The 48,265-nt window shown below is 74.6% G+C and carries 31 protein-coding genes and 16 pseudogenes (1 of these 47 only partly in view); 17 read left to right on the forward strand and 30 right to left on the reverse strand.

Annotated elements, in window-relative coordinates:
- A protein-coding gene (locus tag ACZ411_RS14295) for an FAD-dependent monooxygenase (protein ID WP_464171306.1) crosses the window boundary here: on the reverse strand, positions 1-618 show its 5' portion. It extends 612 nt beyond the left edge of the window; the window shows 618 of its 1,230 coding nt (coding positions 1-618); its start codon is at positions 616-618; the stop codon falls past the left edge of the window.
- Positions 619-728: 110 nt separating this feature from the next.
- Between ACZ411_RS14295 and ACZ411_RS14300 the strand changes: the two genes are divergently transcribed.
- A complete protein-coding gene (locus tag ACZ411_RS14300; protein WP_464171307.1) occupies positions 729-1,223 on the forward strand; it encodes a MarR family winged helix-turn-helix transcriptional regulator in 495 nt (164 codons plus the stop codon).
- Between the two features lie 15 nt (positions 1,224-1,238).
- On the opposite strand, the gene ACZ411_RS14305 is transcribed toward ACZ411_RS14300, so the two are convergent.
- Together ACZ411_RS14305 and ACZ411_RS14310 are read right to left on the reverse strand one after the other, a co-directional pair.
- Positions 1,239-2,048, reverse strand: coding sequence for a glycosyltransferase family 2 protein (locus ACZ411_RS14305; protein ID WP_464171308.1), 810 nt, complete (start codon positions 2,046-2,048; stop codon positions 1,239-1,241).
- Entirely contained in the window at positions 2,045-4,276 is a 2,232-nt protein-coding gene (locus ACZ411_RS14310) for a PIG-L family deacetylase (RefSeq protein WP_464171309.1), read from the reverse strand. The genes ACZ411_RS14305 and ACZ411_RS14310 overlap by 4 nt, the downstream gene beginning before the upstream one ends.
- 666 nt (positions 4,277-4,942) lie before the next feature.
- Between ACZ411_RS14310 and ACZ411_RS14315 the strand changes: the two genes are divergently transcribed.
- Positions 4,943-5,233, forward strand: coding sequence for a hypothetical protein (locus ACZ411_RS14315; RefSeq protein WP_464171310.1), 291 nt, complete (start codon positions 4,943-4,945; stop codon positions 5,231-5,233).
- Positions 5,234-5,247: 14 nt separating this feature from the next.
- On the opposite strand, the gene ACZ411_RS14320 is transcribed toward ACZ411_RS14315, so the two are convergent.
- Positions 5,248-6,198: a phosphoribosylaminoimidazolesuccinocarboxamide synthase gene (locus ACZ411_RS14320; protein WP_464171311.1), complete on the reverse strand. Its 951-nt coding sequence runs from the start codon at positions 6,196-6,198 to the stop codon at positions 5,248-5,250.
- Positions 6,195-7,446 (reverse strand): annotated as a pseudogene (purD, locus tag ACZ411_RS14325) (phosphoribosylamine--glycine ligase). The gene ACZ411_RS14320 and the pseudogene purD overlap by 4 nt, the downstream one beginning before the upstream one ends.
- A gap of 380 nt (positions 7,447-7,826) precedes the next feature.
- Here purD and ACZ411_RS14330 point away from each other — a divergent pair.
- Both ACZ411_RS14330 and ACZ411_RS14335 read left to right on the forward strand, forming a co-directional pair.
- Positions 7,827-8,207: a sterol carrier family protein gene (locus ACZ411_RS14330; protein ID WP_464171312.1), complete on the forward strand. Its 381-nt coding sequence runs from the start codon at positions 7,827-7,829 to the stop codon at positions 8,205-8,207.
- A gap of 158 nt (positions 8,208-8,365) precedes the next feature.
- A complete protein-coding gene (locus tag ACZ411_RS14335; RefSeq protein WP_094115187.1) occupies positions 8,366-8,674 on the forward strand; it encodes a hypothetical protein in 309 nt (102 codons plus the stop codon).
- Between the two features lie 15 nt (positions 8,675-8,689).
- Here ACZ411_RS14335 and purF read toward each other — a convergent pair whose 3' ends face one another.
- Positions 8,690-10,150 (reverse strand): amidophosphoribosyltransferase, encoded by a 1,461-nt coding sequence (gene purF / locus ACZ411_RS14340; RefSeq protein ID WP_464171313.1) that lies wholly within the window; start codon positions 10,148-10,150, stop codon positions 8,690-8,692.
- Between the two features lie 89 nt (positions 10,151-10,239).
- Here purF and purM point away from each other — a divergent pair.
- A pseudogene (purM, locus tag ACZ411_RS14345) lies at positions 10,240-11,350 on the forward strand (phosphoribosylformylglycinamidine cyclo-ligase).
- A gap of 208 nt (positions 11,351-11,558) precedes the next feature.
- Here purM and ACZ411_RS14350 read toward each other — a convergent pair.
- From ACZ411_RS14350 to yczE, 5 genes and pseudogenes are all read right to left on the reverse strand, one after another.
- On the reverse strand, positions 11,559-11,768 hold the full coding sequence (locus tag ACZ411_RS14350) for a DUF3073 domain-containing protein (RefSeq protein WP_094115190.1): 210 nt from the start codon (positions 11,766-11,768) through the stop codon (positions 11,559-11,561).
- Between the two features lie 599 nt (positions 11,769-12,367).
- Positions 12,368-12,931 carry a DUF3618 domain-containing protein gene (locus ACZ411_RS14355; RefSeq protein WP_464171314.1) on the reverse strand — a complete coding sequence of 188 codons (564 nt, stop codon included), beginning with the start codon at positions 12,929-12,931 and terminating at the stop codon, positions 12,368-12,370.
- A pseudogene (locus ACZ411_RS14360) lies at positions 12,928-13,345 on the reverse strand (phage holin family protein). Before ACZ411_RS14360 ends, ACZ411_RS14355 begins: the two are co-directional and overlap by 4 nt.
- Before the next feature lie 911 nt (positions 13,346-14,256).
- Entirely contained in the window at positions 14,257-16,314 is a 2,058-nt protein-coding gene (locus tag ACZ411_RS14365) for an APC family permease (RefSeq protein WP_094115194.1), read from the reverse strand.
- Between the two features lie 88 nt (positions 16,315-16,402).
- Positions 16,403-17,068: a membrane protein YczE gene (gene yczE, locus ACZ411_RS14370; protein WP_104290337.1), complete on the reverse strand. Its 666-nt coding sequence runs from the start codon at positions 17,066-17,068 to the stop codon at positions 16,403-16,405.
- Between the two features lie 63 nt (positions 17,069-17,131).
- Between yczE and yczR the strand changes: the two genes are divergently transcribed.
- Both yczR and glgX read left to right on the forward strand, forming a co-directional pair.
- Entirely contained in the window at positions 17,132-18,595 is a 1,464-nt protein-coding gene (gene yczR, locus ACZ411_RS14375) for a MocR-like transcription factor YczR (RefSeq protein ID WP_464171315.1), read from the forward strand.
- Between the two features lie 99 nt (positions 18,596-18,694).
- Positions 18,695-20,776 carry a glycogen debranching protein GlgX gene (gene glgX / locus ACZ411_RS14380; RefSeq protein ID WP_464171316.1) on the forward strand — a complete coding sequence of 694 codons (2,082 nt, stop codon included), beginning with the start codon at positions 18,695-18,697 and terminating at the stop codon, positions 20,774-20,776.
- Positions 20,777-21,086: 310 nt separating this feature from the next.
- On the opposite strand, the gene ACZ411_RS14385 is transcribed toward glgX, so the two are convergent.
- Positions 21,087-21,383 carry a hypothetical protein gene (locus ACZ411_RS14385; protein WP_464171317.1) on the reverse strand — a complete coding sequence of 99 codons (297 nt, stop codon included), beginning with the start codon at positions 21,381-21,383 and terminating at the stop codon, positions 21,087-21,089.
- A gap of 290 nt (positions 21,384-21,673) precedes the next feature.
- On the opposite strand from ACZ411_RS14385, the gene ACZ411_RS14390 reads away from it, so the two are divergent.
- Entirely contained in the window at positions 21,674-21,991 is a 318-nt protein-coding gene (locus tag ACZ411_RS14390) for an FUSC family protein (protein ID WP_464171318.1), read from the forward strand.
- Here ACZ411_RS14390 and ACZ411_RS14395 read toward each other — a convergent pair.
- From ACZ411_RS14395 to ACZ411_RS14405, 3 genes and pseudogenes are all read right to left on the reverse strand, one after another.
- Positions 21,988-22,386 (reverse strand): hypothetical protein, encoded by a 399-nt coding sequence (locus ACZ411_RS14395; protein ID WP_094115199.1) that lies wholly within the window; start codon positions 22,384-22,386, stop codon positions 21,988-21,990. The two genes, ACZ411_RS14390 and ACZ411_RS14395, sit on opposite strands and share 4 nt — an antisense overlap.
- A 17-nt stretch (positions 22,387-22,403) precedes the next feature.
- Positions 22,404-22,814 (reverse strand): DUF3253 domain-containing protein, encoded by a 411-nt coding sequence (locus ACZ411_RS14400; protein WP_464171319.1) that lies wholly within the window; start codon positions 22,812-22,814, stop codon positions 22,404-22,406.
- Positions 22,732-22,998: pseudogene (locus ACZ411_RS14405) on the reverse strand (hypothetical protein); the annotation flags it as partial. The pseudogene ACZ411_RS14405 and the gene ACZ411_RS14400, both read right to left, overlap by 83 nt.
- Between ACZ411_RS14405 and ACZ411_RS14410 the strand changes: the two are divergent.
- From ACZ411_RS14410 to iolD, 8 pseudogenes are all read left to right on the forward strand, one after another.
- Positions 22,993-26,472: pseudogene (locus tag ACZ411_RS14410) on the forward strand (efflux RND transporter permease subunit). The pseudogenes ACZ411_RS14405 and ACZ411_RS14410 sit on opposite strands and share 6 nt — an antisense overlap.
- A 117-nt stretch (positions 26,473-26,589) precedes the next feature.
- A pseudogene (locus ACZ411_RS14415) lies at positions 26,590-28,733 on the forward strand (DEAD/DEAH box helicase).
- Positions 28,734-29,126: 393 nt separating this feature from the next.
- Positions 29,127-29,216: pseudogene (locus ACZ411_RS14420) on the forward strand (GNAT family N-acetyltransferase); the annotation flags it as partial.
- A gap of 295 nt (positions 29,217-29,511) precedes the next feature.
- Positions 29,512-30,458, forward strand: a pseudogene (gene iolC, locus ACZ411_RS14425) (5-dehydro-2-deoxygluconokinase).
- A 232-nt stretch (positions 30,459-30,690) separates the two neighbouring features.
- Positions 30,691-31,422 (forward strand): annotated as a pseudogene (locus tag ACZ411_RS14430) (Cgl0159 family (beta/alpha)8-fold protein); the annotation flags it as partial.
- A gap of 71 nt (positions 31,423-31,493) precedes the next feature.
- A pseudogene (locus tag ACZ411_RS14435) lies at positions 31,494-33,001 on the forward strand (CoA-acylating methylmalonate-semialdehyde dehydrogenase).
- Between the two features lie 54 nt (positions 33,002-33,055).
- Positions 33,056-34,068 (forward strand): annotated as a pseudogene (gene iolB / locus ACZ411_RS14440) (5-deoxy-glucuronate isomerase).
- Positions 34,065-35,982: pseudogene (iolD, locus tag ACZ411_RS14445) on the forward strand (3D-(3,5/4)-trihydroxycyclohexane-1,2-dione acylhydrolase (decyclizing)). Before iolB ends, iolD begins: the two co-directional pseudogenes overlap by 4 nt.
- A gap of 172 nt (positions 35,983-36,154) precedes the next feature.
- Here the strand turns inward: iolD and ACZ411_RS14450 are convergent.
- Positions 36,155-36,514 carry a hypothetical protein gene (locus ACZ411_RS14450; RefSeq protein WP_464171320.1) on the reverse strand — a complete coding sequence of 120 codons (360 nt, stop codon included), beginning with the start codon at positions 36,512-36,514 and terminating at the stop codon, positions 36,155-36,157.
- 662 nt (positions 36,515-37,176) lie between these two features.
- Here ACZ411_RS14450 and ACZ411_RS14455 point away from each other — a divergent pair.
- A pseudogene (locus tag ACZ411_RS14455) lies at positions 37,177-38,101 on the forward strand (3-hydroxyacyl-CoA dehydrogenase family protein).
- Between the two features lie 17 nt (positions 38,102-38,118).
- Here ACZ411_RS14455 and ACZ411_RS14460 read toward each other — a convergent pair.
- The 14 genes and pseudogenes from ACZ411_RS14460 to ACZ411_RS14525 all read right to left on the reverse strand — a co-directional run.
- Positions 38,119-38,801 (reverse strand): annotated as a pseudogene (locus ACZ411_RS14460) (cation efflux transmembrane domain-containing protein).
- A complete protein-coding gene (gene cmtR, locus ACZ411_RS14465) occupies positions 38,798-39,163 on the reverse strand; it encodes a Cd(II)/Pb(II)-sensing metalloregulatory transcriptional regulator CmtR (protein WP_464171321.1) in 366 nt (121 codons plus the stop codon). Before cmtR ends, ACZ411_RS14460 begins: the two are co-directional and overlap by 4 nt.
- Positions 39,121-39,756: a copper chaperone PCu(A)C gene (locus ACZ411_RS14470; protein WP_464171322.1), complete on the reverse strand. Its 636-nt coding sequence runs from the start codon at positions 39,754-39,756 to the stop codon at positions 39,121-39,123. Before ACZ411_RS14470 ends, cmtR begins: the two co-directional genes overlap by 43 nt.
- Before the next feature lie 16 nt (positions 39,757-39,772).
- Complete coding sequence (locus tag ACZ411_RS14475) at positions 39,773-40,336, reverse strand: hypothetical protein (RefSeq protein WP_464171323.1); 564 nt, start codon at positions 40,334-40,336, stop codon at positions 39,773-39,775.
- A 180-nt stretch (positions 40,337-40,516) separates the two neighbouring features.
- Positions 40,517-40,639: a hypothetical protein gene (locus tag ACZ411_RS14480; protein WP_464171324.1), complete on the reverse strand. Its 123-nt coding sequence runs from the start codon at positions 40,637-40,639 to the stop codon at positions 40,517-40,519.
- Complete coding sequence (locus tag ACZ411_RS14485) at positions 40,636-41,322, reverse strand: thioredoxin domain-containing protein (protein WP_464171325.1); 687 nt, start codon at positions 41,320-41,322, stop codon at positions 40,636-40,638. Before ACZ411_RS14485 ends, ACZ411_RS14480 begins: the two co-directional genes overlap by 4 nt.
- Before the next feature lie 118 nt (positions 41,323-41,440).
- A pseudogene (locus tag ACZ411_RS14490) lies at positions 41,441-42,687 on the reverse strand (Dyp-type peroxidase).
- A gap of 234 nt (positions 42,688-42,921) precedes the next feature.
- Positions 42,922-43,428 carry a copper resistance CopC family protein gene (locus ACZ411_RS14495; protein WP_464171326.1) on the reverse strand — a complete coding sequence of 169 codons (507 nt, stop codon included), beginning with the start codon at positions 43,426-43,428 and terminating at the stop codon, positions 42,922-42,924.
- Positions 43,425-44,141 carry a cytochrome c oxidase assembly protein gene (locus ACZ411_RS14500; protein ID WP_464171327.1) on the reverse strand — a complete coding sequence of 239 codons (717 nt, stop codon included), beginning with the start codon at positions 44,139-44,141 and terminating at the stop codon, positions 43,425-43,427. The genes ACZ411_RS14495 and ACZ411_RS14500 overlap by 4 nt, the downstream gene beginning before the upstream one ends.
- A 26-nt stretch (positions 44,142-44,167) precedes the next feature.
- Complete coding sequence (locus ACZ411_RS14505; RefSeq protein ID WP_464171328.1) at positions 44,168-44,755, reverse strand: CopD family protein; 588 nt, start codon at positions 44,753-44,755, stop codon at positions 44,168-44,170.
- Positions 44,756-45,066: 311 nt separating this feature from the next.
- Positions 45,067-45,531 (reverse strand): hypothetical protein, encoded by a 465-nt coding sequence (locus tag ACZ411_RS14510; RefSeq protein WP_464171329.1) that lies wholly within the window; start codon positions 45,529-45,531, stop codon positions 45,067-45,069.
- 393 nt (positions 45,532-45,924) lie between these two features.
- Positions 45,925-46,407 carry a hypothetical protein gene (locus tag ACZ411_RS14515; RefSeq protein WP_464171330.1) on the reverse strand — a complete coding sequence of 161 codons (483 nt, stop codon included), beginning with the start codon at positions 46,405-46,407 and terminating at the stop codon, positions 45,925-45,927.
- A gap of 268 nt (positions 46,408-46,675) precedes the next feature.
- Positions 46,676-46,939: pseudogene (locus tag ACZ411_RS14520) on the reverse strand (nuclear transport factor 2 family protein); the annotation flags it as partial.
- Between the two features lie 194 nt (positions 46,940-47,133).
- Positions 47,134-48,265: GntR family transcriptional regulator (locus ACZ411_RS14525; RefSeq protein WP_464171331.1), on the reverse strand; the 1,132-nt coding region annotated here is incomplete at its 5' end.

A 48,265-nucleotide genomic window follows, 5' to 3' on the forward strand; every position in this document is an offset into this window, starting at 1 on the left:
GCGTCCCGTGAGGAAGTCCCAGTAGCCGGTGTCGCCGGGGATCCGGTCGATCGTCCCGTAGGCGATGCTCACGCCGTGGTCGCGGAGCGTGGTCTCCTCGGCGAAGGCCAGCCGGCGCGTGCGGGAGCTGCGGCCCTCGGCGACGAGCAGGAGGTCGTAGCGCTCCCGGGATCCGCTCGCGAGCTCCACGTCGACCCCGGTGGCGTCCTGCCGCGCACCCGTGACGAAGTCGCCGTAGCGGAGCGCGACGTCGTCCCGGACGAGGTCGACGAGGATCCCCGCGAACCGGCCGCGCAGGATCTCCACCTCGGCCGTCGGCCCGTCCTCGCCCTCGGCGCGCGGGAACGTGGCGAGGACGCGCCCCTCCTCGTCGACGAAGCGCGTCCCGTCCTCGCCGGTCAGGTTCGCCATGACGACGTCCTCGATGCCCATGCGCCGGAGGACGTCGCGGCCGAGGCCGCGCACGTCGATGTTCTGGCCCGCCCGGCGCGGCGCGGCCGAGCGCTCGAGCAGGGTCACGTCGAACCCCTCGCGGTGCAGGCCCCAGGCGAGCGCCGGTCCGGCGATGCTGGCTCCCGTGACGAGGACCCTCGGGCGGAGGTGGGTGGTGTCGTCCATGCGGTGGTCTCCTCGTGTCGTCGAGCGGATGCGCGATCCCGCGTCCGAGTAGACTCTATGGCGTAGATGCTTCACAGTGAAGCAATCGGGTCGACTCGGAGGATCACGACATGTCCCACACCATCGCGGTCCCGGGCGACCGCTCCGAGGTGCTGGAGCGCCTCCGGGACTACACGACCGCGTTCGACGAGTCGGTGCGGCAGCTCGCCGCGGGGCTCGGGCTGCCGACGACCGACACGACGGCGCTCGCCGAGGTGATCTGGGCCGAGACCGCCGACCGGGCGCTGTCGCCGGCCCGCCTGTCGGAACGGCTGCACCTGACGTCGGGGGCCACGACCGCGCTCATCAACCGGCTCGAGGGCGGCGGCCACCTCGAGCGGAGCCGCGAGAGCGCCGACCGGCGGGTGGTCACGCTGCGGTCGAGCGCCGCGACCCGGACGCGCGTGATGGCGATGCTCCAGGGCGCGCAGGCCGACATCGACCGGGCGCTCGACGGGTTCACCGCCGACCAGCTCCGCACGGCGGCGGAGGTCGTGCGGGCGATCACGGACGGCACCGCGGCGGGGACGCGCGGGATGGGACGCGACGGCGCGACCCGGAGCTGAGGGGCGGTCGTCCGGTCAGCCCGCGGCCACGCAGGGGCTGTCGCAGCCCTCCCTCGCCGCTGCCGCTGCCGCCGCCGCGGCCGCCTCCGCCCGCTCGAGCAGCGACACGTGGAGGTAGCCGGCGTACCCGCCCGGCGTCCGGCCGTCGCGGCGCCCGGAGGTCAGCACCTCGCCGGCGGCGGAGGCGGTGACCGTGACGCCGAGGAGGCGGAGCCGGGCGACCAGGTCCACGTCCTCGTGCTCCGCCAGCGCCGGGAACCCGCCCGCCCGCACGTAGGCGTCGGCGCGCACCCCGAGGTTCGCGCCGTGCACGTGCCCGTTGGCCTCCCCGGGGACCCGCGTCGCGCGCCATGCGGCGACCTGCGCGGGGCTCAGGGCGTCGAGCTCCGGACGGACGGTGCCGACGACGACGTCCGTGCCCGCGTCGGCGAGGTCGAGCTGGCTGGTGATCCAGGCGGGCGGCACCACGGAGTCGGCGTCGGTGCACGCGATCCACACCCGGTCGCGCGGGCCCTCCCACGCGGCGAGCGCCGCGGAGACGCCGCGGGCGCGGGCGGCGCCCACCCGGCCGTCCCGGCCCTCGATGACCTCCACCCCGGCGGCGCGCGCGACCGACGCCGTGGCGTCGCGGCAGTCGTCGGCGACGAGGATCACGTCCACGCGGATCCCGCGCGCCCGGGCCCGCGCCGCGGCGACCTCCACCGACGCGAGGCAGCGCCCCACGAGCTCCTCCTCGTCCCGCGCGGGGATGACCACCGCGACCGCCTGGACGGCGCGCGCCGTCGCCGGCGGGGCGTCCGGGAGCCCGCTCGCGAGGCCGGTCATCGGAGGCCCGTCCGGGCCGCGACCGAGCGCGGGTCGGCGGCCAGCACCTCGAGCAGGAAGTCGTCCTCCTCGTGGCGGAGGATGCGCGTCAACCCCGGGACCGCAGCGAGCCGCGCGTGCACCTCGTCGCCGGAGCGGCGGAAGTCGCCCTCGGGGTGCCGCCAGTGGCAGGCGACGAGGGTGCCGGATGCGCCGAGCGCCCCGGGCAGGGCGGCGAGCACGCGGTCGAGGGCCGCGTCGTCGAGGTAGTACCCGACCTCGCTCATCACGACGAGGTCGAAGGCGCCCTCCGGCCAGTCGGCGCCGACGTCGCGCACCTCCACCTGCACGTGCGGCGCGTCGGCGAGGCGCGCCCGGGCCCGCTCGACGGCCGTCGGCGCGACGTCGACCGCCAGCAGCGCATCCACGCGCTCGGCGAGGCCCGCCGTCGTCACCCCGATGGAGCACCCGATCTCGAGCGCCCGCCCGTACCGCTCGTCGGGGAGGGCGGCGAGCGTCGCGAGGCGCTTGCGGCGCTCGTACCAGCGGGTGGTGACGCGCCACGGGTCCTCGGAGCGCGCGTACACGGCGTCGAAGCGCTCGGCGGCCGTGGGCGCGGCGGCGGGTCTCGTCGTGGACCCGTCGGCGGCGATGAGGACCTCCCGGTCCCGGTCGGCGTTCCGCAGGTACCCCGCCTGCAGCACCGCGCGGTCCTCGGGTGCGGGGGAGAGCGGGTGCACCTGGCTCGCGTGCGCCGCGACGGCCGCGCGCTTGGCGGTCCGCGTCGCCGCGTCCAGCGGCAGCGCCCGGAGGTCGGCCCATGGCACGCGCGGGTCGTCGGGCGTCGCCCAGTGCCACATCCACACCGGGTACTCCACCAGCCGGATCCCGCGCTCGACCGGCAGGCCCGCCACCAGCTCCGCCACGACCTCGCCGACGACGCGGTGGTCGCGATGGCCGTCGCCCCGCCAGGGTGCGGCGACCCAGGTGCCGGGTGCCGCGTCGTCGAGCAGCGCGGCGAGGTCGGCGCGCACCGCGTCGCGCCGCTCGCGGACCCGGCCGTCGGGGTGCTCGAGCAGGGACAGCGCGCTGCCGGGCGCCACGGCGTCGAGGGCGGTGCGGGCCTCGATCCGCCGGACGGCCGCGATCTCCTCGGGCGACCGGGTGGGCGATCCCGGGTGCGAGGCGGCCCCGTCGGTCACGATCGCGAGGCGCACGGGCACGCCGCGGGCGTGCGCGGCGGCGAGCAGACCGGCCGCGCCGATCGACTCGTCGTCGGCGTGCGCGGACACGACCAGGAGGCCGGCCATGCCGTCGAGGTCGACGGGCGCGACGGCGTCCCAGCGGGGATCCGCGGCCCAGGCGTCGGCGTCCGTCCCCGGGCCCCGCGCGTCGAACGCGACGCGCGACGCCCCTTCCGCGTCGCCCGCGGCGCTCGCGTGCGCAGCCTCGGGCTCGCTCGCGACGGCGCTCGCCGGCGGGTCGACGGCCGCATCCGCATCCGCATCCGCATCCGCATCCGCATCCGCGTCCGCCGCGCCGCGGCGCGCCGCCTCCGCGAGGGCCCCGCCCAGCGACGCGTCGTCGCGCTCCGCATGGTGCTGCCGCACGTAGAGCTCGAGGTCGGCGACCCGCTTGGCGTGCGCCGGATCCTGCGCGAGCGGCGCCGGGCCGAGCGCGTGCGCGACGTGCGTCAGCGTCTCCTCGACGGCGCGTGCCACGACGGCGCGCACGCGCTTGGCGAGCAGCCGTCCCGCCTCGCCCTCCGCGAGCCCGCCGTCGACCAGCGCGGCGGCCTCGGCGAGGGATGCGCGCGCGCCGTCGAGCGTCGCGTCCACGGCGCCGAGGTGCATGAGCAGCAGCCGGTCGGCGCCCTCGCGGGAGGCGGCGGCGAGAAGGGTGCGCGCGACTCCGACCGCTCCGCCGTACCAGCACGCGGCGACCCCGATCCCGCCCCAGTGGAATCCCGGACGCTCGAGGTACCAGCCGGGAGCTCCCACGCGCCGGGCGGGCACGCCCGCCAGGCGCAGCGGTCCGCTCGGCACCTCCGTGAGTCCACGGGCCGCCCACGCGTCCGGCACGACCTCCACGCCGGGCCGGCGGAGGTCGACCGCGTAGAGCCCACGCGAGCCGTCGTCGACGGCGGCCGTGATGAGCGCGTGCGACAGCGACCCGGCGAGCGAGCACCACGGCTTCGTGCCCGTCGAGCAGCACCCGGTCCGATCCGGCGCCGTCGTCGGCCTCCGCACGGAGCGGCTCCCCGCCGCCCTCCGCCGCGAACACACCCCACGTCGCCGCGGGGTCGCGTCCGGCGGCGACCCGGGCGGCGTCCGCTCCGCCGGTCGCGGCGCGCTCCTGGTCGAGGATCGCGAGCGCGTCGAGGTGCGGCTCGACGGTGCGGGCGAGGCCGAGGTCGGCCGCCGCGAGGGTCGCGAGGGCCTCCCAGACGTCGCGGGTGCGTCCGCCTCCGGGGCGCGCGCCGTCGTCGTCGCCGAGGGCGACCGCGAGCGCGAGCGCCCGCTCGGTGGGCCAGGTCGGCTGCGCCGGGGATGCGGCGAGAGCCTCCAGGACGCGCGCGACGCCCGCACCGGGCGCGTCCTGCGCGGACGGCACCGCGCCGGCCGCGAGGCGGACGCGCGCCACGGCCGCGGCGGTGGTGGCGGCAGGGGAGGGGACGGGCTGGGGGCCGGGAGTCACAGGAGGGGGAGCCACTTCGTCAAGGGGATCGACCGGACGGGATCCGGCCTGCTCCTCGAACCTACAAGCGTCGGACCGCCGTCGCCCACCGCGATGCGCGGATCGCGTCTCGTCGACTCCCGCCCCGCGCGGATCCCCCGGCCCGGGCGGTGCGCGGGACCTGGGCGGCGGTGCCCGGGCGCGATCCGCACCGGGCACGCATCCAGGAGGGGACCACCATGCAGGACCGCACCGATGAGCACGGCGACGCGCACGACCCGGAGCCGACGACGACGAGCCCGTCCGACCCGACCGCCCCCGAGGCGCGGGAGTCCGACCCGCCCGCTCCCGAGTCTCCGGAGGCCGCGCCGCACGCCCCCGAGGCGGTCGAGGAGTTCGAGCGCCTGGCCGTGATGCGCATGGGCGGCGAGGACCTGGAGGGCGCCCTCGACGGGCTGCCCGGCGAGGAGGCCCGGGACGTGGCCGAGGTCGCGATCGACCGCGTCGTCCGCAGCTACGAGGACCTCTAGGGGAGCGCTCGCGGCTACCCGCCGGTCAGGCGTGCGATCAGCTCGCGGTACCGCTCCGCCGTCCGCTCGACGATCTCCTGCGGCAGCACCGGCGGCGTGCCGGTCTTGTCCCAGTTCGCGCTGAGCCAGTCGCGCACGATCTGCTTGTCGAAGCTGTCCGTGCGGTTGCCGGTCGCGTACGCCTCGGCGTCCCAGTAGCGGGACGAGTCGCTCGTGAGCACCTCGTCGGCCAGCGTCGTGATGCCCGTGCGCGGGTCGATGCCGAACTCGAGCTTCGTGTCGGCGAGGATCACGCCGCGCTCCTCGGCGACGGCCGACGCGCGCCGGTAGACGTCGAGCGAGAGGTCGCGCAGCCGGGCGGCCTCCTCCTGGCCGACGAGCTCCTCGGTGCGCGCGAACGTGATGTTCTCGTCGTGCTGGCCCTGCGGCGCCTTCCAGGCGGGCGTGTAGATCGGCTCGGGCAGCCGGTCGCCCTGCTGCAGACCGGCCGGGAGCGGGATGCCGCACACCGTGCCGTGCTCGCGGTACTCCTCCCAGCCGGATCCGGCGAGGTAGCCGCGCACCACGCACTCGATGGGCAGCATCTCGAGCACCCGGCAGAGCATCGCCCGGCCCCGCACGGGCTCCGGGACGCCGATGCGGTCGAGCGTCGCGGCGTCGACGAGGTGGTTCGGCACGTCGAGCCGGTCGAACCACCAGAGGCTGAGCTGCGTGAGGAGCTCGCCCTTGCCGGGGATGCCCGGCTCGAGCGCGAAGTCGTAGGCGCTCACGCGATCGGTCGCGACGACGAGCACGTGCGGCTCGCCCTCGAGCGCCCGGTCCTCCGTGTCGTCGATCCGCGGGCTGAACAGCTCGCGCACCTTGCCCGAGTAGGCGTGCTCCCAGCCCGGCAGCTCCCAGTCGGAGGCGTGACCGGCGGGGACGCCGCCGGCGGGCACGCCGGCCGCGGGGGTCGAGGCGCTCATCGGATCACCTGCGCGGCGATGTCGGTGCGGTGCTGCGACCCGTCGAGCGAGATGCGCCCCACGGCCTCGTACACCCGCGATCTGGCCTCCTCGAAGCCGGCGCCGGTCGCGACGACGCTCAGCACCCGACCGCCCGTGGCGACGAGCCCCGCGTCCGAGGCGGCGGTGGCGGCGTGGGCCACGCTCACGCCCTCGACGCGCTCGGCGTCCTCGAGGCCGGTGATGACGCGCCCCGTCCGCGGCGACTCCGGGTAGCCCTCGCTCGCGAGGACCACCGTCACGGCGACCTCGTCGGAGAACTCGGGACGCGGCACGCCGCCGAGCTCGCCGGAGGCCGCGGCGAGCAGCAGCTGCGAGAGCGGCGTGACGAGGCGGGGCAGCACGACCTGCGTCTCCGGATCCCCGAAGCGCGCGTTGAACTCGATGACCCGGATCCCGTCCGAGGTGAGGATGAGGCCGCAGTAGAGCAGGCCGATGAACGGCGTCTGCTCCGCGGCGAGGCGGCGCACGGTGGGGAGCGCGATGGTGTCGATGACCTCGTCGACGAACCCCGCGGGCAGCCACGGCAGCGGCGAGTAGGCGCCCATGCCGCCGGTGTTCGGACCCGCGTCGCCGTCGCCGAGGCGCTTGTAGTCCTGCGCGGGCGAGAGGGGGAGGACGTCGTCGGCCATCGGCGAGGAGGAACAGCGACACCTCCTGCCCGGCGAGGAACTCCTCGACGAGCACGGTGCCCTGGTCGAGGTAGTGGCGGGCGTGCTGCAGGGCGAGGGTGCGGTCGGCGGTGACGAGCACGCCCTTCCCGGCGGCGAGGCCGTCGGCCTTGATGACGTACGGCGCGCCGTACTCGTCGAGCGCGGCCTCGACCTCGTCGATCGTGCCCGCCTGGGCGGCGCGGCCCGTGGGCACGCCCGCCTCCTCCATGATGCGCTTGGCGAAGGTCTTGGAGCCCTCGAGCGCGGCGGCGGCCCGGCCCGGCCCGAACACGGGGACGCCGCGGGTGCGCAGCGCGTCGGCGACCCCGGCGACGAGCGGCGCCTCGGGTCCGATGACCACCAGCTCGAAGCCCTCCCCGAGGGCGTGCTCGGCGACGACGACGGGGTCCTCGATGTCCATCTGCACGACGGGCACGACGTGGGCGATGCCGGCGTTGCCGGGGGCCGCGACGATGTCGTGCCCGGCGTCCTCGCGGAGCAGGGCCGTGACGATGGCGTGCTCGCGCGCACCGGAACCGAGTACCAGGATCTTCACGCCCCCACCCTATCGACGGAGGGCCCGCCGACCCCGGCATGCGAGGGCGTCCGCGGCAGGCCGTGGACCGCGTCCCGGCGGAGCGCCGTCGGCGGACGGGAGGCCGACCCGCCGCGGGAACGGGTCGGGTCGGCTCCCTGCCTCGTCCGGCGTTCTTCGGGTCCGCCGGGAGGCTCGTCGTCCGGTCCCTCCCGGCGCCCGGGGAGGCGCGGGAGGGGGGACGTCCTGCCGTGCCGGGCGGGTCGTGTCACCTCCCGGCACTTCCATACACGGTAATGGATGTCCCCCTAAATGCGGACACGTCATCCGGCCCCACTTGGAGGGGTGCCGCACGGACAGCCGGGCCTCCGCGCCCGCAGCCCTCTGGCATCCTGGGGAGCATGGCCAAGGCGCGCATCCACCCCTCCGTCGGACAGCCCGCCGTGCGGCGGGCGCTCGCCGAGGGCCCCGACGCCGACCGCGAGACGCGGGCCACGGCGGTCCGCTTCCTGCTGCAGGCGCTGGCCGACCTCGCCCCGGGCGGCACGGTCGAGGTGCGGGTGCCGCCCTTCGGCGCCGTGCAGTGCATCGAGGGCCCCGGCCACACGCGCGGCACGCCCCCGAACGTGATCGAGACCGACCCGGCCACCTGGATCGCGCTCGCCACCGGCGGCACGAGCTGGGAGGCGGGCGTCGAGGCCGGCGCCGTGCGCGCGTCGGGCCTCCGCGCGGATCTGCGCGGCCTCCTCCCCGTCCCGTGGCAGCTGCCCGCCGACCGCTGAGCCCGCGGACCGCCGACCCCTCGGACCGCTGAGCCCGCGGAGCCGACCCCGACGATCGCTGAGCCCGCCGGATCGCGACGCCTCGGACGACCTGACGCCCGCCTGTGCGCCGGGCTCCCGGTTCGCCGCCGGTCCGCGGCCCGGGGGAGAATGGGCCCATGACCGACGCCCGACCCCAGCCCGACGACGAGCGCCGCACCGAGGTCCTCGTGCGGCGGTCCCCCCGCTACTTCCGCTTCATGGGTGTCGGTGCCGTGCTCGGCCTCATCGTCGCGATGGTGCTCACGCTGACGTTCCCGCCGAACCCGGAGTTCTCCGAGGCCCAGGTGCTGGCGTTCCTGGCGCTGTTCGCTGTCGTCCTCTTCGGCGGCATCGCCGCGCTCATCGCGCTGGCCCTCGACCGCGCGGCGTCGCGCCGCTCCCGGGTGCTCACCGCCGAGCGCGAGCGCGGCGAACCCGGGGCCTGAACCCGCCGGCCCCGATCAGCTGAGCTGCGTGCGCTCCAGCCACGAGAGGTACTCCGGCGTGACGTTGCCGGTGATGTACTCGCCCGTGAAGCAGCTCATCTCGAGGTCCTCGACGCCGGTCGAGCCCTCGACGATGGCGTCGCGCATGTCCGCGACCTCCTGGTAGATGAGGTGGTCGGCGCCGAGCTCCTGCGCGATCTCGGGGATCTTCCGCCCGTGGGCGACGAGCTCCTCGCGCGAGGGCATGTTGATGCCGTAGACGTGCGGGTAGCGGACGGGGGGAGCCGCGGAGGTGAACGTGACCTTGTTCGCCCCGGCCTGCCGGGCCATCGTCACGATCTCGCGGCTCGTCGTGCCGCGCACGATGGAGTCGTCGACGATGAGGATGTTCTTGCCCGTGAACTCCGAGCTCATGGCGTTGAGCTTCTGCCGCACCGACTTCTTGCGCTGCGCCTGCCCCGGCATGATGAACGTCCGGCCGACGTAGCGGTTCTTGTAGAAGCCCTCGCGGTACTCGATGCCGAGCGTCTGCGCGACCTGCATGGCCGACGGGCGGGAGGAGTCCGGGATGGGCATGACCACGTCGATGTCGCCCGCGGGGCTGTGCTCGGCGATGGTCGCCGCGAGCCGGTTGCCCATGCGCAGGCGCGCGTCGTAGACGCTGATGCCGGACATGACGGAGTCGGGGCGCGCCAGGTACACGAACTCGAAGGCGCAGGGGATGAGGCGCGGCGTGGGGTGGCACTGCCGCGCGTGCATCTCGCCGTCCATGGTGATGAAGACCGCCTCGCCGGGCGCGACGTCGCGCACGATCTCGTAGCCGAGCGACTCCATGACGAGCGACTCGCTCGCCACGACCCACTCCATGCGCCCGCCCGCGAGCTCGCGGCGGCCCAGGGTGAGCGGGCGGATCCCGAACGGGTCGCGGAACGCGAGCATGCCGTGCCCCGCGATCATCGCGATGGAGGCGTAGGAGCCCTGGACGCGCTCGTGCACGCGCTCCACGGCGGTGAACACCTGCTCGGGATCGAGCGCGAGGCCCGACACCTGCGACTGCAGCTCGTGCGCGAGGACGTTGACGAGCAGCTCGGTGTCGGAGCTGGTGTTGGTGTGGCGGCGATCGACGTGGAACAGCTCCTGCGCCAGCTCCCGCGTGTTCGTGAGGTTGCCGTTGTGCACGAGCACGATGCCGTAGGGCGCGTTCACGTAGAAGGGCTGCGCCTCGTCCTCGTCGGCGGCGCTGCCGCGGGTGGCGTAGCGCACGTGCCCGAGGCCCATGGTGCCGAGCAGCGCCCGCATGTCGCGGGTGCGGAAGGCCTCGCGGACCTGGCCGCTGAGCTTCTTCACGTGGAAGGTGTTGCCCTCCGCCGTGGCGATGCCGGTGGAGTCCTGACCGCGGTGCTGCAGGAGCAGGAGGCTGTCGTAGACGAGTTGGTTGACGGGTTCGGACGATACGACGCCGACGATGCCGCACATGCTTCGGCTGACTCCTGAAGAGTAGAAGAGGTGGGGGAGCGGCCAGTCTCCCACACGGGAGCGGGGCGGTCGGCCGGTACTCTGTCCCGGTGACCACCAAGAGCTCGTATGCAGAGGCCGGCGTCGACACGGAGGCCGGCGATCTCGCGGTCCAGCTGATGAAGGAGGCCGTCTCCCGCACGCACGGCCCCGAGGTCATCGGCGGCTTCGGCGGCTTCGCCGGGCTGTTCGACGCGAGCGCCCTCACGCGCTTCCGGCACCCGCTCCTCGCCACCTCCACCGACGGCGTGGGCACGAAGGTCGCCATCGCGCAGGCGATCGACAAGCACGACACCATCGGGCGGGACCTCGTGGGCATGGTCGTCGACGACATCGTCGTGGTCGGCGCCCGCCCCCTCTTCATGACCGACTACATCGCGTGCGGCCGCGTCGTGCCCGCCCGCATCGCCGACATCGTCGCCGGGATCGCCCGCGCCTGCTCGGACACGGGCACCGCGCTCGTCGGCGGCGAGACGGCCGAGCACCCGGGGCTCCTCGGCCCGGACGACTACGACGTCGCGGGTGCCGCGGTCGGCGCCGTCGAGGCCGACGCGGTCCTCGGGGCGGAGCGGGTGCGCGACGGCGACGTCGTGCTGGCGCTCGCGTCGAGCGGCCTGCACAGCAACGGGTTCTCGCTCGTCCGCCACATCCTCGCCACCGCCGGCATCGGCTTCGGCGACGCATCCGCCGAGCTCGGCGGGATCGTGGGCGAGGTGCTCCTCGAGCCCACCCGCCTCTACACGACGCCCCTCCTCGACGTGCTCGCCCAGCCGGAGCTCGGCCCGGGCGTGCACTCCATCAGCCACGTCACCGGGGGCGGCATCGCCGCCAACCTCGCGCGCGTCCTCCCGCGCGGCTCGTTCAGCGAGCTGGAGCGCTCCACCTGGTCGCCGCCCGCGGTGTTCCGGGCGCTCGCGGGCATCGCCGGCTCGACGCTCGAGAGCGCCGAGGGCACCTGGAACCTCGGCATCGGCATGATCGCCGTCGTCGCACGCCTCGGCCGCGGACGGCATCGCGCGCGCGCTGACCGCCGCGGGCATCCCGACGTGGGAGGCCGGTCGCGTGACCATCGGCGACGCCCCCGTCGGCGCCGGCTTCGAGCAGGGCGCCGAGGGCGTCGACGGCGGTGCCGTGCGCCTCACGGGCAGCTACCGCGCCTGACCCGGATCCTGCCCGGCTCGTGCCCGAGCGCCTCGAGCGGCCGGCGCGGGGACGCCCTGGGCGCCTCTCGTGCGCCGTCCGCGGACGCCCTGGAGCGCCTCGCCTCGCCTCGCCTGCGCGGAGCGTGGGCGCTCCGGGCGCACGCTGAACGGACCCGCCTCGCGAGGAGACGGGTCCGATGCGCGACCGGCGCGTGCCGGTGGCGGGGTCAGGCGCGCTTCTGCTCGTCGCCCGGGACGTAGGCGTCCGGCTCGTCGGCGTACTCGTCCCACTTGGCGGCCTCGGCCGCGTACTGCTCGTCGACCTCCCCGTGGGTGGTCAGCTCGCGCTCCAGCTGGGTGTAGTCCACATTGGGACTGAACGACTTCAGCTCTCGCGCGATCTTGGTGTGCTTAGCTTTTTGACGGCCGCGCCCCATGCGAGACCCCCTCACGACTCAGGCCCCGATGGGCGGTGACAACGCTGGATGCAGCGGACAGGGATTGGAGAAAACCTAGGGGCTACCCTAACATGTGGGCCTCGTCGTCCCGGGCGTGTCCTCGCCGCCCGGAGGGCCCGCGAGAGCCGTCCTCGTCGTCGACGGGAGCGCGGATGCCCGGGAGGCCGGGGCGCTGGCCCGGGGCGTCGCCGGAGCCGCGAATCCGCTGAGACCCCGGGCGCGACCATCGGGGGTCGGCTGGCCCCTCTCCGGGTCTCGCCGCGCTCGTCCGGCCCGGCGGGGGAGTGGACCGCTCTGGGGGCGAGGGTCGCGCGGAGGCCGGCGCCGTCCGCGGGAACTCGCGGCGCAGCCCCCGCGCGGATCCGGATCCTTCGGGTCGATCCGGACGTCATCCGACCGGCCCGGGTGCATCGCCTTCGACGCACGCCGCTTCACCGGTCGACCTGCACGAGCTCTCGGGGGAAGAGTTCGTGCGCTAACGAGTGTATCCCGATGTCCCCCTTTTCGAGGACTCGGAGGGCGACGACGAGGGGGAGCCGCGCCGGCCGGCACGGCTCTCCCTCTCCGGGTGCTCCGGATCAGCTCCGGGCGTCGTCCTGGACGGTCCGCCTCGCGTCCTGGGCGCTGCCCTTCACGTCCTGCGCGGTGGACTGCGCCTCGGACCGGACGGTCTCGGCGGAGTCGGTCGCGGTGCCGTTCACCGCCTCCGCGGCCTGCTGCGCGGGCTCCTTGAGCTCGCCGGCGACGTCCTTGGCCGCGTCGGTCGCCTTCTCCACGAGGGGCTGCGCCTTGTCCTTCACGGTCGAGGCGAGCTCCTTCTCCGTGTCGCTCGCCGGGATCAGCGAGGCGATGGCGAGGCCGGCGCCGAACGCGACGAGCCCGAGGCCGAGGGGGTTGCCCCTCGCCCTGGCCTTCGCGCCGCCCGCGGTGCCGGAGACGGCGTCGCCCACGCTCGCACGGGCATCGCTCGTGGAGCCGAGGACGCTGTCCTTGACGTCCGCGAACGCGCCGCGCACCTTCTCGGTCTGGCGCTGGGCCACCTTCGCGGGGGTGACCTTGTCGGCCACCGCGTCCACGTCGACGCTCAGCTCCTCACGGGTGCGCTCGATGTCGGCGCGGATCTGGTCGGGGTTGTCGCTCATCGGTCTGCCTCGTTCCTCTTCATCGCTTCGGGGATCCTCGACGCTCTCGGCCGTGCGGGGCGCGCCCTGCACGGTCTCGAGCTGCTTGCGGCCCTGCAGGTACAGGACCAGGCCGATCACGGCCCAGATCACGGCCACGACGACCGCGGCCCAGGCCAGGTCGTCGAACCAGTACGACAGGGCGTACATGAGGGCGAGGGAGAGGAAGAGCACGGCCATGACGCCCGCGTAGCCGGCGCCGCCGAGCAGGCCCGCGCCCTTCCCGGCCTTCTTCGCCGAGTCGCCGATCTCCGCCTTGGCGAGGGCGATCTCCTGCCTCATGAGCGTGGAGACGTCCTTCGTCACGTCGCCGAGGAGGTCGCCGAGGCTCGTGGTCGCGGCCTTCTCCTCGGAGGGGGTGTGCCCGTCGCTCATGCTCGTGGCCGATCCGTGGGCTCGCCCGCGCCGAAGGCCCCGGTCAGCGGGTCGACGGGCCGCGTCTCGTCGTACAGGGGCGTCGCGCCCGTCACGTCGTCCGCGTCGTCGTATGGACCGACGCCGACCGGGTCGTCCGCGCCGAGCTGGGTCGACGGGAGGTCCGCCGTCGTCGCGGCCGCGGGGGCCGCGGGCGCGACGTATCCGGGTGCGGCGGCGGTCGGCGTCGTGCGCGCCCGTCGTGCCCGTGGTGCCCGTCGTGCTCGGAGCACCCGTGGTGCCCGGGGCGCCCGTGGCCTCGGGCCCGGCCTCGTCGTGGGCCTCGCTGGCGAGCGAGCGCGTCAGGCGGCCCACGGCGACGCCCGCGACGACGGCGAGCCCCGCGGACAGGCCCGGCCGACGGCGCGCGAAGTCGGTGACGTCCGAGAGGAGCGTCCCCGGGTCGCGGCCCTCGAGGTAGTCGGCCGCGCCACCTGCGCGACGGGAGACCTGGGCGACGAGCTCGATCGCGAGACCGGTGCTCTCCGACCTGTCGCCCATGTCGCGGAGCTCGTCGCTGAGCGTCCGCAGGCTGCCCGCCGCCTTCTCCTGCTGCACGCCGTGTCCTTCGTGCTGCCGCTGCCGCTGCCGCCGGCCGTGGCGGTCCCGGTCGTCGACGTGACGGTCGCGGGGACGACGGCGTACGCGTCGTCGGCGTCGGTCCCGGCGCCCGTGGGCACCGCCGGTGAGATGTCGTTCGACATGTGTTCCCTCTCGCTGCTGATCGTGATCGTGATCGTGTTCGAGATCGCCGGAGCCGCAGGGCCCGGCGATGACCTACACAACTCCGCAGGGAGCAGGACTAGGAAGGGGCCCCGTCGAAAACGGGGCCCCCTAACAATTTGCGCGCGAATGCGCTATGCGCGTCGGCGCTACGGCGACTTGCGACCGCTCGTGTGCTTGACCGGCGTCACGGGCGGGCCCGGACGGCGGGCGGCCGGTCGCACCGGCTCGCCGCGGCGGTCCTGGCCGGGCACGGGACGCGAGCGCCGCCCGTAGATGAGCTCCGAGGAGTCCAGGAGCCACGGCACCAGCGCCAGCGTGACGCCGTGCACGAGCAGCAGCTTCTGGCGGATCCGCCGGGCCTTGTGGTTGTGCAGCAGCGTCTCCCACCAGTGGCCGACGATGTAGACGGGCGTGTAGACCGTGATGATCTCGCTGCCGTGCTCCTCGCGGCGGGACTTCAGGTACTTGATGAGCGGGAAGCTGATGTCCCGGTACGGCGAGGCGACGACGCGCAGCGGCATGTCGATCTCCATCTCGACCCACTGCCGCTCCAGGAGCCTCGTGGCGTCGTCGTCGATGGAGACGTGCACGGCCTCGATGCTGTCGTGGTTCGCGGCGATGGCGTAGTCGAGGGCCTTGAGGACGGGCTTCTGCATGCGCCCCACCAGCACGACCGCGTGGTCGCCCGTGGAGCCGAAGACCGTGACGGGGTCGACCTCGATCTCCTTCTCGACGTCCCGGTAGTAGCGGTTGACGCCGAGCATGAGGAGGAACAGCACGGGCATGATCGCGAACACGAGCCAGGCGCCGTGCGTGAACTTGGTGATGGTCACGACGATGAGCACGAGCGCCGTGAGCAGCGCGCCGAACGCGTTGATGGACAGGCTGCGGATGACCTCGCCCCGGTCGGCGCACCCGGCCCGCAGCATCCGCAGCCAGTGGACCACCATGCCCGTCTGCCCGAGGGTGAACGACACGAAGACGCCGATGATGTAGAGCTGGATGAGCTGCGTGAGGTTCGCCTGGTACACGACGAGGATCAGCGTCGCGCCGAGGGCCAGCAGCAGCATGCCGTTGCTGTAGACGAGGCGGTCGCCGCGCGTCAGCAGCGACTTGGGCGCGTAGGCGTCCTTCGCGAGCACGGAGCCCAGCAGCGGGAAGCCGTTGAACGCCGTGTTGGCGGCGAGGAGCAGCACGGCCGCGGTGGTGGCCTGCAGCAGGTAGAACATGATGCTGCCGTCGCCGAACGTGGCCGCGGCGACCTGGGCCATGAGGCTCTTCTGCGGCTCCGTGGCGCACTCGGCCCAGCCGATGAGGTCGCACGGGTGCTCGCCGTAGTGGACGCGGGCGATGAGGGCCAGCGACGTGAGGCCGACGAACAGGACGATGGCGGTGCCGCCCATGATCACGAGGGTCGACTGGGCGTTCCTGACCTTCGGCGTGCGGAAGGCGGGCACGCCGTTCGAGATGGCCTCGACGCCCGTGAGGGCCGAGCACCCGCTCGAGAACGCCCGGAGCAGCAGGAGGATGAAGGCGACCTGCGACAGGCTCGGGGTGTCGACCGTGTAGGCGGCGGACTCCGCGACGGGCGCATCGCCGAGCGCCGTGCGGGCGAGGCCCACCGCGATCATGACGCCGACGCTCGCGATGAAGAGGTAGGTGGGCACCGCGAACGCCTTGCTCGACTCGCGGACGCCGCGGAGGTTGACCGCCGCGAGGAGGGCCACGAAGAAGACCGCGATCTCGACGCGGAACGGGGCGATCTCGGGGATGGCGCTGATGATGTTGTCGACGCCGGAGGCGACCGACACGGCCACGGTGAGGATGTAGTCCACGAGGAGGGCGGACGCGACGACGAGGCCGGCCTTCTCGCCGAGGTTCTTGTGGGCGACCTCGTAGTCGCCGCCGCCCGACGGGTACGCCTTGATGAGCTGGCGGTAGCTGAGGACCACGACCACGAGCAGGATCACGACGCAGGCCGCCACCCAGGGCGCGAAGCTCAGGAACGCGAGGCCGCCGAGCGTGAGGATGAGGAGCAGCTCCTGCGGGGCGTAGGCCACCGAGCTCAGCGGGTCGCTCGCGAAGATGGGCAGCGCCAGGTGCTTGGGGAGCAGCTGGCCCTCGAGCTTGTCGCTGGCGAGCTTCTCGCCGATGAGCAGCCGCTTGGCGGGACTGCTCTCGGGAGCCTGGGGGTCCGGAGTCACGAGCGGCAACGATACCCCGCGACATGCCCGGGTCGCGACGGTTCCGGGAGCGGCGTCCCCGGGCGCCGGATCCGCGTCGTCCCGCGGACTATCCGGCCGTCGCGACCGGTCCCGTGGGCAGGGTCCCGGCGGCGTCCCCGGACGGGCCGCCGCGGCCGCGCCGACGCCGCGGGCGCACGGGCACGGGGAGGTCGAACAGGGGCAGGGTCCGCTGGACGATCGGGCCGATCAGGAGGGCGAACGCGAGCGTGCCGAGCCCGACGTTCCCGCCGAGGACCCACCCGATCGCGAGCACGACCAGCTCGATCCCCACGCGCACGCGCCACACCGGCCAGCCCGTGCGGCGGTGGATGCCCGTCATGAGGCCGTCGCGGGGGCCCGGCCCGAAGTGCGCGCCGATGTAGAGGCCCGTCGCGAACCCGAGCAGCACGAGGCCGCCGGCGAAGAGAGGGACGCGGATCCAGAGGCTGTCGACCACCGGCACGACGACGAGCGCGACCTGGGCGCTGTAGCCCACGAAGACCACGTTGAGCACGGTGCCCCAGCCGGGGCGCTGGCGGATGGGGATCCAGAGCAGCAGCACGAGCGCGCCGATGATGTTCGTCACCAGCCCGAACGGGAGGCCGGTGCGCACGGTGACGCCCTGGGAGAGGACGTCCCAGGGGGAGACGCCGATGCCCGCCTGGAGCATCATCCCGATGGCGAAGCCGTAGAGGAAGATGCCGAGGGCGAACTGGACTGAGCGACGGAGCATGGGGGATATCCAATCGCGGCCGGGGCTTGCGGGACAAGGGGCCAATCGGCAGGCTGTGGCCTCATGACGCCGTCCGGATCCGCTCCCTCCGCCGTGTTCGGCACCACCGCCCTCCTCGCCCTGCTCGGCGAGTGGACCCGGACGGGCAGCCCGGCGTACCGGGCGCTCGCGGACGGCATCCGGCGCCTCGTGCTCGACGGCCGCGTGCCGGTCGGCGCGCGCCTGCCCGCCGAGCGCGAGCTCGCCGCGGCGCTCGGCCTCAGCCGCACCACCGTCGCGGGCACGTACGCGGCCCTCCGCGAGACCGGCCACCTCGAGAGCCGGCGCGGCTCCGGCAGCGTGACCCGGATCCCGCGGCGCGAGCCGGACGCGGAGGGGGAGGGGCCCGAGGTGGCCGACATGAGCCGTGCCGCCGTGCCCGCCGCGCCCGCGCTCGCCGAGGCCGCGATGCGCGCCGCCGCCCGGCTGCCGGCTCACCTCGACGGGCACGGCTACGACGTCGAGGGCCTGCCGGCGCTCCGCGAGGCGATCGCGGCCCGCTACCGCGTCCGCGGCCTACCCACCGAGGCCGAGGACGTCATGGTGACGGTGGGTGCGCAGCACGCCATCGGGCTGCTGGCGTCCGTCCTCGTGCACCGCGGCGACCGCGCGCTCGTGGAGCAGCCGAGCTACCCCCATGCGATCCAGGCGCTGCGGGACGCCGGCGCGCGCCTCGTGGGCGTGGGCGTCGGCGCGGACGGCTGGGACGAGGACGTGCTCGAGCAGACCGTCCGCCGCACCCGCCCCGCGCTCGCGTACCTCATGCCGGACTTCCACAACCCGACCGGGCGGACGATGCCCGAGGACCAGCGCGCCCGGATCGTCGCGCTCGCCGAGGCGCACGGCGTCACCGTCGTGGCCGACGAGACGACGGCGGAGCTCGACATCGACCGGGCCGGGGCGCACCCGCCGCTCGCCGTGCACGGGTCGCCCGGCGCGGTCGTGCTGGTCGGGTCGGTCGGCAAGACCGTGTGGGGCGGCCTCCGGGTCGGCTGGATCCGCGCCGGCCGGCCGCTCCTCCGCGAGCTCGCGCGGGCCCGCTCCGCCCGGGACCTCGGGACGCCCGTGCTCGAGCAGCTGGTCGTGGCGGAGGTGCTCGGCGGCATGGACGGGATCCTCGCCGAGCGCCGCGCGCGCCTCCGGGAGACGCGGGACCACGTGGAGGTCGAGCTCGCCCGGCGCTTCCCGGGCTGGCAGGTGCCGCACGTCGACGGCGGGCTCGCGGTCTGGGTGGGCATCGGCGCGCCCGTGAGCACCGAGCTGGCGCTCGCCGCCCGGTCCCGGGGGCTCGCGATCACCGGCGGCAGCCGCTTCGGGCACGACGGCGCGTTCGAGCGCTTCCTCCGGATCCCGATCACGGCGCCGCCGGCGGCCACGGACCGGGCGCTGGACATCCTCGAGGACGCGTGGCGCGGGCTCGCGCCCGACGCCGGGAGCGCGGACGCGCGTCGCGCGGACGACGTGGTGGACCGGTCCGTCCTGGTGTGACGGCGGCGCGATGGCCGGTGAGCGCCGGTCCGGGCACGGCTGCCTGGGGATCGCCCTTCGTGCACGAAGCAGTCGCGGGAGCGCGAGCATACTGAAGCGGTGACCATCGAACTCCCTCCCATCAGCCGCTCCTACATCAGCCGTCCGTACCCGCTCGGCGCGACCGTGGTCGCCCGTGACGGCGGACTGCCCAGCGGCCTCAACGTCGCCGTCTACTCCGAGACCGCGGAGGCCGTCGAGGTCTGCGTGTTCGACGACGCCGGCACCGAGACCCGCACGCGACTCTCCGAGCGCACCGGCCACGTCTTCCACGGCCTCGTCGAGGGCGCCGGCATCGGCACGCGCTACGGCCTGCGCGTCCACGGCGAGTGGGACCCGTCCCGCGGCCTCCGCCACAACCCGGCCAAGCTCCTCCTCGACCCGTACGCCATCGCGATCGAGGGCCACCCCACCTGGGGCGAGGACGTGTTCGCGCACACCTTCGACGACCCGAACGTGATGAACGACGCCGACTCCGCCGCCTCCATGCCCCGCTCCGTCGTCGCGGACCGCCGCTTCGACTGGGAGGACGACGAGGCCCCGCGCACGCCGCTCGACGAGACCGTCGTCTACGAGGTCCACGTGAAGGGCTTCACCGAGAGGCTCGAGTCGGTGCCCGAGGAGATCCGCGGGACGTACGCCGGCCTCGCCCACCCCAGCGCCATCGAGTACCTGACCGACCTCGGCGTGACGAGCGTCGAGCTCCTCCCCGTGCACCACTTCATGCAGGACTCGCACCTCGAGGAGAAGGGCCTCCGCAACTACTGGGGCTACAACTCCATCGGCTTCCTCGCGCCCTACTCCGACTACAGCTCCGCGGGCGACGGCGGCCAGCAGGTCGCCGAGTTCAAGGAGATGGTCAAGGCGCTGCACGCGGCCGGCCTCGAGGTCATCCTCGACGTGGTGTACAACCACACCGCCGAGGGCAACCACATGGGCCCGTCGCTGTCGCTCAAGGGCATCGACAACGCGTCCTACTACCGGCTCGTGGAGGGCGACGAGGCGTCGTACTTCGACACCACCGGCACCGGCAACAGCCTGAACGTCGGCCACCCGGCCGCGCTCGCGCTCATCATGGACTCGCTCCGCTACTGGGTCGAGGAGATGCACGTCGACGGCTTCCGCTTCGACCTCGCCACGACGCTCACGCGCCAGGACGGCGACGCCGAGCTGCACAGCGCGTTCCTCACCCTGATCCACCAGGACCCGGTGCTCGCGCCGGTGAAGATGATCGCCGAGCCGTGGGACACCGCCGGCTACCAGGTCGGCGGCTTCCCCGCCGACTGGTCCGAGTGGAACGGCAAGTTCCGCGACGACGTGCGCGACTTCTGGCACAGCGGTCAGAACGTGCTCGGCGCGCTCGCCCAGCGGATCACGGGCAGCCCGGACGTCTACGAGTCCGGCCGCCGCTCCCCGCTCTGCAGCGTGAACTTCATCACGGCGCACGACGGGTTCACGCTCGCCGACCTCACCGCCTACGACGAGAAGCACAACGAGGCCAACGGCGAGGACAACAACGACGGCGAGAGCGACAACCGCTCCTCCAACGCCGGCGTCGAGGGCCCCACGGACGACGCCGAGGTGAACGCGATCCGCGACCGCCAGCGCCGCAACATGCTCGGCACGCTCATGCTCTCCTCGGGCGTCCCGATGGTGCTCGGCGGCGACGAGATCGCGCGCACGCAGGGCGGCAACAACAACGCCTACTGCCAGGACAACGAGATCTCGTGGTTCGACTGGGAGAACGCGGACCGCGAGCTGCAGGACTTCACGCGGAAGCTCATCCGCCTGCGCCGCGGCAACCGCGCGCTCCGGCCCATCTGGTTCCGCGGCGACGACGTCGAGGGCCAGGAGGAGGCCGTGCGCTTCATCCGGGCCGACGGCGCGACCCTCGAGCCGAAGGACTGGGAGGACCCGAACGCGTTCAGCATCGGCGTGATCATGAAGGGCAAGGACAGCGACGCGTTCTTCGTCGCGTTCAACGCGGCCGAGGGCCCCGTCGAGTTCCAGCTGCCCGAGGGCCTCGGCGTCTCCTGGCACCTGGCGATCTCGTCGGACTCCGAGCAGAACGTGACGGAGGACGCGACGAGCATCCTCACGCGCGACCGCTCCTTCACGGTGCTCCGGGCCGCGCGCTCCTAGCCGCACCCGCACGACCGGCCGACGCGCCCCCGGGAGACCGGGGGCGCGTCGTCGCGTCCGGGGTCCCGCCGCGCGGGCGTAGCGTGGAGGGTCGTCCGGATCCGCACCGCCGGGCAGTCGGAGGACCCCGCGTGACCGCTTCGCCCGCAGCCCGGCCGCCGTCGACGCGCGCGCTCGACCTCGAGGCCGCCGCGCGCGCCAGCGTCGGGCTGCTCGTCCCGCTGCTGGTGCTCCTGGCGATCGACCGCCTCGACCTCGCGCTCTACGCCTCCTTCGGCGCCTTCACGGGCCTGTACGGACGGAACGAGCGCTACCGGCTGCGGCTCGCGAGCGTCGGCGCGGCCGCCGGGATGATGCTCGTCGCGATCGCCACGGGCGTGCTGCTCTCGCTCGCCGAGGCGCCGCTGGCGCTCGAGGCGGTGGGGCTCGCGATCGTGCTCGGCGGGGCGTCGCTCGTGTCGACCGCCATGAGCCTCGTGCCGCCGCATCCGCTGTTCCCCGTGTTCGGGCTCGTCGTCTGCGCGGCCGTGCCGGTCGACGCCGCGCAGGCCCGCGACGCCCTCGTGACCGCGGTGGCCGCGATCCTGTTCTCGGCGGGCGTCTGCATGTCCGGCTGGCTGCTGCGCCGGTGGGCGCCGGACGCCCACGCCCACCGCTTCCGCGCGCTGCCCCGGGTCCCCGTGCGGGACGCCGCCGTGCACCGCGATCCGGCCGCGTGGACGGCCGTCGCCGCCAACGTGGTCGGCGCCCTGGTCGCGGGCGGCATCGCCGTCGCGCTCGGCCTCGGCCACCACTACTGGGCGGTCGTGACGCTCGTCGCGGTGCTGCCCGTGGTGCGCGGACCGCTCTCGTTCACCCGCGTGGCGCACCGCGTGCTCGGGACGCTCGCCGGGGTCGGTGGTCGCCGCGGGGATCCTCGCGCTGCACCTGCCCGTGGCCGCCGTCATCGCGGTCGCCGTGGCGTGCCAGTTCGCCGCGGAGCTCGCCGTCGGCCGTCACTACGGGCTGGCGCTCGTCTTCATCACGCCGCTCGCGCTCGTGATGGGCGGCCTCGGCCGGACCCAGCCGGTGATCCCGCTCGTGGCCGACCGGGTGGTCGACACGGTCGTGGGCGCCGCGGTCGGCGTGGCCGTGATCCTCGTGCTGCGGGCCCTCGCCCGGCGTCGTCGCCCTCGGGAGGGGCCGGCGGACGGCCGGCCGGCGGCCGCGGCCTAGCCGAGGGTCGTGCTGCTCCAGCCGAGGAGGCGGCCGTCGGCGCCGAACACGTTCCAGCCGTCGGCGCACGTGACGGCCGCGGGGTCGACCTCCGGCGGCCACCAGGTGTCCTGGATGGTCGTCGGCTGCAGGTCGGTGCAGCCGCCGGGCGCCGGTGCGGGCTCCGCGGTCTGGACGGACACGATGGTGCCGGCCTTCGCCTCCGACTTCACCCGGATGAGGGTGCCGTCCTCCGGGATCCACGCCGGCAGCGACTCCCCGAGGGCCGCCTGCGCGTCCGCCGTGGTGGGGTAGATGCTCGTCGTGGGCGTCTGGAACTGCGACTGGACCCCGCATCCGGACAGGAGCGCCGCGCTCGCGACGGCGGCCAGGACGGTGAGGGTCGGTCGGTGCATCCCCCTAGTGTGCCTCGTCAGCGACGGCGGCGGATGCGGATGGGTCCGCGGGCCGTGGACGGGTCGACGAGCGACCCCTTCTGCGTGATCTCCACCTCGCCCGCCTCCACCAGCCGACGGGCCGCGCGGCGGGCCGGCTCCATGAGCTCCCGCCAGCCGTCGGGCGACTCGGCGCGCGCGGCCTCCGACGGGCAGATGGTGGCGCCGCCGGCGCGCTGCGCGAGGAGGTCGAGGATGCGCTGCTCGAGGGCCGAGTCGACGGCGGAGACCCCGCGGCGGCGGCACGCGTCGCTGCAGTAGCGGACGTCGTCCCAGTCGGCGCTCCCACTTGCGCCGCCACTCGATCGTGCGACCGCACGACACGCAGGTCTTCGGCTCGGGAACGCGGTCCTTCGCGGTGGATGCCCGGTGCGCCATCCCCCCAGCATGCCCCGCGCGCATGGGCGTCGTCTGGTCATGACGGGTGGCTGCCGAAAACCTGCCATGAGCAGGGTTCCCCCTGGTCGCGGGTGCGATGATGACCGGACGGGGCGGGTTCCCGGTGCGGGCGATCAGCGGCCCGAGCTGCCGCCGCACCCGTGGCCCGCATCGCACAAGGAGCACCCCCTGCATCTCCTCTCCGTCTTCAGCCTCCGCAACCGGGCGCTGATCGCGCTCATCACGATCGTCATCGGGGTGTTCGGTGGCATCGCGCTGACGACCCTCAAGCAGGAGCTCATCCCGTCGGTGTCGTTCCCGCAGCTCGCGGTCGTCACGGCCTACCCGGGCGCCTCGCCCGCGGTGGTGGACACCGACGTCTCGACGCCCATCGAGCGCGCGATCCAGGCGGTCCCCGGGCTCGAGTCCTCCACGGCGACGTCCCGCACCGACTCGTCGGTCATCTCCGCGTCGTTCACCTACGGGACCGACCTCGCGACGGCCGAGCAGAAGATCGACCAGGCCATCAACCGGATCCGCACGACGCTGCCCGACGGCATCGACCCGGTCGTCATCGCGGGCAGCATCGACGACCTGCCGGTGATCCAGATCGCCGTCACGAGCGACCTCAGCCCGCAGGAGCTCACGGCCGCGCTCGAGCGCTCGACCCTCGGGGACATCCGGAAGCTCGCCGGGGTGCGCGACGCGAGCCTGCTCGGCACGGTCGGGCAGCGCGTGGTCATCACGCCGGATCCCGCCGAGGTGCAGGCCGCGGGCCTCTCCAACCAGGCCATCCGCGACGCGCTCGACGCGAACGGCTCGCTCCTGCCCGCCGGCGCGGTCACCGAGGACGGCACCACGCTCTCCGTGCAGTCGGGCACGCGCCTCGGATCCACCGAGGACCTCGCCGCGCTGCCGCTGCTCGGCGCCGCGGGTGGACGCCAGCTCACGATCGGCGACGTCGCCACGGTCGAGCTCGGCCAGGACCCCGACGACCGGCATCTCCCGGGTCGACGGGCAGCCGTCGCTCACGATCGCCGTCACGAAGACGCCCGCCGGCAACACGGTCGACGTGTCGCAGCTCGTGACCGGCCTCCTGCCGCAGCTGGCCGACGACCTCGGGAACGGCACCCGCTTCACGGTCGTCTTCGACCAGGCGCCCTTCATCGAGCAGTCCATCTCGAGCCTCACCACGGAGGGCCTGCTCGGCCTCGTGTTCGCGGTGCTCGTGATCCTCGTGTTCCTCCTGTCGATCCGGTCCACCATCGTGACCGCGATCTCGATCCCCGCCTCCGTGCTCATCACGTTCATCGGCATGCTCGCGTCGGGCTACACGCTCAACATCATCACGCTCGGCGCGCTCACCATCGCCGTCGGCCGCGTGGTGGACGACTCGATCGTGGTGATCGAGAACATCAAGCGGCACCTCTCCTTCACGCCCGACCGCCTCGACGCCATCCGCGCCGCCGTGCGGGAGGTCGCGGGCGCGGTCACCGCCTCCACCGCCACGACGGTCGCCGTGTTCCTGCCGATCGCGCTCGTCGGCGACATCACCGGGCGAGCTGTTCCGGCCGTTCGCGCTCACCGTCACCATCGCGCTCGCGGCGTCGCTGTTCGTGTCGCTCACCATCGTGCCGGTGCTCGCGTACTGGTTCCTCCGGCCGGAGGGCGAGTCCCGACGGGCGCGTCGGAAGGCCGCGGCCGCCGCGGCCGGCGCGTCCGAGGGCGCGGTCCGCACGGGCGCGCACGCCGCGGTCGCCGGACCCCGTCGACGACCGGGAGCTGGCCGACCGGCCGGGGCGCGGGACCCACGCGGCGCACGACGAGGGCGAGGGCGTCGGGAAGCCCACGCGCCTGCAGCGCGGCTACCTGCCCATCCTCGCGTGGACCCTGAAGCACTCCGCGGTCACGCTCGTGCTCGCGATCCTCGTGCTCGGCGGGACGGTCGCGCTCATCCCGAGCATGAAGACCAACTTCCTCGGAGACAGCGGCCAGAACACGCTCACGGTCTCGCAGGAGCTCCCGAGCGACACGAGCCTCGAGGCGCAGGACACCGCGGCAACGCAGGTGGAGCAGGCGCTCATCGGCGTCGACGGCGTCGAGACCGTGCAGACCTCCATCGGATCGGACAGCACGTCGCTGACCTCCGCGTTCGGCGGCGGCGGGGGTATCACGTTCTCGCTCACGACCGACCCGGACGCCGACCAGGAGGCGATCCAGGACCGCGTGCGCACGGCCGTCGACGGCCTCTCGGACGTGGGCGACGTCTCGCTCGCCGCGGCGTCCGGCGGCTTCTCCTCGAGCGACATCGAGGTGGAGATCACCGCGAACGACTCCGACGAACCTGAAGGCCTCCGCGGACGCGATCCTCGCGGCAGTGCAGGACATCCCGTCCATCGAGCAGGCCACGAGCAACCTCTCCGAGACGCAGCCGTACATCGCGATCGACGTCGACCGGGCGAAGGCGGCGGAGGCCGGGCTCAGCGAGCAGGCCGTCGGCGGCATCGTCACGGCCAGCCGCCTGCCGGCCGCGGTCGGGCAGGTCGTGATCGACGAGGAGACGCTGTCGATCTACATCCAGGACCCCGACGCCGCCCAGAGCCTGCAGGGGCTCCGGGACTTCCCGATCCCCACCGTCCGCGGCCCGGTGCCGCTCAGCGACCTCGCGACCGTCGAGGTCGCCGAGCGGGCCGGCGTCCGTCACCACGACGGGCGGCTTCCCGCAGCGCGACCGTGAGCGCGACGCCCGGCAGCGACGACGTGGGCTTCGCCTCCTCCGAGGTGTCGCAGGCCGTCGCCGACGTGCAGCTCCCGGCAGGCGCGCAGGCGTCCCTCGGCGGCGTCGCGTCGCAGCAGTCCGACGCGTTCGGGCAGCTGGGGCTCGCGGTGCTGGCCGCGATCCTGATCGTCTACATCATCATGGTGGCGACGTTCCGGAGCCTCGTGCAGCCGCTCGTGCTGCTCGTCTCGGTGCCGTTCGCGGCGACCGGAGCCGTGCTGCTGCAGGTCGTGACGGGCATCCCGCTCGGCGTCGCGTCGATCATCGGCCTGCTCATGCTGGTGGGCATCGTGGTCACCAACGCCATCGTGCTGATCGACCTCGTGAACCAGTACCGGACGCGCGGGATGGACCTCCGCGAGGCGGTCCTCCAGGGCGCCGGCCGGCGGCTGCGGCCAATCCTGATGACGGCGCTCGCGACGATCTTCGCGCTGCTGCCGCTCGCGATCGGCCTGACCGGGCACGGCGGCTTCATCTGGCGGGCGCTCGCCATCGTCGTGATCGGCGGGCTCCTGTCATCGACCGTGCTGACCCTGCTGGTGCTGCCGTCGCTGTACTCGGTCGTCGAGCGCGGCGGGCTCCGGCTGAAGGCCCGCGGCGAGCGGCGCCGGGCGGAGCGCGGGCTGCCGACAGGGGGCCGCCGCCGCCGTGGCGACCTCCGCGGGGGAGCGCGCGCAGGGCTGACGCACCTCCCGGCCACCGGCCCGGACCCGCCCCTGCGGCGCGCCCGGGCCGGTCCCTGCCCTGGTGCCGGATGTCCCGGATCGGGTAGTGTCGTCCAGTCGGCTCTTGACACCGCTACCGGACCATCCCATCCGGGCGGATGGATTTGTCAGTCAGGTGGGCCGGTCTCCCCCTCTCGTTCCGCAGAGGGGAACGTCACGCGATGACACGGCCCCCGGTCGATGACTGCCCGGGTTGAGAGCAGCTCTGCGCACCCTGATCCTGTAGCGCGCTGCTTCGAATGAGCATTGTCATGCACTCGAGCAGAACGAGAGAAATCCCTCATGCCCTACAACAACGACTCCCCGCGCGGCGCCAAGCGCGCCCCGTCCGGATCCCGCAGCCCGAACCACCGCGGCTACAACTCCGATCCCGCGCCCAAGAAGCAGCGCTGGAACGCCGACGAGCGCGCCCAGCGCTCCGGCCAGGACGACCAGTCCCCAGCGCGGCGGCGCAGCCCGTCCCGCACGCGGCGGCGACCGCCCCAACTGGGAGCCCCGTGCCGAGCGTCCCGCCGGCCGCGGCGAGCGCCCCGCGTACGGCGACCGCCCCAACCGCGCCGGGCAGCGCCCCGAGCGCGGCGACGCCCGCCCGCAGCGCGGCGAGCGCCCGTCCTACGGCGGCGGCGCCGACCGCGGTCAGCGCGGCGAGCGTCCCTCGTACGGCTCCGAGCGCGGACAGCGCTCGGAGCGCCCCTCCTACGGCAACGACCAGTCCCGCCCGCGGCGGCGAGCGCTCCGAGCGTCCGTCGTACGGCAACGACCGTCCGCAGCGGTCTGAGCGTCCGTCGTACGACGACCGCCCGGCTCCGCACCGAGCGTCCCTGGTCCGGCAACGACCGCCCGCAGCGGTCCGAGCGTCCGTCGTACAACGACCGTGCCGCTCGCACCGAGCGTCCCTCGTACAACGACCGTGCCGAGCGTCCCTCGTACGCCGACCGCGCCCAGCGGATGCGAGAGCGTCCCGCATACAACGACCGTCCGGCCCGTGCCGAGCGTCCGTCGTACAACGACCGCCCGGCTCGCGCCGAGCGCCCGTCGTACAACGACCGCCCGGCCCGCACGGAGCGCCCGTCCTACGGCGACCGGCCGCAGCGGTCGGAGCGCCCCTCGTACGGCGACCGCCCCCGCCGCCGACACCGATAACCGGCGACGCCGCCCAAACGCAATAACGAACACCCCAAACCGCAACAGCCGCGCCACGCGCCCGCTGAGGACGTCGTGCTCGAGCGCCTCGAGGCCCAGGCCACCACGGCCAAGGACGTCGACGGCGTGACCTTCGCCGCCCTCGGCCTCGGCCAGAACATCGTCCGCGTGCTCGAGGAGCTGGGCGCGGCGAGCCCGTTCCCGATCCAGGCCGCCACGATCCCCGACGTGCTCGCGGGTCGCGACGTGCTCGGCCGCGGCCGCACCGGATCCGGCAAGACCATCGCGTTCGGCGCACCCCTCGTGGAGCGCCTGCTCGAGAACGACGGCGCGAAGAACCGCAAGATGGGCCGCAAGCCCCGCGCGCTGATCCTCGCCCCGACGCGCGAGCTCGCCATGCAGATCGACCGCACGGTGCAGCCCATCGCCCGCTCGGTGGGCCTGTTCACCACCACGATCTTCGGCGGCGTGCCCCAGTTCAAGCAGGTCGGCGCCCTCCAGCGCGGCGTCGACATCCTCATCGCGACCCCCGGGCGCCTCGAGGACCTCATCGACCAGGGCCGCCTCGACCTCTCCGAGATCGTCGTGACCGTCCTCGACGAGGCCGACCACATGTGCGACCTCGGCTTCCTCGAGCCCGTCCAGCGGATCCTCCGCCAGGTGAAGCCCGACGGCCAGCGCCTGCTGTTCTCGGCCACGCTCGACAAGGGAGTCGCGACGCTCGTCAACGAGTTCCTGCCGTCGCCCAGCGTCCACGAGGTGGCGGGCGAGGACCAGGCGTCGTCGACCATCGACCACCGCGTTCTCCTCATCGAGCAGCGCGACAAGGCCGCCATCATCGAGCAGCTGAGCTCCGGCGAGGGCAAGACGCTGATCTTCGCGCACCCGCGCGTTCGCCGAGCAGCTCGCCGACCAGCTGGAGGACGCCGGCATCCCGGCCACGTCGCTCCACGGCGACCTCAACCAGGCGCGCCGCACGCGCAACCTGCAGCTGCTCACGAGCGGCAAGGTCCGCGTGCTCGTCGCCACCGACGTCGCCGCCCGCGGCATCCACGTGGACGACATCGGGCTGGTCATCCAGGCCGACGCGCCGGACGAGTACAAGAGCTACCTCCACCGCGCCGGCCGCACGGGCCGCGCGGGCGAGCGGCACCGTCGTGACGCTGATCACGAAGGCCCGCCGCCGTCGCATGGACGACCTCCTGGGCCGGGCCGAGATCACGGCGACCACGGTCATGGCCGCCGCCGGGGACCGCGTCATCGCGGACCTCGCGCGGGCCTAGCGCTCACGCACGACCAGGACGGCCGTCCCACCCCTCGCGGGTGGGGCGGCCGTCGTCGTGCGCGGCTCGTGCGGCGTGGGCGGCTGCGCGGCCCGTCCGGTCTGCGGGGCCCGCACGTGGGGAATAACCTCGACCGCATGCTGATCCGCCCCGCGACCGACGCCGACTGGCCCCGCATCTTCCCCTTCTACCGGGCGGTCGTCGACGCCGGGCGCACCTACGCGCTCCCGGCCGGGCAGTCGCTCGAGGAGGCGCGGTCGAACTGGATGGCCGAGGCGCCGGGCCGCACCTTCGTGGCGGTGGACGACGACGGCACGGTCCTCGGATCCGCCAAGGGCGCCCCGAACCGCCCCGGCCGCGGCGCGCACGTGGCCACGGGGTCATTCCTCGTGGATCCCGCGCACTCCGGCCGCGGGCGTCGGCCGCGCCCTCGGCGAGCACGTCGTCGCGTGGGCCCGCGACGAGGGCTACCGGGCCATCCAGTTCAACGCCGTCGTGGAGACCAACCGCGCGGCCGTGCACCTGTGGGAGTCGCTCGGATTCCCGGATCGTCGGCACGGTCCCCGAGGCGTTCGACGACGCCGAGGAGGGGCTGGTGGGCCTCCACGTGATGCACCTGACGCTGCGCTGAGGCGCAGCCTCCATCCGCGGACACGCAGGTCGGAGCGCATCCATCCATGTGCACATGTCAGAACATGCGCTACGTTGGAGGGACCGCAGTATCCGCCCCTCGCCCTCCACCGCCGGAGAAGCAGCGTCATGAGCCCTGCACGACTCCATCCACGACCTCATCGCCCTCGGCCGCGTGGGCGTCGACCTCTACCCGCTGCAGGACGGCGTGGGCCTCGAGGACGTGGAGACCTTCGGCAAGTACCTCGGCGGGAGCGCCGCCAACGTGGCCGTCGCCGCCGCCCGCCACGGCCTGGTCCGCCGCGCTGGTCTCCCGCGTGGGCGACGATCCGTTCGGCCGGTACGTGACGCGCGAGCTCGAGCGCCTCGGCGTCTCCGCCGCGGTACGCGACCCCGATCGACGACCTGCCGACGCCCGTGACCTTCTGCGAGATCTTCCCGCCGGACGACTTCCCGCTCTACTTCTACCGCCGCCCGAAGGCGCCGGACCTCTGCATCGAGGCCGACGCGCTCGACCTCGACGCCGATCCGCGACGCCCGCGTCCACTGGTCCACCGTCACGGGCCTCAGCGAGGACCCGAGCCCGCACCGCGCACCACGCCGCATGGGCCGCCCGCGGTCGCCGCCCTGCTCACGGTGCTCGACCTCGACTACCTGGCCGATGTTCTGGTCGTCGCCCGCGGACGCGACCCGCGAGGTCGGCCGCGCGCTCGAGCACGTGACCGTCGCCGTGGGCAACCGGGAGGAGTGCGAGATCGCGGTGGGCGAGACGGACCCGCTGCGGGCCGCCGACGCCCTGCTCGACCGCGGCGTCGAGCTCGCCATCGTGAAGCAGGGCCCCGAGGGCGTCCTCGCCCGCACCCGCGAGGAGACCGTGGAGGTGCCGCCGTACCCGGTCGAGGTCGTCAACGGGCTCGGCGCTGGGCGACGGCTTCGGCGGCGCGCTCGTGCACGGGCTGCTCGCCGGCTGGGACCTCGAGCGGATCCTGACGCTTCGCCAACGTCGCGGGCGCCCTCGTCGCGTCCCGCCGCGAGTGCTCCACCGCCATGCCCACCACCGCCGAGGTCGACGCGGTGCTCGCGGGGACCCGATGACCGCCGTCGACGCGACGCGCGCCGCCGCCGTCGCCGCGCCCGCCGAGGCCCTCCGCGCGGGCGACCTGCCGGCCGCGTTCCAGGCCCTGCGGGACGTGCGCGCGCACGGATCCGGGCGCCGTCGCCCGCGCGCTCGCCGGCCTGTGCGCGCCGTCCCCTCCTCCGTGACGACGGCCGCCTCCTCGTCGTCGCGGCCGACCACCCGGCCCGCGGCGCGCTCGGCGTCGGCGACGACCCGATGGCCCTCGCCGACCGCTACGAGCTCCTCGCGGGGCTCGCCACCGCCCTCACGCGCGACGGCGTCGACGGCGTGCTGGGCACGCCCGACATCGTCGACGACCTCGCGCTCCTCGGGCCTCCTCGACCGACAAGGTGGTCGTCGGGTCGATGAACCGCGGCGGCCTCCGGCGGCGCCGTCTTCGAGATGGACGACCGCTTCACCGCGTACGACGTGGACGGCATCGTCCGCGACGGCCTCGACTTCGCGAAGACGCTCGTGCGCGTGAACCTCGGCGACGCCGGCACCGCGCCCACCCTCGAGGCGAACGCCCGCGCGGTCGACGCCGCGGTCCGCGCCGGCCTGCCGATCATGCTCGAGCCGTTCCTCAGCGCCTGGCGCGAGGGACGGATCGTCAACGACCTGTCGGCCGACGCCGTCATCACGTCCATCGCGATCGCGTCCGGCCTCGGCTCCTCCTCCGCCCGCACGTGGATGAAGCTCCCCGTCGTCGACGACATGGCCCGCGTCATGGCCGCCACCACGCTGCCCACGCTGCTGCTCGGCGGCGACCCGCAGGGCAGCGGCGAGGACACCTGGTCGGCGTGGGAGGCCGCGCTCGACCTGCCCGGCGTCCGCGGGCTCGTGGTCGGCCGCACGCTCATCCACCCCGCCGACGGCGACGTCGCGCGCGCCGTCGACCAGGCCGTCGCGCTCGTGCACGGCCGCTCGCGTCCGCGCGCCTGAGGCACCCGCACCGCTCCCGCACGGCTCCCGCACCGCTCCCGCTCCGCCACCTGAGAACGCCAGAGGAAACGATGACCGACACCGCCCCGCTCCCCGTCGTCCCGCACTGGATCGACGGCGCGCGCTCGCCCTCGACCTCCGGCCGCACCGCGCCCGTCTACGACCCCGCGCGCGGCGTGGTGACGAAGGAGGTCGCGCTCGCGGACGGCGACGAGATCGAGCGCGCCATCGCGTCCGCGCACGCCGCGTTCCCGGCCTGGCGCGACCTGTCGCTCGCGAAGCGGCAGGCGATCCTGTTCCGCTTCCGCGAGCTGCTGGAGGCCGAGAAGGGCGAGCTGGCCGAGATCATCACGTCGGAGCACGGCAAGGTCGTGAGCGACGCGCTGGGCGAGATCACGCGCGGGCAGGAGGTCGTGGAGTTCGCGACCGGCCTCGCGCACCACCTCAAGGGCGAGTACTCGGAGCAGGTCTCCACGGGCGTCGACGTGTACTCCACGGAGCAGCCGCTCGGCGTGGTCGGTGTCATCTCGCCGTTCAACTTCCCGGCGATGGTGCCGATGTGGTTCTTGCCCATCGCGATCGCGGCGGGCAACACCGTGGTGCTGAAGCCGAGCGAGAAGGACCCGAGCGCGGCCATCTGGATCGCGGAGCTGTGGAAGCGCGCGGGCCTGCCGGACGGCGTGTTCACGGTGCTGAACGGCGACAAGGAGGCCGTGGACGGGCTGCTCACGCACCCCGACGTGCGGGCGATCTCGTTCGTGGGGTCCACGCCCATCGCGCAGTACGTCTACGAGACGGGCACCCGGCACGGCAAGCGCGTGCAGGCGCTGGGGGGCGCGAAGAACCACATGCTCGTGCTGCCGGACGCCGACCTCGACCTGGTGGCCGACTCCGCCGTCAACGCGGGCTTCGGCTCGGCGGGGGAGCGCTGCATGGCGATCTCCGTGGTCGTCGCGGTCGAGCCCGTCGCCGAGACGCGCTCCTCGAGCGCATCTCCTCCCGCATGGCGGGCCTCCGCGTGGGCGACGGCCGCCGCGGCTGCGACATGGGCCCGCTCGTGACCGAGGCGCACCGCGACAAGGTGGCCTCCTACATCGCCGTCGCCGAGGAGGACGGCGCCCGCATCGTCGTCGACGGCCGCGGCATCGAGGTCGACGGCGAGGCCGACGGCTTCTGGCTCGGCCCGACCCTCATCGACGCGCTGCCCACGAGCTCGCGGGCGTACACGGAGGAGATCTTCGGGCCCGTGCTCGGCGTCGTCCGGGTGCGCAGCTACGAGGAGGGCGTGGCCCTGATCAACGCCGGCGCGTTCGGCAACGGCACGGCGATCTTCACCAACGACGGCGGCGCCGCGCGCCGCTTCCAGAACGAGGTGCAGGTCGGCATGATCGGGATGAACGTGCCCATCCCCGTTCCCGTCGCCACCTTCTCGTTCGGCGGCTGGCGGTCGAGCCTGTTCGGCGACACCAAGGCCCACGGCGCCGAGGGGGTGCGGTTCTTCACGCAGCAGAAGGCGATCACCAGCCGCTGGCTCGACCCGTCCCACGGCGGCGTCGACCTCGGCTTCCCGCAGAACTGACCCGCACCACCGCCCGCCGCACGGCCGGCACCGACGACGACGACGGAGACGAGCATGACGACAGACGAGGCGTGGCTGCACCCGCGCGGCAGCATCGGCCGGGACGGCTGGGAGAGCGTGGTCGACGGATCGCTCCCCGGCTGGGAGCACACGGGCCTCCGCGTCGCGGTGCTGGGCGACGGCGACGAGCTCGAGCTGCCCGCGTCCGGCGTCGAGCGCATGGTCGTGCCGCTCGCGGGTCCTTCGCCGTGCGGCACCGCGAGGGCGACAGCGAGGAGCGGGTCGCCGACCTCGAGGGCCGCGCGTCGGTCTTCGCCGGGCCCACGGACGTGCTGTACCTGTCGTGCGCGTCGAGCGCGGTGCTCACCGGATCCGGCCGCGTGGCCGTCGCCGAGTCGCCCGCCACCCGGCACGTGCCGAGCCGCCGCATCGCCCGCGAGGACGTGTCCGTCGAGCTCCGCGGCGCCGGCCGGTCGAGCCGCCAGGTGCACAACTTCGGCACGCCGGGCACGCCCGGGTCCCTCGACGCGGAGCGGCTCATCGTCTGCGAGGTCCTGACGCCCGCCGAGAACTGGTCGAGCTACCCCGCGCACAAGCACGACGAGGAGCGGCCCGGCGTCGAGTCGCGGCTGGAGGAGATCTACTACTTCGAGTCCGCGGCGGGCCGGGGCCTGGACGCGCCCGCGGAGGCGGACCCGTTCGGCCTGTTCCACACGTCCTCCTCGCCCGCGGGCGAGATCGCGATCGACGCGGTCGTGCGGACGGGCGACGTCGCGCTCGTGCCGTTCGGGTACCACGGACCCGCGGTCGCGGCGCCCGGCTACGACCTCTACTACCTCAACGTCATGGCGGGCCCGGGCGCCGACCGCGCCTGGCTCATCACCGACCACCCGGCGCACGGCTGGATCCGCGGCACGTGGGAGGGGCAGGGAATCGACCCGCGCCTGCCGTTCGCCGCCGACCCCGGGTCCGCCGACCCCGGGTCCGCCGCGCCCGGGTCCACCGCGCTCGAGGCGCCCGCGCCCGCGCCCGCATCCGACACCGACCAGGAAGCACCCACCCGATGACCGAGCCCACCACCCGCATGACCGTCAGCCAGGCGCTCGTCGCGTTCCTCGCGGCGCAGTGGACGGTCGACGGCGACCACCGCGAGCGCACCATCCCCGGCGTCTTCGGGATCTTCGGCCACGGCAACGTCGCCGGCATCGGGCAGGCGCTCATGCAGGCGAACGCCCAGGACCCGGACCTCATGCCGTACCACCAGGCCCGCAACGAGCAGGCGATGGTGCACCAGTCCGTCGGCTTCGCGCGCATGCACCGCCGCCTCGCGACCTACGCGAGCGCCGCGTCCGTCGGCCCCGGGGCCGCCAACATGCTCACGGGCGCCGCCCTCGCGACCGCCAACCGGCTGCCGGCGCTCCTCCTGCCGAGCGACACCTTCGCGACGCGCGTGGCGGATCCGGTGCTGCAGCAGCTCGAGCTGCCCCACGACATCGGCATCACCGTGAACGACGCGTTCCGCCCGCTGTCGCGCTTCTTCGACCGCGTCCAGCGGCCCGAGCAGCTGTACTCGATCGCGCTCGCCGCCATGCGCGTGCTCACCGACCCCGCCGAGACGGGCGCCGTCACCATCGCGCTCCCGGAGGACGTGCAGGCGGAGGCCCTCGACGTGCCGCACGCGTTCCTCGCGCCCCGCGAGTGGCACCTGCGCCGCCCGGTGCCGGAGCGCGGGCCGCTCGCCCGGGCCGTGCAGGCCGTGCGCGACGCCCGCACGCCGCTCATCGTCGCGGGCGGCGGCGTGATCTACAGCGCGGCCGAGGACGCCCTCCTCCGCTTCGCCGAGCAGACGGGCTTCCCCGTCGCCACGACGCAGGCCGGCGGCGGCGCCCTCGTCTGGGACCACCCGCAGTACCTGGGCGGCATCGGCGCCACCGGATCCACGGCCGCGAACCGCCTCGCCGCCGACGCGGACGTCGTCATCGGCATCGGCACGCGCTACTCCGACTTCACCACCGCGAGCCGCACGGCGTTCCAGCGCCCGGACGTGACCTTCGTGAACGTCAACGTGGCGCCCTTCGACGCCTACAAGCACGGCACGCAGCTGCCCGTCGTGGCCGACGCGCGGGAGACGCTGGAGGCGCTCATCCCGGCGCTCGCCGGCACGCGCGTGGACGCCGCGTACGCCGACCGCATCGCCCGCGAGAAGCGCGAGTGGGACGCCGCCGTCGACCGCGCGCTCGCGCCCACCGGCGGCGCGCTGCCCGGCCAGCCGGAGATCATCGGCGCCGTGCAGGCCGCGAGCGACCCTCGTGACGTCGTCGTGCAGGCCGCCGGCTCCCTCCCGGGCGACCTCCACAAGCTCTGGCGGGTGCGGGACGCGCTCGGCTACCACGTGGAGTACGCGTTCTCGTGCATGGGCTACGAGATCCCGGGCGGGCTCGGCGTCAAGCGCGGCGCGGAGGCGCTCGGCGACGACCGCGACGTGATCGTCATGGTCGGCGACGGCTCGTACCTTCATGCTGCACACGGAGCTCGTCACCGCGGTGGCCGAGGGGCTGAAGATCATCGTCGTCGTGATCCAGAACCACGGCTACGCGTCCATCGGCCACCTCTCCGAGACGGTCGGCACGGAGCGCTTCGGGACTCGGTACCGGTCGCTCGACCCGGCGACGCGGAACTTCGAGGGCCGCGAGCCGCTCCCCGTCGACCTCGCGGCCAACGCCCGCAGCTACGGCGTCGACGTGATCGAGGTCGCCCCCGGCCCCGACGCGACGCGCGACCTCGGCGACGCGGTGCGGCGCGCGAAGGCGTCGGACCGCACCACGGTGATCCACGTGGAGAGCGACCCGCTCGTCTACGGCCCCGACGGCGAGGGCTGGTGGGACGTGCCGGTGCCGGGCGTCGCGGAGACCGCGTCGACGCGGGCCGCGCATGCGGAGTACGTGGAGAGGCGGAAGGCGCAGCGGCCGCTGCTCGGCTGAGGCCGGGACGGGCGCGGTCCCGGGCCCTGGTCGTCAGGATGCTATTTCCTATAGGATCTTGATCCCGGGCATCCGGGACCGACGACCGCGATGGAGCAGCATGCCGGACGCCCCCGCGACCCCCGCACCCGGAGCGACCCCCGCATCCGGGGCCGCCGCCGCCACGGGGAGCTCACCCGCCCCCGCGTTCACCGCCGAGGACTGGCCCATCGCCACGTGCCTGCACGCGTTCGCGACCGTCGGCCGCGACGGCACCGCCCTCCACGACGCGGACACCGCCGTGTGGGACCGCATGTTCGCCGACATCGCGCGGGAGGGCTTCACCCTCGCCGAGCTGGCGGACAGCCACATCCGTCCCGCCGACCTCGAGCCCGGCCGCCGGGACGAGCTCGTCGCCGTCGCCCGCGCGCACGGCGTGGGCATCCCGTCGGTGCACCTGCAGCGGCAGAGCGTGATCATGCCGGGGCACGAGGAGCGGAACCTCGCCTACGCGCACCGCACGATCGACGCGATCGCCGAGGGAGTCGGGCATGGAGGTCTTCTCCACGGGCCTGCACCAGCCGTTCAGCGACGCGCAGCGGAAGGCGCTGTGGTTCTGGACCGCGGAGGGCCCGAAGGACCCGGACGACCCCGAGGTGTGGGATGCCGCCGTCACCCGCCTCCGCGAGCTCGGCCGGCACGCCGCCGACCTCGGCCTCCGCATGGCGCTCGAGATGTACGAGGACACCTACCTCGGCACCGCCGACAGCGCCGTGCGCCTCAGTGCAGGAGATCGGCCTCGACAACGTCGGCCTCAACCCGGACGTGGCGAACCTCATCCGCCTGCACCGCCCGGTCGAGAGCTGGCGCGAGCTGTACGCGAAGACGCTGCCGTACGCGAACTACTGGCACGTGAAGAACTACATGCGCGACGAGGCGGCCGACGGCAGCTGGGCCACCAGCGTGCCCACCACCATGAGGTCCGGGCTCATCGACTACCGGCAGGTGATCCGCGACGCGGTCGAGCTCGGCTTCGACGGGATCATCCTCACCGAGCAGTACGGCGGCGACAGCCTCGGCGTCTGCGCGGAGAACCGGAGACTACATCCGCACCCTGCTCCCGCAGGGCGCACGAGGACGGAGGGGATCGATCATGACCGCACAGGACAGCGCGGGCAGCGTCGCCGGGAGATCGCCATCGTCGGATCCGGCTACATGGGCGGCGGCATCGCGCAGGTGCTCGCGCTCGCGGGCGCGCGCGTGCGCATCGCCGACATCTCGGAGGAGATCGCGGTCGCGAACCACGCCCGCCTCCTGGAGGAGGCCGCCCGCTTCGTCGCGGACGGGCTGTTCCCGCCCGACGCCGTGGAGCGCATCGCCGCGGCCGTCACGCCCGCCGCGTCCATCGAGGAGGCCGTCGCCGGCGCCGACTTCATCGAGGAGGCGGTGCCGGAGAAGCTCGAGATCGAGCACCGCGACGCTCCGGCGCATCTCGGCGGCGGCGCGTCCCAGACGCCGTCATCGGGTCGAACACCTCCACCATCCTCATCGGCTCGCTCGCGGAGGCCGTGACGCCGACCCCGGAGCGGTTCCTCGGCGTGCACTTCTCGAACCCGGCGCCCTTCATCCCGGGCGTGGAGCTCATCCCGCACGCGGGCACCGACGAGTCCGCCGTCCGGCGTCGCGGAGGCGATCGTCGCGGCGACCGGCAAGGAGACCGCGCGCGTGACCGACAGCACCGGCTTCGTGCTCAACCGGCTGCAGTACGCGCTCTTCCACGAGGCGACGCAGATCGTGGAGGAGGGCGTGCGCCGACGACACCGAGGACATCGACACGATCGTCCGCACGACCTTCGGCTTCCGCCTGCCGGTGTTCGGGCCGTTCGCGATCGCCGACATGGCCGGCCTCGACGTGTACGCGTTCTGCTACGCGTCGCTGCAGACCCGCTGGCCGGAGCGGTTGGCGACCCCCGCGTCGCTGCAGGCGCACGTGGACGCGGGCGAGTACGGCACGAAGACCGGATCCGGGTACCTCGACGTGCCGAGCGAGCGCACCGCGGCACTCGTGGCGTACCGCAACAAGGCGTACGTGGCCATCAAGCAGCTCATGGACGACCTCGGCCCGGCGCCCGTCGGCTGACGCTCAGCGGCCGTCGCTCAGCAGCAGTCGCAGGCCGCGACCTCGCGTTGGCCGGTGAGGGCGGACACGGGTGTGGTGCAGGCCTCGCCGCGCCATGCCTCGAGGCCCTCGCGGATGGCGAAGACGACGATCACGAGCCCGGCGACGGGGTCGGCCCAGGTCCACCCCGAGGGTGACGTTAGAGGACGAGCCCGAGGAGCACGGCCGCGGACAGGTAGCTGCAGATGAGGGTCTGCTTCGAGTCCGCGACCGCCGACGCGGAGCCGAGCTCGGTGCCGGTGCGGCGCTCCAGGAGGCTGAGGAACGGCATGACCGCGAGGCTGACCGCGGCGAGCACGATGCCGACGGGGGAGTGCTCGGGTTCGCGGATGCCCGTGAGGGCGAGCACGGCGTCGACGCTCACGAACGCGGCGAGGCCGAAGAAGGAGACCGCGATGACGCGGAGGGCGACGCGCTCCCGCTCCTCCGGTCGGGGCGGCGAACTGCCATGCCACCGCGGCCGCCGACAGCACCTCCACGATCGAGTCGAGGCCGAAGCCGACGAGCGCCGTGGAGGACGCGGCGGTTTGCCGGCGGAGATGGCGACGACCGCCTCGACGACGTTGTAGGCGATGGTCGCCGCGACGATCCACCGGATGCGGCGCTGGAGGAGCGCGCGTCGGGCGGGGGCCGGTCCCGCGGGGGCGAGGAGGGCGCTCACGCGCGGGGCTCGCAGCAGAGCGGCACGTCGCAGTCGGCGTCGGCGCAGGGGGCGCCGTCGTCCACCGCGAGCACCACGTCCACGAGGGCGGCGAGGGCCCGGGCGAGGTGCGCGTCGGTGATCTCGTAGCGGGTCGACCGGCCCTCGGGCACCGCGACGACGATCCCGCAGCCGCGGAGGCAGGTGAGGTGGTTCGACACGTTCGAGCGGGTGAGCCCGAGCTCGCGGGCCAGCAGGCTGGGGTACCCGGGCCCCTGGAGCAGGGAGAGCAGGATGCGGGAGCGCGTCGGATCGGCCATGGCGCGGCCGAGCCGGTTCATCACGTCGACGCGGGAGGCGATGGTCGGCGTCCGCTGACCCATGCCGCGGATGCTGACCGGTCGCCACCGGGGGGGGGGGGGCGGTGCGTCGTGCTCCATGGGCATCCCATCCCCTCGTAGGTCTCGTTCGCGCCCGAGTAGTCCTTCGCCGGCGCGGAGAAGGCGTACTCCGAGCCGTCGTCGAGGGTCAGCGTGAAGTCGACCGCGTCGCCCGCGGTGATCGGCTGCTCGAGGCCCATGAGCATCAGGTGGTTCCCGCCGGGAGCCAGCTCGTAGGATCCGCCGGCCGGGATGGTGAACCCGTCCTGCTTCTCCTTCATGATCATCTGGCCGGCGTCGTCCGGGACCGTCTCGTGGAGCTCGATCATCGGCGACGCGCTCGACACCGCGGACACGACCCGCACGTCCCGGTCGGAGGCGTTCTCGAGCGTCCCGAAGGCGGCGGACATGCCGCTGTCCTCGGCCTTCACCCACGCGTCGGCGATGGCAGGCCCCACGGCGGTCGCGGCGGTGCCGCTCGTGGGCGCGTCGGTGGCGGTCGCCGGGGCGGCGGCCGGCTCGGTCGCGGGGGAGGAGCACCCGGTGAGGGCGAGGAGGAGGACCGCGGAGGCGGTCCAGGTGAGGGTGGTGCGCATTGCTGCTTCCTTCTGGTCAGGTGGTGCACGCGTTCGGCCGGCGCCGGGATCGGCGACGGCGGGAGGGCCGTCGGGGACGGCCCGCGCGGACGCTCGACGAGCGTCCGGCCGGGAGGGACGGTGCCGTGCCGGGCGGTCCGCGGCGGGGTGCGCCGATGAGCAGGAGGTCGAGGTCGCGGGGCGCGACGTGCGCCGCGGACGCGACCCGGTGGTGCCGGGGCCCGCGCAGCAGGACGGCGGCGGGGACCCGGAGGCGGAGGGCGCGGATCCCGGCGCGGGCCAGCCGCACCGTCCCAGAGCGCCCGCTCGCCGTGGCGGAGCGCGAGCGCGGTCGCGGCGGCGGCCGCCGCGTGCGCCACCCACATCCCGGTCCCGCGTGCATGCCGGCGTGCGCGCCCGCCGGCACCGACGCCATCGCGTGGACCGTCGGGTCGTGATGCCCTCCCGTCACGCGGACGACGGCCGTCGAGTCGGCGCCGAAGGAGAGGAGCGCGTGGAACGCGCCCTGGCTGATCACGACGGATGCGGCCAGGCGCACGGTGCTCACCGTCCGGCCGGCGAGGAGCGCGCTGGCGGGCACGGCGAACGCGGCCGCGGCGCGAGCCCCAGGACCCCGGGCGCCGCCCCGCCGCCGGACAGGTGCGCGAGGGCGGCCACGAGGAGGGACGCCCCGGCGGTGAGGGCGCCGCGCGTCGTGCGGGCCCCTCGTGACGCCGGGACCTCCGTCCCCCGTGCCCTCCCTCGCCGCGTCACGGGGGCGTCAGCCCGCCACGATCTCGTCCGGCAGGGTCGCGCCGGCGCCGCGGAGGGCGTCCACGGGCTCCGCCCCGCCGACCGTCTCGACGATGCCGCCGTCGATGCGGAGCGTCGGCGTGCCCTTCACGCCCGCCGCGAAGGCGGCGTCGGTGTTCGCGTCGATCCAGGCCGGCGAAGGGCCCGTCCTCGGCGCACGCCGGGACGGCCTCGTCGGCGACGCCCTGGTCGGCGAGCCACGCGCCGAACTCGGCGCCCGTCCAGGAGTCGGTCCGGGCGGAGTGGTTCGCGAAGAGCGCGGAGTGCACCTCGGGCCAGGCGGAGGGGTCGGACTGCAGGACGCACGGCTGCGTTCCCGGCCGTGCGCCCGTAGTTCGTGACCACCTGGATGGGGTGGTACACGACGCGCACCTGGCCGGAGGCCGCCAGCCGGTCGAGGAGCGGGCCGTTGGCCGCCTCGTACTCGGCGCAGTGCGGGCACGAGTAGTCCTCGTACACGTCGAGCGTGACCGGGGCGGCGGGGTCGCCCACGCCGACGCCGTCCGCCTCGGCCGTCACGCGGGCCTCGCCGCCGGATGCCAGGGCGACCGACGCGTCGGCGACGGGCGGCGCGGCGTCGGCGGCCCCCTGCCCGCCGAGGGCGCTCACCCCGCCGACGATGCCGGCGATGACGACGACGACGGCGGCGCCGACGCCCAGCTGCATCAGGACGCGGCGGCGCCGGGCCCTCCGCTCGGCCTCGCGGCGGGCGGCGTTCGCCTTCTCCCGGATCTCCCGGGTGCGGTCGCGGTCGGCGGTGCTCTTCGTGCTCATGCGTGGTCCTCGTGCTCTGTCGTGGGTCGGGTGGGGGTCGGGAAGTGGTCGGTGCGGGTGCGGGTGCATGCGCGGGAGCCGGGCGGCGGCCGGGTACCGGCGCGGCGCAGTGCGGGGGTCACAGGAGGGTGTCCCCGACGAAGCCGCCGGGCGCGCAGCCGGGCGGGACGGCGAAGACCGCGGAGCCGACGGGCGTGATCCACTCGTTCAGCAGGTCGAGCTCGTCCAGCCGGCGCTGCAGCGGGACGAACTGCGCATCGACGTCCCGCTGGTAGCGAGACGAACAGGAGCCCGGAGTCGGAGACGCTCCCGTCCGCGGCCGGTGCCTGGTCGTAGTTGTAGCCGCGGCGGAAGATGCGCTCGTCGGGGTCGTCCGACCGGGCCCGGCGGATGTGCGCGAACTCCGGGATGGCGGGGAAGCCGAGGGGCGTGGTCGCCGCGAGGTCGGGCTCGTCGTGCTCCCGGGTGCCGGTCAGCGGCGCGCCCTCGGCGAGCGTGCGGCCGACGGCCTGCTCGCGGCCGGAGCGGTCGAGGCCGTCCCAGCGCGTCGAGGTCCATGGAGATGCGGCGGAGCACGAGGCCCGTCCCGCCCTCGAGCCACGCGGGTCCGCCGCCGCCCCAGACGAGGCGCTCGTGGTCCGGGCTCCCGGGCTGCAGGTTGACGGTGCCGTCCACCTGGCGGAACAGGTTCCGCATGGTCGTGCCGGCGGCCTCGGATCCGGCGGCGCGGCGGAAGCCCGGCTGCGACCACCGGAGGGAGGCGAACGAGCGGGCGTCCTTCAGCAGCATGCGCGTCGCGTGGGCGAGGGTCAGCGGGTCGTCCAGCGCCGACGTGGACCAGCAGGTCCCCGTCCGAGTAGGCCGGGTGGGGCCGGTGGATCCGTGAAGGCGGGGAGCGGCCGGAGCCACGTCGGCGCGGCGGACGGGCCCGCCGCGCGCCGGACGAGCTCCGGGCCGAACCCGAACGTCACCGTCAGGCGCGCGGCGACGGCCGCGAGCTCCGGCTCGGAGTCGGCCAAGCGCGGCCTCGCCCCGGGTGAGCCGCGACGCGTCGTCCGAGAGCACCGACATCATCCGCCGCAGCGCCGCCCGGTCGGTCCCGGGGTGCAGGTCGAGGGCGAGGAACACGGCGTGCGCCTGCGGAGGGGTGTCGATGCCGGCCTGCCGCGCACCGTGGAAGGGCTCGCGCGCCGCGCCCACGTCGAGCGCGGCGGCGGCCGGGGCGCCGACGCCCGTCCCGCCCGTCCCGCCCGTCCCGCCCGTCCCGCCCGTCCCGGCGCCCCCGGCGGTTCCTGCGGCTCCCCGGCGCGCGGCGTCGAGGCCGATCGCGCCCGCGGCGCCCAGCGTCCCGGCGGCGCCGCCCATCAGGAGGTGCCGCCGGCTGACCCGGCGGCCGGCGGGGACGCGCGCGTCGTCGTCGCTCACGACCGGGCTCCCGTCCGGGCGGCGGGGCGTCCGCGGATCCCGACGACGGCGACGAAGAGCGCGACGCCGACCAGGGCGCCGAGCGCTCCGACGACGACGGGGCCGGGGACGGGGATCCCGGGTCGGGCGGGGTACCCGCCCTGGTCGGCGATCTGCGCATCGGCCTCCGGCGCATCAGGTCGCCGAGGGTGAGGGGGTCGCCGGCGCGCTGCCCGAGGCCGCCGCGGGAGCGGCCGACGCGGAGGGCATGGTGGTCGGGGCGTCCGGCCCGACGGCGAAGTCGAAGGCGCCGGCGATGGGATGCCCGTCGCTCGAGACGACGCGCCAGCGCGCCTGGAAGGTGCCGTCCGGCGCTCCCGGGCGCAGCGCCTGCCGGGCCGTGTCGCCGTTCAGGAGGACGGGACCCTCCGCCCAGTCCTCCCCGCGCTCGTCCACCACCACGACCACGGCGCCGACCTCGATCAGCGCGTCGGTGAAGACCATCGCGACCTCCGCCGGCGCGGTCGGCGCGCGGCTCCCGTCGCCGGGAGCGGTGGACACCAGGTCGTCGTGGGCCGAGACGGGCCCGGCGGTCACGAGTGCCGGTACGAGGGCGGCGCCCAGGGCGGCGACGAGGAGGGCGCGACGGACGGGCCCTCGGGCGCGGGTGCGGGTGCGGGTGCGGGTGCGCGTGCGGGTCATGAGGTCCTCCGGGGGTCGTGGTCGTGGTCGTGCCGGTCGAGTCGACCGAGCCAGGTCGTTGTAGGCGCGGAGCGCCGCGTCGTCGTCGCGCAGCGCGGCGCGGTCGTAGCGGGTCGCGGCGCGCTGCTCGGACGCGGACCAGCTGCCGCACCACCATCAGCGCGACGAGGACGACGGGGAGCTCGCCCGCGCCCCAGGCGATGCCGCCGCCCGTCCCCTGGTCGGCGAGGAGGCCCGCGTCGTCGAGGACGCCGATGGCGCGCCACCAGTCGACGGCGAGCACCTCCAGTGCCCGACATGATCGCGAGGCCGAAGAACGCGTGGAACGCCATCGTCGCGAGCAGGATGAGCAGCCGGATCGCGTGCGGCGGGCGCTGCGGGCCCGGATCCACGCCGATGATCGCGAGGAAGAACACGTAGCCGCTGATCAGGAAGTGCACGACCATGATGAGGTGGCCCTGGTGGGTCAGCAGCGACCACTCGAACCAGCCCGTGTAGTAGAACGCGACGAGGCTGCCCGCGAACACCACGGCGGCGACCACCGGGTGGGTCACGATGCGGGCGTACCGCGAGTGCGTGGCCACGAGCACCCACTCCCGCACGCCGCGGCTGTGGTCCGTGCGGGCGGGTACGGCGCGGAGCAGGAGGAGCACGGGCGCGCCGAGCGCCAGGAGCGGCGGCACGTACATCATCAGCAGCATGTGCTGGACCATGTGCGTGCTGAACCGCACGGACCCGGTCAGACCCCGGGCCCGCCGCTCGTGGCGTACACGAGCACCGCGCATCCGAGCAGCCACGGCACCGTGCGCCCGGCCGACCACGCGTCGCCGCGTCGCCGGAGCCGGCGGACGCCGAGGAGGTAGAGCCCCGCCAGCACCGCCGCGACGGCGAGGAACAGGTGGTCGGGGTGGAACGACGTCAGCATCCGCGGGAGGGAGACCGGCGCGGGGAAGGCGAAGGCCGATGAGGGACGCCTGCGGGTCGATGTCCGCGATGGAGGTCTGCGGCACCGGCGGGGCGCTCCGGGAGAGGGCGACGGACATGCCCATGGCGATGGACATCGCCACCACCTCCGCGAGGGCGAGGCGCGCGAACGCCCGTCCGGACCCCGGCGGTGCCCGCCAGCCGCAGGGATGAGCCGGGTGCGGTGCACCCGGCCCGCGATCCCGAGCCCGACGAGGACGAGCGTCTTGAGCAGGAGGAGGACCCCGTACTCGGTGGTGAGGAGCTCCACCGGGAGCTCGAGCCGCAGCGAGGCGTTGAGGATCCCCGAGAGCGCGACGGCGGCGAACGCCCAGCCCGCGAGGGCGGAGTACCGGCGGACCACGACGGCCAGCGCATCGCGGCTGACCGTGCGGAGCAGGAGGGCCCGCCACGAGCCCGCCGGCCCAGAGCGTGACGCCGAGCAGGTGGATCGCGAGGCTGTTGACGGCGTTGGCGTGCTCGTAGGAGCCGGCCGCGTGCCCGGAGAGCGACAGCGGGAGGAGGGCGAGCATCGCGATGCCGGCGGCGATGCCGATCCACGACACGCGCCGCGTCCACAGCGTGACGGCGAGCACCGCGGCGACGCACAGCGCCGACGCGAGCAGGGTCTGGCCGAGCTCCAGGCCCGTGATGAAGTACCGGCTCTGCCGGAGGTCAGACGGGGTACCGTGAGCGGGACGCCGATAGACGTTGCGCGCCCGTGAGGAGGAGCACGGCGACGCTGGAGGCGAGCCAGGCGGCGGCCGCGCGCGCGGCCCAGCCGCGGAGGGCCTTCCACTGGGCGTAGCTCGCGATCCCGCGCCGGAGGTCCTGGCCGGGGAGGGCGAAGGCGGCGATCACGAGCAGGCCGATCGTCAGCGACGCCGCGGCGTCGTGCACGACGCGCGACACGATCAGGCCGTACGTCACGAGGTCGCCGGGGTCGACGAGCAGCGACTGCACCGCCGTGCCCGTGAAGGCGACGCCGAGGAGCGCGGCGACGACGGCGAGCGGCAGGCACACGAGGAGCACGGCCTCGCCGACGCGCAGCCGCGGCAGGCGCAGGTCGCGCGGGGTGAAGGGCAGGTCGTCGGTCGTCGCCGGTGTCGGCGGGTGGGCGGAGGGAGCGGAGGGGGGCATGGAGGTCCTGGGTCCGAGGGTGCGCGGCGGGTGCGCCGCGGCGTGCGGGGTGCGCGGCGCGTCCGACACGCGACGGGGCGCGCGGCACGGCGGGCGGTGGGGTGGCGCGGCGAGGCCGGGCGCGCAGGCAGGGTGGTCGACGCGAGCGGGCGCGGATGCGCGGATGCGTGCGTCGGCGGCGCGAGGACCGCGCGCGGACGCGCTGGTCGGCGGGTCGCGCGATCCCGGCACGGCACGACGGACCGCCGGGCGCACCGGCCGCCGTCAGGACGGGACCGGGACGCTCACCGGGTCATCGACACCGCGGCAGGGCACGCGGGACCCGCGCCCCGCGGTGCGGGCGCGACGGGCGCATCGCCGTCGCGGGCCGGACGGCCCGCGCGGGAGGTCGGATCAGACGAGGACCGGAGGGCCCCGGTGCGGCGTCGCCGCCAGCCGGAGCCCGAGGTCCCGGAGGTCGGTGCGCTCCACGGTCGCGAGGCGGGGGAGCGGGCGGCGGAGGTGCGGCGTGGGCGGCACGGGCAGGAGGAGGCGGATCGCCGCGAGGCCGTGCCGGGCGAGGCGGACGAGGTCCCAGAACGCCTGCTCGCCGTAGCGGACGGCGACGAGCGTCACGATGCCCGCGAGGACGTGGGCGGACCACATGCCCGGGCCGTCGTGCATGCCGGCCATGGAGGAGGCGGCTCCGGCGTCGGCGGAGGGGGTGATCACGGCGCGCATCGCCATGCCGTGGTGGACGCCGGCGCCGTGCACCGAGGTCGCGGATGCGGCGCCGACGGAGAAGAGGAGGTGGAAGGCGCCCTGGCTGACGGCGACGGCCACGGCCGTGCGCCAGGTGGAGAGGGTGCGGCCCGCGAGCACCATGCAGGCCGGCACGGCGAAGGCGGCTGCCAGCGCCGACCCCGACGAGGCCGGGGGCCGTCCCGCCGCCGGCGGAGTGCGCGAGGGCCGCGACGAGGATGGAGACCGCGGCCGTGAGGGCGCCGCGGAGCACGCGGATCCCTCTCCCGGGTCATCACGATGGGCCTCCTCGGTGGCTCCCGTCCAGGATACGGGGTGGCCCCCGGATGCGCGACCCGGGGCCGGCATCCGGATCGGCATCCGGGCCGGGACGGGGTGGGCCGCCGTCCGGGGGACCGGCGCGCTAGGCCGCGGCGCCCCAGAAGGCGTCCTCGGCGGCGCCGTCCTCGGAGAACAGGCGGACCTCGACGATGCGGCCGTCCCGCACCGTGAGCAGGTCGACGCCCGCCATGTCCATGGCGGCGTCGCCACGCGACGCGTGGAAGCGGATGGGCACGGCCACGAGCTCGCCGTTCACCATGGGCGTACCCGTGACGGCGAGCTGGAAGCTGCCCTGGCTGGCCTCCATCATGCCGCCGAGCAGGGCGCCGACCCCCGCGGTCCCGTGGTGCTGCCCGGAGAAGCGGTTGGCTCCCTGGCTGGTGCCAGACGACGTCGTCGGCGAACTGCGCCATCACGGCGGGGATGTCGCCGCGGCCGAGGGCCGCGAAGTACGTGGTGGCGACGGCGGTGGGGGTGGTGTCGGACATGGTGTCTCCTTCGTGGTCGGAGCCCCATGGTCACAGACGGTAACCTGTTACCTCAACGTAACCGGGAGGCGCCGTGGACGACGAGGCACCCGTCTGGGACGTGATGCTCGCGACGTGCCCGTCGCGCACGTCCCTCGCGCGGATCGCGAACAAGTGGACGGCGATGATCGTCATCGCGCTGAGCGACGGACCGCTCCGCTTCGGCGCCGTGCGGGACGCCGTCGGCGGCATCAGCGGGAAGGTGCTGACGGAGACCCTGCGCGACCTGCAGCGCGACGGCATCGTCACGCGCACCTCCTACGACGAGATGCCGCCGCGGGTCGAGTACGAGCTGACGGCCCTCGGCCTCACGCTCCGCGCGCCGCTGACGGCGCTGGGCGAGTGGGCGGAGCGGCACATCGCGGCAGGCTGCCGGACGCCCGCGCCGCGTTCGACGAGGGCGTCCCCGCGACGCCCTGCGGGTCGTCGTCCCTAGCGGTCCGCGTCCGCCGCGTCCGCCGCGTCGCGCCGGGAGCGCTCGCGCACCCGCTTCGATGTGCGCGCGCATCGCGGCGGCGGCGGCCTCCGGGCCCTCGGCGACCGCGTCGATGATCGCCCGGTGCTCGTGCACCGCGTCGTCGGCGTCGTGCACGCCGGTGCGCATCGTCTGCCGCATGCGGTGCACGCGGGTGGAGATGGACTCCGACATGTCGAGCAGGAACGGGTTGCCCGTCGCCTCGAAGATGCGGTGATGGAAGTCCCAGTCGACGACGAAGTACTCGCGGATGAGGCCCACGGGCATGTCGCCGTCGCCCGCTGCCGCGCGCACCCGGCGGGTGGTCTCCTCATGGGCGGCGAGGGCCGCCTCGAGCGCGGGGACGAGGCGGGCCGGATCCTGGGCGGCCAGCGCCGCCGCCCCGCCCTCGAGCACGAGGCGCGCGTCGAACAGCGCCTCCAGCTGGTCCCCGGCGATGGGCGGCGCGACCCGGTAGCCCTTGTGCGCCTCGCGGGCGACGAGCCCCGTGCGCTCGAGCTGCACGAGCGCCTCGCGGACGGGCGTGGGGGAGACGTGCAGGTCCCGGGCGATCTGGTCGATGGCGAGACGGGAGCCGGGCTCGAGCGCCGATCCATCAGCATGTCGAGCACGAGGTCGTAGACGCGATCGCGCAGGCCCTGGCGCGCGGTCATCGAGGTCGCGTCGAGGA

This window comes from Clavibacter sp. AC415, assembly GCF_979252985.1.

Coding starts and splice junctions, on each gene's coding strand:
- ACZ411_RS14300 (WP_464171307.1), top strand. CDS start 729: ATGTCCCACACCATCGCGGTCCCGGGCGACCGCTCCGAGGTGCTGGAG.
- ACZ411_RS14305 (WP_464171308.1), bottom strand. CDS start 2,048: ATGACCGGCCTCGCGAGCGGGCTCCCGGACGCCCCGCCGGCGACGGCG.
- ACZ411_RS14315 (WP_464171310.1), top strand. CDS start 4,943: ATGCAGGACCGCACCGATGAGCACGGCGACGCGCACGACCCGGAGCCG.
- ACZ411_RS14320 (WP_464171311.1), bottom strand. CDS start 6,198: ATGAGCGCCTCGACCCCCGCGGCCGGCGTGCCCGCCGGCGGCGTCCCC.
- ACZ411_RS14330 (WP_464171312.1), top strand. CDS start 7,827: ATGGCCAAGGCGCGCATCCACCCCTCCGTCGGACAGCCCGCCGTGCGG.
- ACZ411_RS14335 (WP_094115187.1), top strand. CDS start 8,366: ATGACCGACGCCCGACCCCAGCCCGACGACGAGCGCCGCACCGAGGTC.
- purF (WP_464171313.1), bottom strand. CDS start 10,150: ATGTGCGGCATCGTCGGCGTCGTATCGTCCGAACCCGTCAACCAACTC.
- ACZ411_RS14350 (WP_094115190.1), bottom strand. CDS start 11,768: ATGGGGCGCGGCCGTCAAAAAGCTAAGCACACCAAGATCGCGCGAGAG.
- ACZ411_RS14355 (WP_464171314.1), bottom strand. CDS start 12,931: ATGAGCGACAACCCCGACCAGATCCGCGCCGACATCGAGCGCACCCGT.
- yczE (WP_104290337.1), bottom strand. CDS start 17,068: ATGCTCCGTCGCTCAGTCCAGTTCGCCCTCGGCATCTTCCTCTACGGC.
- yczR (WP_464171315.1), top strand. CDS start 17,132: ATGACGCCGTCCGGATCCGCTCCCTCCGCCGTGTTCGGCACCACCGCC.
- ACZ411_RS14385 (WP_464171317.1), bottom strand. CDS start 21,383: ATGCAGACGCCCGCCGAGAACAGGATCGCGGCCACCGCGGTCACGAGG.
- ACZ411_RS14395 (WP_094115199.1), bottom strand. CDS start 22,386: ATGCACCGACCGACCCTCACCGTCCTGGCCGCCGTCGCGAGCGCGGCG.
- ACZ411_RS14400 (WP_464171319.1), bottom strand. CDS start 22,814: ATGCTGGGGGGATGGCGCACCGGGCATCCACCGCGAAGGACCGCGTTC.
- ACZ411_RS14450 (WP_464171320.1), bottom strand. CDS start 36,514: ATGCCCGACTCCCTCGGCGATCGCGTCGATCGTGCGGTGCGCGTAGGC.
- cmtR (WP_464171321.1), bottom strand. CDS start 39,163: ATGGGTCAGCGGACGCCGACCATCGCCTCCCGCGTCGACGTGATGAAC.
- ACZ411_RS14470 (WP_464171322.1), bottom strand. CDS start 39,756: ATGCGCACCACCCTCACCTGGACCGCCTCCGCGGTCCTCCTCCTCGCC.
- ACZ411_RS14485 (WP_464171325.1), bottom strand. CDS start 41,322: ATGAGCACGAAGAGCACCGCCGACCGCGACCGCACCCGGGAGATCCGG.
- ACZ411_RS14495 (WP_464171326.1), bottom strand. CDS start 43,428: ATGACCCGCACGCGCACCCGCACCCGCACCCGCACCCGCGCCCGAGGG.
- ACZ411_RS14500 (WP_464171327.1), bottom strand. CDS start 44,141: ATGGTCCAGCACATGCTGCTGATGATGTACGTGCCGCCGCTCCTGGCG.
- ACZ411_RS14510 (WP_464171329.1), bottom strand. CDS start 45,531: ATGCCCCCCTCCGCTCCCTCCGCCCACCCGCCGACACCGGCGACGACC.